At 70.8% G+C, this 54,669-nt stretch carries 57 protein-coding genes, 1 rRNA gene, 2 pseudogenes and 1 riboswitch (1 of these 61 only partly in view); of the genes and pseudogenes, 36 read left to right on the forward strand and 24 right to left on the reverse strand.

What is annotated here, in order from left to right:
- From rrf to ACIRU3_RS27430, 11 genes are all read left to right on the forward strand, one after another.
- Window positions 1–95 (forward strand): 5S ribosomal RNA (gene rrf, locus ACIRU3_RS27380); the annotation flags it as partial.
- 109 nt (window positions 96–204) lie between these two features.
- Window positions 205–813, forward strand: a complete 609-nt coding sequence (locus ACIRU3_RS27385) for a CDP-alcohol phosphatidyltransferase family protein (protein WP_404061291.1) — start codon at window positions 205–207, stop codon at window positions 811–813.
- A 113-nt stretch (window positions 814–926) separates the two neighbouring features.
- Complete coding sequence (locus tag ACIRU3_RS27390) at window positions 927–3,422, forward strand: sugar phosphate nucleotidyltransferase (RefSeq protein ID WP_404061294.1); 2,496 nt, start codon at window positions 927–929, stop codon at window positions 3,420–3,422.
- A gap of 190 nt (window positions 3,423–3,612) precedes the next feature.
- Window positions 3,613–4,461 carry a DUF881 domain-containing protein gene (locus ACIRU3_RS27395; RefSeq protein WP_404061296.1) on the forward strand — a complete coding sequence of 283 codons (849 nt, stop codon included), beginning with the start codon at window positions 3,613–3,615 and terminating at the stop codon, window positions 4,459–4,461.
- Window positions 4,458–4,790 (forward strand): small basic family protein, encoded by a 333-nt coding sequence (locus ACIRU3_RS27400; RefSeq protein WP_003988855.1) that lies wholly within the window; start codon window positions 4,458–4,460, stop codon window positions 4,788–4,790. Before ACIRU3_RS27395 ends, ACIRU3_RS27400 begins: the two co-directional genes overlap by 4 nt.
- A gap of 5 nt (window positions 4,791–4,795) precedes the next feature.
- A complete protein-coding gene (locus ACIRU3_RS27405; RefSeq protein WP_404061299.1) occupies window positions 4,796–5,677 on the forward strand; it encodes a DUF881 domain-containing protein in 882 nt (293 codons plus the stop codon).
- A gap of 190 nt (window positions 5,678–5,867) precedes the next feature.
- A complete protein-coding gene (locus tag ACIRU3_RS27410) occupies window positions 5,868–6,698 on the forward strand; it encodes an FHA domain-containing protein (protein ID WP_404061302.1) in 831 nt (276 codons plus the stop codon).
- A 38-nt stretch (window positions 6,699–6,736) separates the two neighbouring features.
- Window positions 6,737–7,474: a MerR family transcriptional regulator gene (locus ACIRU3_RS27415; protein WP_404061305.1), complete on the forward strand. Its 738-nt coding sequence runs from the start codon at window positions 6,737–6,739 to the stop codon at window positions 7,472–7,474.
- Window positions 7,475–7,559: 85 nt separating this feature from the next.
- Window positions 7,560–8,033 (forward strand): bifunctional nuclease family protein, encoded by a 474-nt coding sequence (locus ACIRU3_RS27420; RefSeq protein ID WP_026253112.1) that lies wholly within the window; start codon window positions 7,560–7,562, stop codon window positions 8,031–8,033.
- 261 nt (window positions 8,034–8,294) lie between these two features.
- Window positions 8,295–8,939, forward strand: a complete 645-nt coding sequence (locus ACIRU3_RS27425; RefSeq protein WP_404061309.1) for a MerR family transcriptional regulator — start codon at window positions 8,295–8,297, stop codon at window positions 8,937–8,939.
- A 52-nt stretch (window positions 8,940–8,991) separates the two neighbouring features.
- The gene (locus tag ACIRU3_RS27430) at window positions 8,992–10,479 is read left to right on the forward strand and encodes a DNA polymerase IV (protein WP_404061312.1); all 1,488 of its coding nucleotides are present in this window, start codon (window positions 8,992–8,994) and stop codon (window positions 10,477–10,479) included.
- Here the strand turns inward: ACIRU3_RS27430 and ACIRU3_RS27435 are convergent.
- Entirely contained in the window at window positions 10,401–10,772 is a 372-nt protein-coding gene (locus tag ACIRU3_RS27435; RefSeq protein ID WP_404061315.1) for a PRC-barrel domain-containing protein, read from the reverse strand. The genes ACIRU3_RS27430 and ACIRU3_RS27435 overlap by 79 nt on opposite strands.
- 119 nt (window positions 10,773–10,891) lie before the next feature.
- Window positions 10,892–10,986: riboswitch (glycine riboswitch) on the forward strand.
- A gap of 174 nt (window positions 10,987–11,160) precedes the next feature.
- Between ACIRU3_RS27435 and gcvP the strand changes: the two genes are divergently transcribed.
- Window positions 11,161–14,046, forward strand: a complete 2,886-nt coding sequence (gene gcvP / locus ACIRU3_RS27440) for an aminomethyl-transferring glycine dehydrogenase (RefSeq protein ID WP_404061318.1) — start codon at window positions 11,161–11,163, stop codon at window positions 14,044–14,046.
- Between the two features lie 142 nt (window positions 14,047–14,188).
- On the opposite strand, the gene ACIRU3_RS27445 is transcribed toward gcvP, so the two are convergent.
- The 4 genes from ACIRU3_RS27445 to modA all read right to left on the reverse strand — a co-directional run bounded on the left by ACIRU3_RS27445 (window position 14,189) and on the right by modA (window position 17,490).
- A complete protein-coding gene (locus ACIRU3_RS27445; protein WP_404061320.1) occupies window positions 14,189–14,608 on the reverse strand; it encodes a molybdopterin-binding protein in 420 nt (139 codons plus the stop codon).
- A gap of 28 nt (window positions 14,609–14,636) precedes the next feature.
- A complete protein-coding gene (locus ACIRU3_RS27450; protein ID WP_404061323.1) occupies window positions 14,637–15,728 on the reverse strand; it encodes an ABC transporter ATP-binding protein in 1,092 nt (363 codons plus the stop codon).
- A 113-nt stretch (window positions 15,729–15,841) separates the two neighbouring features.
- Entirely contained in the window at window positions 15,842–16,699 is an 858-nt protein-coding gene (gene modB, locus ACIRU3_RS27455; RefSeq protein WP_404061326.1) for a molybdate ABC transporter permease subunit, read from the reverse strand.
- Window positions 16,696–17,490 (reverse strand): molybdate ABC transporter substrate-binding protein, encoded by a 795-nt coding sequence (modA, locus tag ACIRU3_RS27460; protein ID WP_404061774.1) that lies wholly within the window; start codon window positions 17,488–17,490, stop codon window positions 16,696–16,698. The genes modB and modA overlap by 4 nt, the downstream gene beginning before the upstream one ends.
- Window positions 17,491–17,711: 221 nt before the next feature.
- On the opposite strand from modA, the gene ACIRU3_RS27465 reads away from it, so the two are divergent.
- The gene (locus tag ACIRU3_RS27465) at window positions 17,712–18,209 is read left to right on the forward strand and encodes a molybdopterin-dependent oxidoreductase (protein WP_404061329.1); all 498 of its coding nucleotides are present in this window, start codon (window positions 17,712–17,714) and stop codon (window positions 18,207–18,209) included.
- A 284-nt stretch (window positions 18,210–18,493) separates the two neighbouring features.
- Here ACIRU3_RS27465 and ACIRU3_RS27470 read toward each other — a convergent pair whose 3' ends face one another.
- A complete protein-coding gene (locus tag ACIRU3_RS27470) occupies window positions 18,494–18,889 on the reverse strand; it encodes a molybdopterin-binding protein (RefSeq protein ID WP_404061332.1) in 396 nt (131 codons plus the stop codon).
- 124 nt (window positions 18,890–19,013) lie between these two features.
- Between ACIRU3_RS27470 and ACIRU3_RS27475 the strand changes: the two genes are divergently transcribed.
- On the forward strand, window positions 19,014–19,610 hold the full coding sequence (locus tag ACIRU3_RS27475) for a DUF1707 domain-containing protein (protein ID WP_404061335.1): 597 nt from the start codon (window positions 19,014–19,016) through the stop codon (window positions 19,608–19,610).
- A gap of 87 nt (window positions 19,611–19,697) precedes the next feature.
- Here ACIRU3_RS27475 and ACIRU3_RS27480 read toward each other — a convergent pair whose 3' ends face one another.
- From ACIRU3_RS27480 to ACIRU3_RS27490, 3 genes are all read right to left on the reverse strand, one after another.
- Window positions 19,698–21,656 (reverse strand): APC family permease, encoded by a 1,959-nt coding sequence (locus tag ACIRU3_RS27480; RefSeq protein WP_404061338.1) that lies wholly within the window; start codon window positions 21,654–21,656, stop codon window positions 19,698–19,700.
- A gap of 830 nt (window positions 21,657–22,486) precedes the next feature.
- Window positions 22,487–23,044 (reverse strand): hypothetical protein, encoded by a 558-nt coding sequence (locus ACIRU3_RS27485; protein WP_404061341.1) that lies wholly within the window; start codon window positions 23,042–23,044, stop codon window positions 22,487–22,489.
- Window positions 23,045–23,168: 124 nt separating this feature from the next.
- Window positions 23,169–23,699, reverse strand: coding sequence for a universal stress protein (locus ACIRU3_RS27490; RefSeq protein ID WP_404061344.1), 531 nt, complete (start codon window positions 23,697–23,699; stop codon window positions 23,169–23,171).
- A gap of 453 nt (window positions 23,700–24,152) precedes the next feature.
- Here ACIRU3_RS27490 and ACIRU3_RS27495 point away from each other — a divergent pair, with 453 nt between their 5' ends.
- The 4 genes and pseudogenes from ACIRU3_RS27495 to ACIRU3_RS27510 all read left to right on the forward strand — a co-directional run bounded on the left by ACIRU3_RS27495 (window position 24,153) and on the right by ACIRU3_RS27510 (window position 26,504).
- Window positions 24,153–24,365 carry an SAV_915 family protein gene (locus ACIRU3_RS27495; protein WP_404061347.1) on the forward strand — a complete coding sequence of 71 codons (213 nt, stop codon included), beginning with the start codon at window positions 24,153–24,155 and terminating at the stop codon, window positions 24,363–24,365.
- A gap of 164 nt (window positions 24,366–24,529) precedes the next feature.
- Window positions 24,530–24,673 (forward strand): annotated as a pseudogene (locus ACIRU3_RS27500) (ABC transporter substrate-binding protein); the annotation flags it as partial.
- A gap of 6 nt (window positions 24,674–24,679) precedes the next feature.
- A pseudogene (locus ACIRU3_RS27505) lies at window positions 24,680–25,677 on the forward strand (carbohydrate ABC transporter permease).
- Window positions 25,674–26,504, forward strand: coding sequence for a carbohydrate ABC transporter permease (locus ACIRU3_RS27510; RefSeq protein WP_404061350.1), 831 nt, complete (start codon window positions 25,674–25,676; stop codon window positions 26,502–26,504). Before ACIRU3_RS27505 ends, ACIRU3_RS27510 begins: the two are co-directional and overlap by 4 nt.
- 203 nt (window positions 26,505–26,707) lie before the next feature.
- On the opposite strand, the gene ACIRU3_RS27515 is transcribed toward ACIRU3_RS27510, so the two are convergent.
- The gene (locus tag ACIRU3_RS27515) at window positions 26,708–26,914 is read right to left on the reverse strand and encodes a DUF5999 family protein (protein WP_404061777.1); all 207 of its coding nucleotides are present in this window, start codon (window positions 26,912–26,914) and stop codon (window positions 26,708–26,710) included.
- A 362-nt stretch (window positions 26,915–27,276) separates the two neighbouring features.
- A complete protein-coding gene (locus ACIRU3_RS27520) occupies window positions 27,277–27,861 on the reverse strand; it encodes a hypothetical protein (RefSeq protein ID WP_404061353.1) in 585 nt (194 codons plus the stop codon).
- 568 nt (window positions 27,862–28,429) lie between these two features.
- On the opposite strand from ACIRU3_RS27520, the gene ACIRU3_RS27525 reads away from it, so the two are divergent.
- The gene (locus ACIRU3_RS27525; protein WP_404061356.1) at window positions 28,430–29,947 is read left to right on the forward strand and encodes a glutamate--cysteine ligase; all 1,518 of its coding nucleotides are present in this window, start codon (window positions 28,430–28,432) and stop codon (window positions 29,945–29,947) included.
- 632 nt (window positions 29,948–30,579) lie between these two features.
- Window positions 30,580–31,374: a CPBP family intramembrane glutamic endopeptidase gene (locus ACIRU3_RS27530; protein WP_404061780.1), complete on the forward strand. Its 795-nt coding sequence runs from the start codon at window positions 30,580–30,582 to the stop codon at window positions 31,372–31,374.
- Window positions 31,375–31,389: 15 nt separating this feature from the next.
- On the opposite strand, the gene ACIRU3_RS27535 is transcribed toward ACIRU3_RS27530, so the two are convergent.
- On the reverse strand, window positions 31,390–32,202 hold the full coding sequence (locus ACIRU3_RS27535; protein ID WP_404061359.1) for a PhzF family phenazine biosynthesis protein: 813 nt from the start codon (window positions 32,200–32,202) through the stop codon (window positions 31,390–31,392).
- 180 nt (window positions 32,203–32,382) lie between these two features.
- Window positions 32,383–32,559: a hypothetical protein gene (locus tag ACIRU3_RS27540; RefSeq protein ID WP_404061362.1), complete on the reverse strand. Its 177-nt coding sequence runs from the start codon at window positions 32,557–32,559 to the stop codon at window positions 32,383–32,385.
- Here ACIRU3_RS27540 and ACIRU3_RS27545 point away from each other — a divergent pair.
- Window positions 32,545–32,724, forward strand: a complete 180-nt coding sequence (locus tag ACIRU3_RS27545) for a hypothetical protein (protein ID WP_404061364.1) — start codon at window positions 32,545–32,547, stop codon at window positions 32,722–32,724. The genes ACIRU3_RS27540 and ACIRU3_RS27545 overlap by 15 nt on opposite strands.
- Window positions 32,725–32,925: 201 nt before the next feature.
- Entirely contained in the window at window positions 32,926–33,561 is a 636-nt protein-coding gene (locus tag ACIRU3_RS27550; RefSeq protein ID WP_404061367.1) for a PadR family transcriptional regulator, read from the forward strand.
- Between the two features lie 82 nt (window positions 33,562–33,643).
- On the opposite strand, the gene ACIRU3_RS27555 is transcribed toward ACIRU3_RS27550, so the two are convergent.
- Both ACIRU3_RS27555 and ACIRU3_RS27560 read right to left on the reverse strand, forming a co-directional pair.
- The gene (locus tag ACIRU3_RS27555; RefSeq protein ID WP_404061369.1) at window positions 33,644–34,072 is read right to left on the reverse strand and encodes an SRPBCC family protein; all 429 of its coding nucleotides are present in this window, start codon (window positions 34,070–34,072) and stop codon (window positions 33,644–33,646) included.
- 78 nt (window positions 34,073–34,150) lie between these two features.
- Complete coding sequence (locus ACIRU3_RS27560) at window positions 34,151–34,393, reverse strand: hypothetical protein (RefSeq protein ID WP_404061800.1); 243 nt, start codon at window positions 34,391–34,393, stop codon at window positions 34,151–34,153.
- A 198-nt stretch (window positions 34,394–34,591) separates the two neighbouring features.
- Here ACIRU3_RS27560 and ACIRU3_RS27565 point away from each other — a divergent pair, with 198 nt between their 5' ends.
- Together ACIRU3_RS27565 and ACIRU3_RS27570 are read left to right on the forward strand one after the other, a co-directional pair.
- Window positions 34,592–35,173 carry a Clp protease N-terminal domain-containing protein gene (locus tag ACIRU3_RS27565; RefSeq protein ID WP_404061372.1) on the forward strand — a complete coding sequence of 194 codons (582 nt, stop codon included), beginning with the start codon at window positions 34,592–34,594 and terminating at the stop codon, window positions 35,171–35,173.
- 154 nt (window positions 35,174–35,327) lie between these two features.
- Window positions 35,328–36,332, forward strand: a complete 1,005-nt coding sequence (locus ACIRU3_RS27570) for an EamA family transporter (protein WP_404061375.1) — start codon at window positions 35,328–35,330, stop codon at window positions 36,330–36,332.
- A gap of 201 nt (window positions 36,333–36,533) precedes the next feature.
- On the opposite strand, the gene ACIRU3_RS27575 is transcribed toward ACIRU3_RS27570, so the two are convergent.
- On the reverse strand, window positions 36,534–37,217 hold the full coding sequence (locus tag ACIRU3_RS27575; protein ID WP_404061783.1) for a pyridoxamine 5'-phosphate oxidase family protein: 684 nt from the start codon (window positions 37,215–37,217) through the stop codon (window positions 36,534–36,536).
- Window positions 37,218–37,252: 35 nt separating this feature from the next.
- Here ACIRU3_RS27575 and ACIRU3_RS27580 point away from each other — a divergent pair, with 35 nt between their 5' ends.
- Window positions 37,253–38,584, forward strand: coding sequence for an aminotransferase class I/II-fold pyridoxal phosphate-dependent enzyme (locus tag ACIRU3_RS27580; RefSeq protein ID WP_404061378.1), 1,332 nt, complete (start codon window positions 37,253–37,255; stop codon window positions 38,582–38,584).
- Between the two features lie 82 nt (window positions 38,585–38,666).
- Here the strand turns inward: ACIRU3_RS27580 and ACIRU3_RS27585 are convergent, their stop codons facing one another.
- Window positions 38,667–39,596: a DMT family transporter gene (locus tag ACIRU3_RS27585; RefSeq protein WP_404061381.1), complete on the reverse strand. Its 930-nt coding sequence runs from the start codon at window positions 39,594–39,596 to the stop codon at window positions 38,667–38,669.
- Between the two features lie 74 nt (window positions 39,597–39,670).
- Between ACIRU3_RS27585 and ACIRU3_RS27590 the strand changes: the two genes are divergently transcribed.
- On the forward strand, window positions 39,671–40,573 hold the full coding sequence (locus tag ACIRU3_RS27590) for a LysR family transcriptional regulator (RefSeq protein ID WP_404061384.1): 903 nt from the start codon (window positions 39,671–39,673) through the stop codon (window positions 40,571–40,573).
- A gap of 13 nt (window positions 40,574–40,586) precedes the next feature.
- Here the strand turns inward: ACIRU3_RS27590 and ACIRU3_RS27595 are convergent, their stop codons facing one another.
- Window positions 40,587–41,057 (reverse strand): pyridoxamine 5'-phosphate oxidase family protein, encoded by a 471-nt coding sequence (locus ACIRU3_RS27595; protein WP_404061387.1) that lies wholly within the window; start codon window positions 41,055–41,057, stop codon window positions 40,587–40,589.
- Window positions 41,058–41,218: 161 nt separating this feature from the next.
- On the opposite strand from ACIRU3_RS27595, the gene ACIRU3_RS27600 reads away from it, so the two are divergent.
- Entirely contained in the window at window positions 41,219–41,863 is a 645-nt protein-coding gene (locus ACIRU3_RS27600; RefSeq protein ID WP_404061390.1) for a cysteine hydrolase, read from the forward strand.
- A 53-nt stretch (window positions 41,864–41,916) separates the two neighbouring features.
- On the opposite strand, the gene ACIRU3_RS27605 is transcribed toward ACIRU3_RS27600, so the two are convergent.
- The gene (locus tag ACIRU3_RS27605) at window positions 41,917–42,417 is read right to left on the reverse strand and encodes a Rieske (2Fe-2S) protein (protein WP_404061393.1); all 501 of its coding nucleotides are present in this window, start codon (window positions 42,415–42,417) and stop codon (window positions 41,917–41,919) included.
- A 174-nt stretch (window positions 42,418–42,591) separates the two neighbouring features.
- Here ACIRU3_RS27605 and ACIRU3_RS27610 point away from each other — a divergent pair, with 174 nt between their 5' ends.
- The 7 genes from ACIRU3_RS27610 (at window position 42,592) to ACIRU3_RS27640 (ending at window position 48,685) form a co-directional block, all read left to right on the forward strand.
- Window positions 42,592–43,356 carry a HipA family kinase gene (locus ACIRU3_RS27610; protein WP_404061396.1) on the forward strand — a complete coding sequence of 255 codons (765 nt, stop codon included), beginning with the start codon at window positions 42,592–42,594 and terminating at the stop codon, window positions 43,354–43,356.
- Complete coding sequence (locus ACIRU3_RS27615) at window positions 43,353–43,802, forward strand: DUF3037 domain-containing protein (RefSeq protein ID WP_404061399.1); 450 nt, start codon at window positions 43,353–43,355, stop codon at window positions 43,800–43,802. The genes ACIRU3_RS27610 and ACIRU3_RS27615 overlap by 4 nt, the downstream gene beginning before the upstream one ends.
- A 125-nt stretch (window positions 43,803–43,927) precedes the next feature.
- The gene (fabG, locus tag ACIRU3_RS27620) at window positions 43,928–44,689 is read left to right on the forward strand and encodes a 3-oxoacyl-ACP reductase FabG (RefSeq protein WP_404061402.1); all 762 of its coding nucleotides are present in this window, start codon (window positions 43,928–43,930) and stop codon (window positions 44,687–44,689) included.
- Window positions 44,690–44,718: 29 nt separating this feature from the next.
- Window positions 44,719–45,483, forward strand: coding sequence for an SDR family oxidoreductase (locus ACIRU3_RS27625; protein ID WP_404061404.1), 765 nt, complete (start codon window positions 44,719–44,721; stop codon window positions 45,481–45,483).
- A 201-nt stretch (window positions 45,484–45,684) separates the two neighbouring features.
- Window positions 45,685–47,262, forward strand: coding sequence for an ABC transporter substrate-binding protein (locus ACIRU3_RS27630; protein WP_404061406.1), 1,578 nt, complete (start codon window positions 45,685–45,687; stop codon window positions 47,260–47,262).
- Window positions 47,263–47,344: 82 nt separating this feature from the next.
- Complete coding sequence (gene ung, locus ACIRU3_RS27635; protein WP_404061409.1) at window positions 47,345–48,028, forward strand: uracil-DNA glycosylase; 684 nt, start codon at window positions 47,345–47,347, stop codon at window positions 48,026–48,028.
- A gap of 135 nt (window positions 48,029–48,163) precedes the next feature.
- Window positions 48,164–48,685, forward strand: coding sequence for a hypothetical protein (locus ACIRU3_RS27640; protein ID WP_404061412.1), 522 nt, complete (start codon window positions 48,164–48,166; stop codon window positions 48,683–48,685).
- A gap of 24 nt (window positions 48,686–48,709) precedes the next feature.
- Here ACIRU3_RS27640 and ACIRU3_RS27645 read toward each other — a convergent pair whose 3' ends face one another.
- From ACIRU3_RS27645 to ACIRU3_RS27655, 3 genes are all read right to left on the reverse strand, one after another.
- A complete protein-coding gene (locus tag ACIRU3_RS27645) occupies window positions 48,710–49,183 on the reverse strand; it encodes a hypothetical protein (RefSeq protein WP_404061415.1) in 474 nt (157 codons plus the stop codon).
- Between the two features lie 114 nt (window positions 49,184–49,297).
- Window positions 49,298–49,810 carry a DinB family protein gene (locus ACIRU3_RS27650; RefSeq protein WP_404061417.1) on the reverse strand — a complete coding sequence of 171 codons (513 nt, stop codon included), beginning with the start codon at window positions 49,808–49,810 and terminating at the stop codon, window positions 49,298–49,300.
- Between the two features lie 43 nt (window positions 49,811–49,853).
- On the reverse strand, window positions 49,854–50,444 hold the full coding sequence (locus tag ACIRU3_RS27655) for a TetR/AcrR family transcriptional regulator (protein ID WP_404061420.1): 591 nt from the start codon (window positions 50,442–50,444) through the stop codon (window positions 49,854–49,856).
- A 74-nt stretch (window positions 50,445–50,518) separates the two neighbouring features.
- Here ACIRU3_RS27655 and ACIRU3_RS27660 point away from each other — a divergent pair, with 74 nt between their 5' ends.
- Complete coding sequence (locus tag ACIRU3_RS27660) at window positions 50,519–51,694, forward strand: FAD-dependent monooxygenase (protein ID WP_404061423.1); 1,176 nt, start codon at window positions 50,519–50,521, stop codon at window positions 51,692–51,694.
- A 10-nt stretch (window positions 51,695–51,704) separates the two neighbouring features.
- Window positions 51,705–52,616 (forward strand): Gfo/Idh/MocA family protein, encoded by a 912-nt coding sequence (locus tag ACIRU3_RS27665; protein WP_404061424.1) that lies wholly within the window; start codon window positions 51,705–51,707, stop codon window positions 52,614–52,616.
- Here the strand turns inward: ACIRU3_RS27665 and lnt are convergent.
- Together lnt and ACIRU3_RS27675 are read right to left on the reverse strand one after the other, a co-directional pair.
- Entirely contained in the window at window positions 52,534–54,108 is a 1,575-nt protein-coding gene (gene lnt / locus ACIRU3_RS27670) for an apolipoprotein N-acyltransferase (protein WP_404061426.1), read from the reverse strand. The two genes, ACIRU3_RS27665 and lnt, sit on opposite strands and share 83 nt — an antisense overlap.
- Before the next feature lie 83 nt (window positions 54,109–54,191).
- On the reverse strand, window positions 54,192–54,669 hold the 3' portion of the coding sequence (locus ACIRU3_RS27675; RefSeq protein ID WP_404061429.1) for a nuclear transport factor 2 family protein. The gene runs 5 nt beyond the window's last position; 478 of the gene's 483 nt are visible here — the last part of the coding sequence; the start codon falls outside the window, past its right edge; its stop codon occupies window positions 54,192–54,194.

The raw sequence follows: 54,669 nt of genomic DNA on the forward strand, positions 1-54,669 counted from the left end.
AAACGCCCGGTTACATTCCGAACCCGGAAGCTAAGCCTCACAGCGCCGATGGTACTGCAGGGGGGACCCTGTGGGAGAGTAGGACGCCGCCGAACTCCTTTTAAAGCTCCGGCTCTTGGGCACATCGCCCAGGGGCCGGAGCTTTTTTGCGTTGAGGTAGGGTCAGGGGGCATCGTTGGCTCATTTTGCACAGGAGGCCCCCGGGTGGAGGTCCAGGAGACCCGTGTCCAGACAGACCGGGTCCTCACCATCCCCAACATCCTCAGCATGGCACGGCTCGTCGGCGTACCCCTGTTCCTGTGGTTGATCCTCAGGCCGGAGTTCGGGGGTCCCAACAGCGATGGCTGGGCCCTCCTCGTGCTGGCCTTCAGTGGGATCAGCGACTATCTCGACGGCAAGCTCGCCCGGCGGTGGAACCAGATCAGCAGTCTGGGCCGGCTCCTCGACCCCGCCGCCGACCGCCTCTACGTTCTTTCCACCCTGGTCGGCCTCACCTGGCGTGAGATCCTCCCGATCTGGCTGACGGCCCTTCTGCTCGTCAGAGAGCTGGTTCTGCTGGTGATGGTGGGAATCCTCAGGCGCCACGGCTATCCGCCGCCACAGGTGAACTTCCTGGGGAAGGCAGCCACGTTCAACCTGATGTATGCCTTCCCGCTCCTGCTCCTGAGTGACGGAAACGGATGGATCGCGTCACTCGCTGCTGTCTTCGGATGGGCGTTCGCGGGATGGGGTACAACGCTCTATTGGTGGGCAGGAGTGCTCTACGTGGTACAGGTCCGCCGCTTGGTCCGCGCGGATGCCGCGGCCGATTGAGCTCGTTGATTGTCCGGACATAGTGGCCCGATGGCCCGCTGCGGAAAACTGCGGGACAATCTGGACGGGTGAAGTCGGCTAGACAGTCGTCTCTTTAGGAGGACGCTTCCGACATGAAGGCCGTCGTGATGGCCGGTGGCGAAGGCACTCGCCTTCGCCCTATGACCTCCAGCATGCCCAAGCCGCTCCTGCCGGTGGTGAACCGCCCGATCATGGAGCACGTGCTACGGCTGCTCAAACGGCATGGGCTCAACGAGACCGTTGTCACCGTGCAGTTCCTGGCATCGCTCGTCAAGAACTACTTCGGGGACGGCGATGAGCTCGGAATGGAGCTCACATATGCCAATGAGGAGAAGCCACTCGGTACCGCCGGAAGCGTCAAGAACGCCGAAGAGGCGTTGAAGGACGACGCTTTCCTCGTCATCTCCGGTGATGCCCTGACCGACTTCGACCTCACCGACCTGATCAATTTCCACAAGGAGAAGGGCGCGCTGGTCACCGTTTGTCTGACCCGGGTGCCCAATCCGCTGGAATTCGGCATCACCATCGTCGACGAGGAAGGCAAGGTCGAGCGTTTCCTCGAGAAGCCGACATGGGGTCAGGTCTTCTCCGACACGGTCAACACGGGCATCTACGTCATGGAGCCCGAGGTTTTCGACTACGTCGAACCCGATGTGCCCGTCGACTGGTCCGGCGATGTCTTCCCGCAGCTGATGAAGGAAGGCAAGCCGATCTACGGCTACATCGCCGAGGGCTACTGGGAGGACGTCGGTACCCACGAGAGCTACGTCAAGGCCCAGGCCGACGTCCTTGAGGGCAAGGTCAACGTCGAGATCGACGGTTTCGAGATCTCCCCGGGAGTCTGGGTGGCCGAGGGGGCCGAGGTGCACCCCGATGCCGTCCTCCGCGGGCCGCTCTACATCGGCGACTACGCCAAGGTGGAGGCCGGCGCCGAAATCCGCGAGCACACCGTCGTCGGCTCCAACGTGGTCGTCAAGAGCGGTGCGTTCCTGCACAGGGCCGTGGTGCACGACAACGTGTATGTCGGCCAGCACAGCAATCTGCGCGGCTGTGTCGTCGGCAAGAACACAGACATCATGCGGGCCGCCCGGATCGAGGACGGCGCGGTCATCGGTGACGAATGCCTGATCGGTGAAGAATCGATCGTTCAGGGCAACGTGCGGGTCTATCCGTTCAAGACCATCGAGGCCGGCGCCTTCGTCAACACCTCGGTCATCTGGGAGTCGAGAGGACAGGCGAACCTTTTCGGCGCGCGCGGTGTCTCCGGGATCCTGAACGTGGAGATCACGCCCGAGCTGGCCGTACGGCTGGCGGGCGCCTATGCGACCACGTTGAAGAAGGGGTCCACGGTCACCACGGCACGTGACCATTCCCGAGGTGCCCGTGCCCTCAAGCGGGCCGTGATCTCCGCGCTCCAGGCCAGCGCCATCGACGTACGGGACCTGGAGAACGTGCCGCTGCCGGTGGCCCGGCAGCAGACCGCGCGAGGCAGTGCCGGCGGCATCATGATCCGGACCTCGCCGGGCGTGCCGGACTCCGTCGACATCATGTTCTTCGACGGGCAGGGAGCGGACCTGTCGCAGGGTGGCCAGCGCAAGCTCGACCGGGTGTTCGCGCGACAGGAGTACCGTCGGGCGTTCCCCGGTGAGATCGGCGACCTGTACTTCCCGGCGAGCGTCTTCGACTCGTACACCGGCTCCCTGCTGCGGAACGTCGACATCACCGGGATCGCGGAATCGGGCCTCAAGGTCGTCGTGGACGCCTCCAACGGCAGTGCCGGCCTCGTCCTGCCCAGTCTGCTCGGCAAGCTGGGTGTGGACTCGCTGACCATCAACCCCGGTCTCGACGAGTCCAGGCCCACGGAGACCGAAGAGATACGGCGGAACGGGCTGGTGCGCCTCGGCGAGATAGTGGCCTCCTCCCGAGCCGCGTTCGGCGTCCGGTTCGACCCCGTCGGCGAGCGGCTGTCGCTCGTGGACGAGAAGGGCCGGATCATCGAGGACGACCGGGCTCTGCTCGTGATGCTGGACCTGGTGGCCGCCGAGCGGCGCAGCGGTCGTGTGGCCCTGCCGGTGACGACGACCCGGATCGCCGAGCAGGTGGCCGCCTATCACGGCACACAGGTCGAGTGGACCACCACCTCTCCCGACGACCTCACGCGCGTGGGACGGGACGAGGGCACCATTTTCGGCGGTGACGGCAAGGGCGGGTTCATCGTCCCCGAGTTCAGCAGCGTCTACGACGGCACGGCGGCCTTCGTACGACTGATCGGGCTGGTGGCGCGCACGCAGCTCACGCTGAGCCAGATCGACGCACGGATTCCGCGGGCGCACGTCCTCAAGCGGGACCTGGCGACCCCGTGGGCCGTCAAGGGCCTGGTGATGCGGCGTGTCGTCGAGGAGGCGGGCGATCGCTCTGTCGACACGACGGACGGTGTGCGGGTCGTGGAGACCGACGGGCGTTGGGTGATGGTGCTGCCCGACCCGGCCGAGGCCGTCACCCATCTGTGGGCCGAGGGCCCCGACGACGCGTCGGCGCAGGCCCTGCTGGACGAGTGGTCGGCCGTGGTGGACAGCGCCGGGCGGTAGGACCGGCGGCTCCGCACGGCAAAATGGCACTGCACACGCGCGTGCCGGACAAGTGTCCCCAAGGGGGCCTGTCCGGCACGCCGGTGGGGCCATTCGGAGGTACTGCGCGCGACATGCGACGATGTGCGGCATGCCGCAGCAACCCCCCGTTCGGAGCAGCCCCCCGCAGCCGCGGCGTCCGGACGCTTCCATGTCGTTGATCACCAACGTCATGGACCACAGCCTCGACGACGGATATGCCGAGGCCGCCGCCCGGAAGAAGTCCCAGGGCGAGGGCGGGCTGCCGAAGACTCTGCGGGCGAAGCTGGGCCTGGCGGCCGGACTGGTTCTCGCGGCGTTGGTCGTGACCGTCGGAGCCGCACAGGCGCGCGTGGCGGCACCTGTGGTGGCCAAGGAGCGCCAGGAGCTGATCGACCGCATCGACCGCGAGACCGCGGACGCCGACAGGCTCGAGAGCGATGTCGACACATTGCGTGACGATGTCGATGCGCGCCGGCGGGCGGCACTGAAGCAGAGTGGCGGCAGCACCGAGGCGGACCTGGTGGGCGTTCTGTCGGGCGCCTCCGCTGTGCACGGCCGCGGGGTGAAACTCGTGGTGAACGACGCCAAGGAGGCCAGTTCCGGCGGCGACGCCACCGATCCGCGCGAGACCTCCGACTTCTCCGACACCGGACGGCTGCGCGACCGGGACATGCAGCGGGTGGTCAACGGTCTGTGGGCCTCCGGAGCCGAGGCCGTCTCGATCAATGGACAGCGGCTGACGGCCCTGTCCGCGATCAGGGCCGCAGGTGACGCGATACTGGTCGACAACAAGCCGCTGGTGCCGCCGTACACGGTGCTGGCGGTGGGGGACGGGGAGCGGCTGAGCACCAGGTTCCAGAACAGTGCCGACGGCCTGTATCTGCATGCCCTGGAGGAGAACTTCGGCATCCGCGCCACCATCTCCACGGAGGGTGACGTCCGGTTGCCCGCCGCACCGAGTGTGATCGTACGTACAGCACAGCCGGACGCCGAGCAGACTGAGAAGGGCACATCGTGATCGCCGTACTGGGCCTCGTCGTGGGAGTCGTGGCCGGCCTGTTGGTCCGGCCTGAGGTTCCGGCGGTCGTCGAGCCTTACCTGCCGATCGCCGTCGTGGCGGCGCTCGACGCCGTGTTCGGTGGTCTGCGGGCCATGCTGGACGGCATCTTCGACGACAAGGTCTTCGTGGTGTCGTTCCTCTCGAACGTGGTTGTGGCCGCGCTGATCGTCTTCCTCGGCGACAAGTTGGGGGTGGGCGCGCAGCTGTCCACGGGTGTCGTGGTGGTGCTCGGTATCCGGATCTTCTCGAACGCCGCGGCCATCCGGCGGCACGTCTTCCGGGCGTGACGGCGATGAGCAACCAGGAGGAGCAGCCGGAGAACAGGCTGCGCAAGGAACTGCCCGACGAGGTTCCGGCCTCGGCCGCCGAGCCCGGACCGGCGCCCGCCGACAGCTCCCAGGGGACTCCCGCCGAGAGCGCCCAGCGGACAGCCGAGAGCTCCGAGCCGCGCCTCACCGGGCGCCAGCGGCTGGTCAAGGGGCTGTGGCCGCCGCGGATCACCCGGGCTCAACTCATCGTCGCGCTGCTGCTGTTCGGCCTCGGATTCGGGCTGGCCGTGCAGGTGGCGTCGAACAGTGACAGTGACAGCGCGCTGCGCGGCGCCCGTCAGGAAGATCTTGTTCGCATCCTCGATGAACTGGATGACCGTACTCAGCGTCTTGAGGACGAGAAGCAGGGACTCGAAAAGCAGCGTCAGGAGCTGCAGAGCAGCTCCGACCAGGCCGCGGAGGCACGCAAGCAGACCGCCGAGAAGGAGAAGCAACTCGGCATTCTGGCGGGCACCGTCGCGGCGGAGGGTCCCGGCATCACCATGACGATCGAGGACACGAAGGGGACGGTCAAGGCGGACATGCTGCTCGACGCGATCCAGGAGCTGCGCGCGGCCGGCGCGGAGGCGATCCAGGTCAACGGGGTACGGGTGGTCGCGAGCAGCTACTTCACCGACTCCGGAAAGAGCGTGAGCGTCGACGGGAACAAGATCAACGCTCCCTATCGTTTCAAGGTCATCGGCAAGCCGCAGGATCTCGAGCCGGCGCTGAACATCCCTGGAGGCGTGGTGCAGACCCTGGAGAAGGAGCAGGCCACGGTGACCGTCGACCGGTCGAGCAAGATCGTCGTGGATGCCTTGCGGCACGCGAAGCAGCCTGACTACGCTCGGTCGTCCTCCCAGTGAACCGGCGGTGCATGGGGGACGTCGGGCAGGGGCATGAGGTTGCGGGGGGTCGGCGCATCGATGAGGTGGTGCGTGGTGGAAACTGTTTGGCGGATACGGACGTTGTGAGGATGTCCGGGTCGGCCGGTGTAGGCAATCAGGGTTCGTCCTGCCCCACGGGCGGGTCTGTTTCGGTCAAGGGGAATCGCCCGTGAAGTTGTTTGCGAAGTTGTTCGGCAAGAGCGCGCGAGAGGGTAGCGACAACGCGACCGCTCGTCATCGCGCACAGCCTGACGCAGAGGGCCAGCGCCCGCTGTTCCGCGACCAGGTCACTGGTCCGGGCGGTGACATTTCCGGAGGCCAGGGCGCGGCGTCTGTTGACCCTGCCCAGTCCGGCGGCATAGGTTTCGGGCAACCGTCAACCTCAAGTGCGGGTGGAGGGTTTGCCCCCGGCCCGTACGCGTCGAACGCCCCCGCGGGGCAGCCGCGGCAGGAGGATCCGTCCATGTCGGTCCTGGTGTGTACGAGGTGCGGTAACCGCAATGCGGAGAACGCCCGGTTCTGCTCCAACTGCGGGGCGCCGTTGCGGCCCGGCGTGGCGCCGGAGCGCGCGTCGGAGACCACCTCCACGATCTCCATCTCCGGCATCGAGGCCTATGACGCCGAGGTGACCGGGCAGACGGCGGTGCCGATGCTCTCGCCCGAGGCGCAGGCCGCGGTCGACGCGTTGCCGCTGGGCTCGGCGCTGCTCGTGGTGCGCCGAGGGCCGAACTCGGGCAGCCGCTTCCTGCTGGACAGCGACCTGACCACGGCGGGCCGTCACCCGCAGAGCGACATCTTCCTGGACGACGTGACGGTCTCCCGCCGGCACGTGGAGTTCCGGCGCTCCCAGGACGGCTCGTTCACGGTGGCCGACGTCGGCAGTCTGAACGGCACGTACGTCAACCGTGAGCGGATCGACCAGGTCCCTCTGTCGAACGGTGACGAGGTGCAGATCGGCAAGTACCGGCTGGTCTTCTACGCGAGCCGGCAGGGCATCTGACCCCCGGACCCCGTCCGGGGGGACCCCAGGGGAGGTCCATGCTTCAAACACCGAGCGGCGGTGCCCGAAGCGGTACCGCCGCCACGGACGGTGGGCTGATGAGCATCGGCACGGTGCTGAATGCGCTGCGCGACGAATTCCCCGAGGTCACCATCTCCAAGATTCGCTTCCTGGAGTCGGAGGGCCTCGTCGAGCCGCAGCGGACCCCGTCGGGGTACCGGAAGTTCAGTACGCAGGACGTGGAGCGCCTCGGGCATGTCCTGAGGATGCAGCGGGACCACTATCTGCCGCTCAAGGTGATCCGCGAGCACCTGGACGCCATGGAGCGGGGGGAGGCCGTCCAGCTGCCCGTGGTGGGGCGCCAGCGCACCGGCGAGGAGGTCCTGGAGTCGCCCGAGCGGCCCACGGTCGCCCGGATCGGGCGGGCCGAGCTGCTGGCGGCCGCGGAGATCGATGAGGGGACCCTGGAGGAGTGGGAGTCGTACGGGCTCCTCGCTCCCCTGGCGGAGGGGGCGTACGACGCCGAGGCCGTCACCGTGGCCTCGCTCGTCTCCGAGCTGGGCCGATTCGGTATCGAGCCGCGCCACCTGCGGGTGATGAAGGCCGCCGCCGACCGCGAGGCGGGTCTCGTGGACCAGGTGGTGGCCCCCCTGAAGCGCCACCGCAACCCGCAGACCAGGGCCCACGCCGAGGCCCGTACGAAGGAACTGGCGGCGCTCACGGTGAGGCTGCACGCCGCGTTGGTGCAGATCGCCCTCGGTGTGCGGTTGCCCTGAGCGGCGGGGTGTCCCACCGGCCGGATCGGGCACCTGTTCCCGGCCCGACTACCCAAACGTCCCGGGCACGGCCTAGGGTTGCTGTGTGAACGAGCTCGATGTCGTAGGTGTCCGGGTCGAAATGCCCTCCAACCAACCGATCGTGCTCCTGCGCGAAGTGGGGGGCGACCGTTACCTCCCCATCTGGATCGGGCCGGGGGAGGCGACGGCGATCGCCTTCGCCCAGCAGGGCATGGCCCCCGCGCGACCGCTGACCCACGACCTGTTCAAGGACGTGCTGGAGGCCGTCGGCCAGGAGCTGACCGAAGTGCGCATCACGGATCTGCGTGAGGGCGTCTTCTACGCGGAGCTGGTCTTCGCCAGCGGGGTCGAGGTGAGCGCCCGTCCCTCGGATGCCATAGCGCTCGCCCTGCGTACCGGAACGCCGATCTACGGCAGCGACACGGTGCTGGACGACGCGGGCATCGCGATTCCGGACGAGCAGGAGGACGAGGTGGAGAAGTTCCGCGAGTTCCTCGACCAGATCTCGCCCGAGGACTTCGGTACCAGCAGCCAGTGAGGCGGGGGCCGGCCGGGCGACCCGAGGGTCCGAGACCGGTCGTTCGCCGCTTCTCGACGCCGGGCACCATGGCATTTGCCAGCGGCCCGTGAGAGCGTCCTACGACTCCCCGCCAGAGCATTCGGCTAGCCTTTCCCCGCGGTGGGGTGCGGGAAACCACTCCTAGGGTGATTATCACTCGGCGTGCCGAGTGTGGCGATCGTTGACGCACCCCTGGTGACTGCCTACCGTCGAGAAGGCAGGTCAAGGACGGAGGTCGGCGTGAGAACGAGCGGCGACGGTACGGCTGGGGGTGCCCCGGGACGCGATTTCGGGGAGAGCGGTCCGTACCCGCTTCACAGCAACGCGGTCGATCACGCCCCGCGGCGACCGACGGCGGTGCCGAACGGCGGAGGGGCGGCGTCCATGACAACCGAGGAGATCGGCTACCGGGGGCCCACGGCCTGCGCGGCCGCCGGCATCACCTACCGGCAGCTCGACTACTGGGCCCGCACCGGGCTGGTCGAGCCGAGCGTCCGGCCCGCGTACGGGTCGGGAACGCAGCGGCTGTACAGCTTCCGGGACGTCGTCGTCCTGAAGATCGTCAAGCGGTTCCTGGACACCGGGGTCTCGCTGCAGAACATCCGTACGGCCGTCCTGCACCTGAGGGAACGCGGTTTCCGCGATCTGGAGCGCATGACCCTCATGAGCGACGGTGCCACGGTCTACGAGTGCAGCTCGCCCGACGAGGTCCACGCCCTGCTCCAGGGCGGTCAGGGCATCTTCGGGATCGCCGTCGGCGTGGTCTGGCGGGACGTGGAAAGCGCCCTCTCCCAGCTGCACGGCGAGCGCATCGACACCGGGGAGACCCTGGTCGGGCACAACCCCGCGGACGAGCTGGCGAGGCGGCGCAACCGCGCGGTCTGACGGTGCCCCTCGGGGGGCCGCATTGTCAGTGGTGTGGTGCAGCATCGGAGATGTGAGAAACGCGCCCACGATCCTGCATCTCGACATGGATGCCTTCTTCGCCTCGGTGGAGCAGGCATCCAAGCCGAGCCTGCGCGGGAAGGCCGTCGTGGTGGGCGGACTCGGACCACGTGGGGTGGTGGCCACCGCGTCGTACGAGGCACGGGTCTTCGGGGTCCACTCCGCGATGCCGATGGCGCAGGCGCGCCGGTTGGCGCCCAACGCCGCGTATCTGGTGCCCCGCTTCGCTCTCTACCGGTCGGTCAGCGACCACGTGATGGTGCTGTTGCGGGAGCTGTCACCGCTCGTGGAGCCGCTGAGCCTGGACGAGGCGTTCGTGGATCTGGAGGCCGGGGGAACGGCCTGGGACGAGGAGTCGGCGCGGCTGACGGGGGCGAAGCTGCGTGCGGACATCCGGGCGGTCACGGGAGTCACGGGGTCGGTGGGGCTGGCCGCCTCCAAGATGCTCGCCAAGATCGCCTCGGAGCAGGCCAAGCCCGACGGACTCGTGCTCATCGATCCCGGGACCGAGCGGGCACTGCTGGGCCCCATGCCGGTGCGGACCCTGCCCGGGGTCGGTCCGGCGACCGGTGACCATCTGCGGCGCGCCGGGATCACCACCGTCGAAGAGCTGGCCGAGGCGGGTGAGGACGAACTCGTACGACTGCTCGGCAAGGCGCACGGGCACGCGCTGTACGCCATGGCGCTGGCGCGCGACGACCGGCCCGTGGTGGCCGAGCGGGAGACCAAGTCGGTGTCGGTGGAGGACACCTATGACGTGGACATCCATGACCGGCTGCGGGTCGGCCTGGAGGTGCAGCGGCTCGCGGACCGGTGTGTGCGGCGGCTGCGCGGGGCCGGGCTGTCGGGGCGGACCATCGTGCTGAAGGTGCGGCGGTACGACTTCTCGACGCTGACCCGCTCCGAGACGCTCAGGGGGCCCACCGACGATCCGGCGGTGATCCGTGAGGCGGCCGCGCGGCTGCTGGAGTCGGTGGACACCACGGGCGGGGTGCGGCTGCTCGGCGTGGGTGTCTCGGGGCTCGCCGACTACACCCAGGAGGACCTGTTCGCGCAGGCGGCGGGCGAGCGGGCCGCGGAGACGCCGGAGGAGTCCGCGCCGGAGGCGGTTCAGGAGCATCCGGAGCCCGTCGAACGGCACTGGCGTGCGGGGCACGACGTACGGCATGCCGAGCACGGGTACGGCTGGGTGCAGGGCAGCGGCCTGGGCCGGGTCACCGTGCGCTTCGAGACACCGGACTCGCCGCCGGGACGGGTCCGCACCTTCCGGGTCGACGACCCCGGCCTGGAGCCGGTGGATCCGCTGCCGCTGGTCCCCGGCGCGCCGGGCCCGCCGCCCCGGGCCGAGGGTCCGGGGGAAGCGTCCGAAGGAGGGACGGACGCCTCACCGGCCGGAGCGGTTCACGTCTCCTCCGTGCCCGCCAGCTTCCCGAAGTCGCGGTCCGGGAGCGGGGAGGGTGAGGTCACGTCGAGTCCGTAGTGGTGGTAGAGCTGGAGTTCCTGCTCGGGGGAGAGGTGGCGGCCCACCCCGAAGTCCGGGGCGTCCTTGATGAGCGCGCGTTCGAAGGGAACCCGGAGGGCGCCCTCGATCAGTTCGCTGGGCTCCAGCGGGACGAAGGCGTCCCGGGAGAACAGACCGGTCCGTATGGCCGCCCACTCCGGCACACCCGTCGCGTCGTCGAGATACACCTCGTCGATGGTGCCGATCTTGGTGCCATTGCGGTCGAACGCCTTGCGGCCGATCAGGTTGCGCGGATCGATATCGGTCTGCACGGTCCCTCTCCCTCCACTTGGTCGCAACTCATCCGTAAGCACTACAAAAGAGCACATTCAAGGAGGCGGCCACTCGAGGACTCGGGCGTTGACCTCGCTGGTAGGCTGACAGCGGCTGCTGACCCCGTGCGGGAGAGTCCTCCGATCACCTCGGAGGCGCCGAAGGAGCAAATCCTCCCCGGAATCTCTCAGGCTCACGTACCGCACGGACGAGGTCACTCTGGAAAGCAGGGCGAGTGCCGACGGCACCCGCCCTCACCGACGGTGAAAGCCGGGACCCGCGGGCGCCCGGTGAAGCTCTCAGGTTGAGATGACAGAGGGGGAGGCCGTCGGGGTATCCGCGCCGTGGTGCCCCTCGAAGGTCGCGTCAGACCAGGAGGCCTCCGCAATGACCGCCCATCGCATTCCGCTCTCCGAGCTCGAAGCGGGCATCCCCTTCGAGCAGCGCCACATCGGGCCCGACGAGGAGGCGCGGGACAAGATGCTCGCGCACGTCGGCTACGGCTCCCTCGACGAGCTGACCGCCGCCGCGGTCCCGGATGTGATCAAGAATGCCGACGCCCTGGACCTGCCGGGCGCCCGCACCGAGGCCGAGGTGCTCGCCGAGCTGCGCTCGCTCGCCGACCGCAACCAGGTCCTCGGCTCCATGATCGGCCTCGGCTACCACGGCACCTTCACCCCGCCGGTCATCCTGCGCAACGTCATGGAGAACCCGGCCTGGTACACGGCCTACACGCCGTACCAGCCGGAGATCTCGCAGGGCCGCCTGGAGGCCCTGCTGAACTTCCAGACGATGGTCGCCGAGCTGACCGGCCTGCCCACCTCCGGCGCCTCCCTGCTCGACGAGGGCACGGCCGCCGCCGAGGCGATGGCGCTGTCCCGGCGCATGGGCAAGAACAAGAAGGGCCTGTTCCTGATCGACGCGGACGCGCTGCCGCAGACCATCGCCGTCATCGAGACCCGCGCCGAGCCGACCGGTGTGGAGGTCGTCGTCGCCGACCTCAGCGACGGCATCCCGGCCGACATCGCCGCGCGCGAGATCAACGGCGTGCTGGTCCAGTACCCCGGCGCCTCCGGCGTCGTACGCGACATCAAGCCGGTCATCGACCAGGCGCACGAGCTGGGCGCGCTCGTCACCGTCGCCGCCGACCTGCTGGCCCTCACCCTGCTGGTCTCGCCCGGTGAGCTGGGCGCGGACATCGCCGTCGGCACCACCCAGCGCTTCGGCGTGCCGATGGGCTTCGGCGGTCCGCACGCCGGCTACATGGCGGTGCACGAGAAGTTCGCGCGCAGCCTGCCCGGCCGTCTCGTCGGCGTCTCCGTCGACGCCGACGGAAACAAGGCCTACCGCCTCGCGCTGCAGACCCGTGAGCAGCACATCCGCCGCGAGAAGGCCACCAGCAACATCTGCACCGCGCAGGTGCTGCTCGCCGTGATGGCGGGCATGTACGCCGTCTACCACGGCCCCGAGGGCCTCAGGGTCATTGCCCGCCGTACCCACCGCTACGCCACGGTCCTCGCCGAGGGCCTGAAGGCCGGCGGTGTGGAGATCGTGCACGGCTCCTACTTCGACACCCTCACCGCGCGCGTGCCCGGCAAGGCCGCCGAGGTCGTCGCCGCCGCCCGTGAGAAGGGGGTCAACCTGCGTCCGGTCGACGCCGACCTCGTCTCCCTCGCCTGTGACGAGACCACCAACCGGGCCCAGCTGGCCGCCGTGTGGTCCGCGTTCGGTGTCGAGGGCGACATCGAGGCGCTGGACGCCGCGACCGGGGAGGCCCTGCCCGAGGCGCTGCTGCGCACCGACGACTACCTGACCCACCCGGTCTTCCACGAGCACCGCTCCGAGACCGCGATGCTGCGCTACCTGCGCAAGCTGGCCGACCGCGACTACGCGCTCGACCGCGGCATGATCCCGCTGGGCTCCTGCACCATGAAGCTCAACGCGACCACGGAGATGGAGCCGGTCACCTGGCCCGAGTTCGGCCAGCTGCACCCGTTCGCGCCCGCCGAGCAGGCCGAGGGCTACCTCACGCTCATCCATGAGCTGGAGGACCGTCTCGCCGAGGTCACCGGCTACGACAAGGTCTCGCTCCAGCCGAACGCCGGCTCCCAGGGCGAGCTGGCCGGGCTGCTGGCCGTGCGTGGCTACCACCGCGCCAACGGCGACAAGCAGCGCATCATCTGCCTCATCCCCTCCTCCGCGCACGGCACCAACGCCGCCAGTGCCGTGATGGCCGGCATGAAGGTCGTCGTCGTGAAGACCGCCGAGGACGGCGAGATCGACGTCGAGGACCTGCGGACGAAGATCGAGCAGCACCGTGACGAGCTGGCCGTCCTGATGATCACCTACCCGTCCACCCACGGTGTGTTCGAGGAGCACGTCGCCGACATCTGCGCCCAGGTGCACGAGGCCGGCGGCCAGGTGTACGTCGACGGCGCGAACCTCAACGCACTGGTCGGCCTCGCCAAGCCGGGGCACTTCGGCGGCGACGTCTCGCACCTGAACCTGCACAAGACCTTCTGTATCCCGCACGGCGGCGGCGGCCCCGGCGTCGGCCCGGTCGCGGTCCGCGCGCACCTGGCGCCGTACCTGCCCAACCACCCGATGCAGCCCGCGGCCGGCCCGGAGACGGGCGTCGGCCCGATCTCGGCGGCGCCGTGGGGCAGCGCGGGCATCCTGCCGATCTCGTGGGCGTACGTCCGTCTGATGGGCGGCGAGGGCCTCAAGCGCGCCACCCAGGTGGCCGTGCTCTCCGCGAACTACATCGCCAAGCGCCTGGAGCCGCACTACCCGGTGCTCTACACGGGCCCCGGCGGCCTGGTGGCGCACGAGTGCATCATCGACCTGCGCCCGCTGACCAAGGCGACCGGCGTGAGCGTGGACGACGTGGCGAAGCGCCTGATCGACTACGGCTTCCACGCGCCGACGATGTCCTTCCCGGTGGCCGGCACGCTGATGATCGAGCCGACCGAGTCCGAGGACGTGGCCGAGCTGGACCGTTTCTGCGAGGCGATGATCGCCATCCGCGCGGAGATCGAGAAGGTCGGCTCCGGCGAGTGGCCCGCACAGGACAACCCGCTGGCCGGCGCGCCGCACACATCCGCCGCGCTCGGCGGCGAGTGGGCGCACGCCTACAGCCGCGAGGAGGCCGTCTTCCCGGCCGGTGTCTCGGCCGCCGACAAGTACTGGCCGCCGGTGCGCCGCATCGACCAGGCCTTCGGTGACCGCAACCTGGTCTGCTCCTGCCCGCCGCTGGACGCGTACGAGGACTGAGCGACCCCTGGTGAGAGCCCCGCCCGTGTACCGGGCGGGGCTCCGCCGTCTCTCAGGCCGAGGGCGGCGGCTTCTCATGCCGAGTCCGGCGCGTTCTCACGCCGAGGCCGGACGACTTCTCGTATCGAGGCCGGACGAGTTCTCACAGCGAGGCCAGCGACACCTCGGTCGACTTGATCAGGGCGATCACGTCGGAGCCCACGAAGAGGCCGAGGTCTTCAGCCGCATCCTTGGTGATCACGGCCGTGAGTTCGCCGCCGGGCACAGCGACCTTCACTGAGGCCATGGCCGCACCGAGAGCGAGATGGACGATCGCGCCGGGAAGCTGGTTGCGGATCGACAGACCCTCGACCCGGCTCGTGGCGAGCGAGATCTCCGTCGACTTCACCAGCGCGCGGACGGGAGAGCCCGGGGCCAGGCCGAGCTGCTCGACGGCCTCCAGGGTGATGGCCGCCATCAGGTCCTGCCCGCCGTCCAGGTGGATCTTCACCGTGGCCATGACCTCGCCGGGGTGGAGTTCGGTGACGGTTCCCGGGAGCTGGTTGCGGATGCTCAGTGTCATGGGCACCCACCGTAGAGTGCGCGTCCGTTCAGAGCGGGTATGCGTGTGTCTGCGTCGCTTTGACCGTCGCCCAGACGGCAGCGCCGGGATGCAGATCCAGCTCGGCGGCGGCGACCGTGGTGAGGTCGGCGGCGAGGGGGAGTTCGCCGGTGAGGTCGGCGCGGATCTGGTCGCCGTGGGTCTCCAGGCCGGCGACCTCGCAGCGCCACATGTTGCGGGCGCTGGCGCCGGTGGGCCGGTCCTGGAAGAGGGTGACGGCGACGGGCGGGAACGCCACGAAGACCGGACCGGACAGGTCCTCGGTGGTCGTGATCGAAGGCCCCGCGTCGAGCCGTACGGTGTGCCCCTCGGCCCGTCCGCGGTACAGATTGAGGCCGACGAGCTGGGCGATGTAGTCCGTGCGCGGATGGCGGGCGATGTCGCCCGGGGTGCCCTCCTGGACGACCCGGCCGTGCTCGACGACCACCAGCCGGTCCGCGAGCACCATGGCGTCCAGCGGGTCGTGCGTGACGAGGACGGCCACCGCCTCGAACTCGGCCAGGTGGCGGCGGAGCTGGGACCGGACCTCCAGGCGGGTCCGGGCGTCCAGGGCCGCGAGCGGCTCGTCCAGCAGCAGCAGCCGGGGCCGGGTGGCCAGCGCGCGGGCGAGCGCGACCCGCTGGGCCTGGCCGCCGGAGAGGCGGCGGGGCTTGGCGCCGGTGTGGTCGGCGAGGCCCATGCGGTCGAGCCAGGCGGCGGCCTGGGCGCGCGCCTCGGCCTTGCCGACGCCCTGGCAACGCGGTCCGAAGGCCACGTTGTCGAGGGCGGACAGATGCGGGAAGAGCAGGTAGTCCTGGAAGACGACGCCGACCGGGCGGGCCTCGGGCGGGGTGTGCTCAAGGGACGCCCCGTCCAGTCGCAGATGCCCGTCGGTGAGGGGGACCAGACCGGCGAGGGCGCGCAGGGCGGTGGTCTTGCCCGCGCCGTTGGGGCCGAGCAACGCGACGACGTCCCCGGGTGCGGCGGCCAGGGCCACGTCGAGCCGGAAGGAGCCCTGCTCGACGACGAGACGGGCGTCCAGCCCCTGCTCGCCCACGGCCTCGGGTGCGAGGTCGGCCTCGGGGGCGTCGATGTCGGTCATGAAGGGAACATCCAGCGGGGTCTCGTCGGGGGCGTGGTGTGGTCGTACAGCGGTGTCATCGGGGCAGCGTGCCGTCGTGCATGTTCGATCGTCCTCCCATGCGCGCGCGGCCGTCAGGACCCGGTCAGCCACCGGTCGCGCAATCCCGCCAGCACGGTGATCGAGACGGCCAGCAGGACCAGGCTGAGGGCGATGGCCGCGTCGGGGTCGTTCTGCAGGGCGAGGTACACGGCGAGGGGCATGGTCTGGGTGCGGCCGGGAAAGTTGCCGGCGAAGGTGATCGTCGCGCCGAACTCGCCGAGCGCGCGGGCCCAGGCCAGGACGGCACCCGCGGCGATACCGGGAGCGATCAGCGGCAGGGTGACCCGGCGGAAGGCGGTGAAGCGGGAGGCCCCCAGTGTGGTGGCCGCCTCCTCGAAGCGCGGGTCGGCGGCGCGCAGGGTGCCCTCGACGCTGATGACCAGGAACGGCATCGCGACGAACGCCTCCGCGATGATGACCCCGGTGGTGGTGAACGGCAGCGTGATGCCGAACCAGGAGTCGAGCCACTTGCCGACGACTCCGTTGCGGCCCAGGGCGAGCAGCAGGGCCACACCGCCGACCACCGGCGGAAGCACCAGCGGCAGGGTCACCAGAGCCCGTACGAGGCCACGGCCGGGGAAGTCCGTGCGCGCCAGCAGCCAGGCCAGCGGCACGCCGAGCACGAGGCTCACGGCGGTGGCGGCCGTGGCGCTGATGAGGGACAGCTGGAGCGCCTGCCACACCTCGGTGCTGGTCAGCAGGTCCGGCAGACTGCGCCAGGGAGCACGGACGAGCAGGGCGATCAGGGGCAGCAGCAGGAACGCGAGCGCCACCAGGCCCGGTACGAGCAGCGGGAGCGGCACTCCGCGCCGGCCCGCGCGAACGCGGCGGCGCCGCGGCCCACCCGTGCGGGGGTCGGCCGCGGCGCCGGGCTTGTCGAGCGAGGTCACGGCTTGAGGAACCCGGCCTCGCTCAGAACCTTCTGGCCCTCGGCGGACTGCACCAGCGCGATGAACGCCTTGGCCCCCTCGGCGTGCTGAGCGTTCTTCAGCAGGGTGATGGGGTAGTCGTTGATGGCCTTGGCCGATTCGGGGAACTCCACGCCCTCCACCTTGCCACCCGCCGCCTTCACATCGGTCTTGTAGACGACCGCGGCGTCGGCCTCCTTCAGCACCACCTTGTTCAGGGCGGACTTGACGTCCTCCTCGTAGGAGACCGGGGTGAGCTTGAGGCTGCTGGCGTCCAGAGCCTTCTGCGCGGCGGCGCCGCACGGCACGGTCTTGTCGCACAGGACGACCTTCAGACCGGACTTGGTGAGGTCCTTGAGGGAGGCCACCTTGTCGGGGTTGCCCGGCAGGGTGGCGATCTCCAGCTGGTTGCGGACGAAGGTGGCCGGAGTGCCGACCGCGTCCTTCTTGTCCGTCACGATCGCCATGGTCTTGGGGCTGGCGGCGGCGAAGACGTCGGCGGGGGCTCCGCTGGTGATGCTCGCGGCAAGAGTGTCGCTGCCGCCGAAGTTGAAGCTGACCTTGGTGCCGGGGTTGTCCTTCTCGAACTCCTTGCCCAGGGCCGTGAAGCTCTCCTTGAGGGAGGCGGCCGCGAACACGGTGACCTCGCCGGAGAGCTTCGGGGAGGCGGAGGAGGAGTCGGACTTGTTCGACTTGGCCGAGTCGTCGGACGAAGAGGAGCAGGCGCTCAATGCCATCAGGGCAGCGGCTCCCGCGCCGGCCAGCTGCAGCATCCGGGTCCGGCGCACGGAACGAGTCTTCACGGATCTACTCCTCGGGTTCTGTGGAACAACTGTCGCGCCCTGTCACGGCCGGTCAACGGCCGTGCGGCGATGATACTGCCGCATCTGCCAGGTGTAAGTCTCCTGTCACATCGCATGAGCTGCGAACATATGACTTGGAGCTTGCATGTGCGTTTGTACGGTGCTCAGCCGGGGGTACGGTCCTGCGGGAGGTGGTCGCGGTGAAGCTCGCGGAACTCGCCCTGACCGGCGATCTCGTACGACCGGCCCGGCTGACCGTGCCGGATCTGCTCGGCTGGCAGCAGCACCGGGCGGACGTCAGCTTCGAGTGCGCGACCAGCGGCATCCAGCACCACCGGTTCGCCGGCCCGCGCCTGTACGACGTGCTCGCCGACGCCGGACCCGGATTCGACCCGGCCCGGCGCAAGGACCGGCTGCGCTTCCTCATCGCCGTCACGGGCGCCGACGGTCACCACGCCCTGCTGTCCTGGGCCGAGATCGACCCGGACTTCGCGGACGCTCCGGTGCTGCTCGCGGTCGCGATCGACGGCACTCCGCTGGATGCGGCGGGCCCCCAGCTGGTGCTGCCGCAGGACCGCTGCGGGGCCCGGCACATCAGCGGGATCACGGCGATCCGGGTGGACGGCGCCTACGGCTTCGGCGATCCGGCGCCGACCGCACCCGCCCGCGCGTCAGCGGCAACTCCGTGAACCGCACACCGGTCGCCCGCTCGTCGACGCCACCACCCTGACCGGCCTCGACGCGCTACCAGCCGGTGGCCACGCCGACGTCCGCGCCGCAAACGGCCCGGCCGTGCCGTCCTCGGGCCGCTGCCGGACGCAGACCGCTCTGCGGGCGCCGTACCGCTGAGCACGCTGGAGGCTCCGGAAGCCCGGGAGATCCCTGAGGCGTTCCTCGCCCGCGACGGATCGTGGGCGCGTACGGCTCGGACGCTGCTCGGTCTCAGACGCGATCGCTCGGGCGCTGCACGCTCTCAGACGCGATCGATGTGCACGTTCGTGGACTTCACGCGCGCGGTGGCCTCCATGCCGACCTCCAGGCCCAGTTCCTCCACGGCCTCCCGGGTCAGCAGTGAGACCAGCCGGTGCGGGCCCGCCTGGATCTCCACCTGGGCGGCGACGTCGCCGAGCTTGATGGCCGTGACGATGCCTGGGAAGGCGTTGCGGACCGAGGTGTAGGAGGCGTCTTCCTCGCCGGCGCCCGCCTTCGCGAGTTCGACCGAGAACGCGGCGAGGTCCTTGCCGTCGATGAGCCGCCGCCCGGCATCATCGCGATGGGTGGCCACGCGGCCGGCGTCGGCCCAGCGGCGGGCGGTGTCGGGGCTCACGCCGAGCAGCCGGGCGGCCTGGCCGATCGTGTAGGACTGCATGCCGGTCACGATAGGGCCACCACCACGGAACCGTGGACGTGGGGTTGGCCGTTGGGTATAACGCGATATAGCGTTAGTGCGTGTCGGTGGCTCCCTGCGGGGGCGTCTGAATCGAGGTGAGGGTATGTCGGCCGAGCTGGTGCCCACGGATGTGCCGTCCGTGCAGAAGGCCTCGCACGCGGACCGGGACCGGGTGGTGGACGTGCTGACGGCTGCCGCCGGGGACGGCAGGCTCACCGCCGAGGAACAGGACGAGCGGGTGGCGGTCGCCCTGTCCGCGCGCACGCTCGGGGAGCTGGCTCGGCTGACCGCCGACCTGCCGGACGCGGTCGGGGCGGCGCAGGTCGAGGACGTGGTCCGCATCGAGCAGCAGGGCGCCTCGGCCCTGCGCGGCGACGGATGGGCGGTGCCGCGCCGGATGGAGATCCGTTCGGAGTGGGGCGATGTGACACTCGACTTCACCCGGGCGGTGATCACTCATGACACCCTCGGCATCGACCTGGACCTGCGCGGTGGCACGCTGCGGCTGATCACCCGGCCCGGCATGGTCGTGGACACCGACTCCCTGGTGATCGAGTACGGCAGGACCAAGGTGCGGCCGGCCGGGGATCCCGGGACGCCGGTCGTGCTGCGGGTGGAGATACACGGACGGCTGAGCATGGGCCGGGTGGAGGTGCGGCCGCCGCGGCGGCTGTTCGGCAGGAGGACGGCGACCGCCTGAGGCGCGCGCCGTCCTCCCGAATTGATCCGACTGCCGACTGCCGACTGCCGACTGCGGGCCGGCGGTGCCGGTCCCGGACTGTATGCCTCAGCCCGTGTGGACGCGGGGGCGCCGGGCGCGGTCCGGTTCCGCCTCGCGCAGGACCTCGCGGGTGACCGGGGCGACCTCGCCCTGCCCGAAGAGGAAGAAGCGCAGGAAGTTGGCGAACGGGTTGCCCTCGGTCCACTCGAAGTAGATGTGCGGGGTGCAGCTCGTCATGTCCCGGACGTGGAGGAGGAGCGCGGCGAGGGCGTTGGGGATGGAGGCGGACTCCACGGTCAGGACGCGATAGCGGTTGTGCAGGACCTCGCCGCGTACGGTCAGGCCGGCCTCGAACTCCGAGGGATCGGTCACCGTGACCTCGACGAAGACGAAGTCCTCCTGCTCGGGCATCTCGTTGTCGGCCCGGATCTGCTCGATCTTCTCGCGGTACTCGGTCTTGTCGCGCTGGTCGGGCTCGTTGGCGATGAACCGCATCTTGCGGCTGGCCATGTCTCGGACGAATCGTTCCGCCATCGGGTCCATGGTCACGTGCGTCACGCGCAGCTCGAAGGCCCGGGCCAGCCGGGACAGCAGCGAGACCATGATGATGCCCGCGATGAAGCAGGCGCCGATCTTCACACCGTCCGGGCGCTCGATGACGTTCACGACGGTCGTGTAGAGGAACACCACCGAGATGATCGCGAACGTGACGGTCCAGCCGCGCTGCCCCGCCTTGCGGGCGGCGATGGTCACCGCGATCGCCGCGGAGCTGATCAGCACCAGTACACCGGTCGCGTAGGCGCCGCCCTGTGCGTCCACGTTGGCGTCGAAGATCCAGGTCACCAGGAAGGCGACCAGGGTGAAGACGATGACCATCGGGCGGACGGCCCGCGCCCAGTGCGGGGCCATGCCGTACCGGGGCAGGTAGCGCGGCATCAGATTGAGCAGACCGGCCATGGCGGAGGCGCCGGCGAACCACAGGATGGCGATGGTCGAGACGTCGTAGACCGTGCCGAACGCTCCGCCCAGGTACTCGTGCGCGAGATAGGCGAGCGCGCGGCCGTTGGCCTGCCCGCCGGGCTTGAACTCGTCGGCCGGGATCAGCAGCGTGGTGATGAAGCTGGTGGCGATCAGGAAGGCGCTCATGATCAGGGCGGCGGTCGTCAGGAGCTTCTTGGTGTCCCGGATCCGGCCGACCGGACGCTCTTCGGTGTCGCCCTTGTCGCCTTCGACGTGCGGCATGACGGCGACACCGGTCTCGAAGCCGGAGAGGCCGAGGGCGAGCTTCGGGAAGACGATCAGGGCCACGCCGATCATGACGAAGACGTTGCCGTGCTCCGCGGTCAGGGCGCTCGTCCAGTTGGTGATCACGTGCCCGGCGGTGATGAGGTGCCACAGGCCGGCGATCACGACGACGACGTTGAGCGCGAGGTAGATGCCGACCAGGGCGACGGCGACGCCGATGGCCTCCAGGAAGCCCTTGAGGAACACCGCGCCGAGCAGGGCCACCAGGAACAGTGTGATCACCATCTGGTGGCCGTGGAGCGTGCTCGTGAGGTGCGGGTTCTCCACGAGGTGGGTCGAGGCGTCGGCGGCCGACAGGGTGATGGTGATCAGGAAGTCGGTGGCCGCGAAGCCCAGCAGGGTCAGGACGAACAGCTTGCCCTGCCAGAACGACAGCAGTCGCTCCAGCATCGCGATCGAACCCTGGCCGTGCGGGCTCTCCTCGGCCACCCGGCGGTAGACCGGAAGGGCGCCGGCCAGGGTGACTATGACGAGCACGATGGTCGCAACCGGCGACAGCAGGCCGGCTGCGAGGGCCGCGATGCCCGGCTGGTAGCCGAGGGTGGAGAAGTAGTCGACACCGGTCAGGCACATCACGCGCCACCAGCGCTGGCCCCGGTGCTCGGCCTCCGGCTCGGCGCGGGGTCCGTCGTGGTCGTGGCCACCGCCCTTGCCCATGTCGGACAGCCCCTCCAACATCCAGGCGCGCAGGCGACTGGGAGGGTGCTCGGTCGTGGCCATCGGCGTGCTCCAGGTGTGCGGCTCAGCTGATTCCGGCCATCACGCGGACGGCGGCAACAGCGTAAGCAGAGAGTGACGCCTGGGCCCACGGATCCGGGGGTCCGGGGCGTCAATCTTGCGTTAAGAAAGACCCGACGGAGGGAGGTGACACGACAAGAAACGGAGGCCCGGAGGCCGGTGGGTCACTTTGGGCTGTATGGGGGACAGAGGGCCCCGGACCGAGCCCGGACACCGAGCGTCATCTCGTACGACATCTCCATGCTGCCCCGAGGAATGCCGAAGCGCAGCCGCAATGGGGGTGGTGGCTCGACTCGGCCGGGGGCGCGTTCGCGGCGGCCCGGGACGGTGCCGGGGTGGCCCGGGCGAGGGATTCGCGCCCGTTGGTTCGACGGTGTGTGGGGTGCCGTCGGCGGGGCCGGTGGGGCGTTCGGGCGGGGTCGGCGGCGCGTTGGCCTGTGCCGGGTGCCGGGTGCCGGGTGCCGGGTGCGGGGGTGGGGGTGGGGAGATGCGGCCGGCGGTGGCCGGTGCATGCCGGGGGAGTTCGGCCGGGGGAGGCTCCGTCTGGGCCGACGTGCGCTGTCGGCCGAGGCCGGACGCGCAGCCGATACTGCGCCTGTCCGCCGACCGGGCGCGTGTGCGCCGCCGCCCGGGCCGGGGCGGTGCAGGCTGCCCGATCACCCCTGCGAACGCGTGCATTGCCGCATTCGGACCCGGTGTACACGCCTCGCGGAAGGGCGCCTGGGCATGACGTGCGTGCGTGGCTTGCCGGCCGGGGCAGGGATGCGAGCCCCCGGATTGAGCTGGCGCAGCACGGCCGCCCTTGAAGCCCGCTACGCCAGGTTCGACGTCCTGAACACCGTCAGTGCCGTCTCGCGGTCGAGGCGTTCCGCGAGGTCGTGCAGGGCCGTTGTGCCGCAGAGGAGGGTGCCGGAGGCATCCGAGATGTGGGCGGCCTCGGCCAGGCGGTACCAGAGGTCGGGGTTGCGGAGCAGCACGTCGGGGTCGATCTCGACCCGCGCGCCGAAGGTGTCGCGCAGGACCAGTTGCTGCGAGACGCCGCCCAGCGGGCGCACCGCGACCAGCCGATCGGTGCGGACCCGACGGGTGCGCAGCAGACGACGGGAGGCCAGCCAGTCCTCGCCGGCCGAGACGCGGGCGGGGAAGAGCACGAGCAGGAGAAGCACGGCGATCGTGAGCCACAGGGCCGAGCGCCACCAGGTGAGGGTCCCGGCCATCCCGTCGACGAGCAGGAGCATGCCGAGCAGCACGGCCGCGCAGCAGGTCGAGCTGTACAGGTCCGAGGTCCACCGGCGGTCGTACACCACGGAACCGGTGTCGCGCGGGTGCGGGGCCATCACCTCGGGGCGGGTGTCGTCGCGGTGCTCCATGAGCCCGAAGGTAGAGAACGGAGGGGCAGACGGGAGACGCCCGGGCCGTTCGTTGATGGGACCCTGACGGCACGGCGCCACGTCTTGACGCACAGACAGCGCAGGGCCGCCCGCCGGCCGCTCGTCACAGGCCCCGGGTGTCCATGCGCAGGTGCCATGCGTTGCGCCGGTGGACCGACATCAGGTCGGACTCCAGCGGCGACGGCGGTACCGCCAGGACCAGGCAGACAGCGTGCGTGAGGCAGTGCCGTGAGACGCGACGCGAGATGGCGCCCCGCAGTCCGCGCCGGCCCGCGCCCACGACCAGGAAGTCGTCCTCGCGGTCCGCGATCGCCACCAGTGCCCGGCCCGGGGCGCCGCGGACGACGACGGCATGCATCGGAACACCCGGACCGCCCTCGCCGAAGATCTCGTCGAGCACATGGGCCAGCCGCTGCTTGGCCAGCCGCTGCCACTCCTCGATCGGCGGACCGGCGGCAGGCGAGCGGCGCGCGGCGGGATCACCGCCGGACGGCTCCCACGCCAGCACCGGCCATAGCTCGGCTCCCAGGCGCCGGGCCAGCGCCGTCGCCCTGCGCAGGGCGGTGACACTGCCCAGGGAGCCGCTCACGCCGACCACGACACGGGCGGCCGTCGAGGCGTCGTAACCGGACATGACTCCACCGTTCCTCACGGATGCCCGCGGGCGTCCCCTCGGATCGGCCCGCGTACAGGGCTTCCCTTCCATCCCACCCCCGCGAGCGCGATTCGACCAGCCGACGGGCCGCCTCCTGGCAGCTCGCTGACGACCTCGGTCCGGTACGGGGCCCGTTCCCCGTCAGCATCCCGTCAGCGTCGCCCCGTTCGGCGTCAGCATCGCGTCATGAGGATCGGGGCACCGACCCGCACGGGCATAGCGTCGAGGCAGCCTCGGTCCGCCTCCCCGCGTCCGGGGCACTCAAGGCCGGCAAGCTCCTGTCAGGAGGCAAGTCATGCCCGAACCCGTCTGCGGTGACGACCCGGAGCCTTACGAACGCAACCCGGCCGGACCTCTGTTCGTCCCTGTCCGGCCGGGACCCAACGGGTGCGCGGCCCGTCTCTTCCGCACCCCCTCGTCGACCGTACGGCCGTGGCCTTCACCTCCGCCGGCCGCCCGGCCGAAACGCTCGGCCCGGATCAGCGGTGGATCCGGCTCGCCGAGCCCGCGTTGCGCGCGTTGACCGCACCGCTCGGTGTCACCACGGTCACCATCGACCCCACGGCCACGGCCCCGGCCGCCGCGCCCGCCGCGCATCCGGTCCCGCTGCCGGCCTTCCGCATCGCTGAAGGGAGCACCCGGTGACCCTCCTGCACCGGTTCACCCTTGCGGTTGTGGTCCTCGCCGAGGCCGAACTCCCGCTCGGAGTACGCCCCGGCAGCTGACGTCACACATCCCCGCACCGGACTCCCGGGCGGGCCGGTCTTCCCTCCCTCGCCGACCGGCCCGCCCGGGCTTTGCTGTCGTTCCGCTTCCAGCTCTACCTCGACCAGGCCTATGCGCCGGCCGTCGGCCAGGAGGTCAACGACAGCGTGGCCGCCCTCATCGCCGGCTCCAAGTCGCCCGAGCAGGTCGCGCAGTCCATCACCAGGACCGCCAGGGAAGAGCAGTAGCCGGCGATGACCTCCACCTTCCTCCCCGGCAGGCAGAGCGGCCCGGCCGCCGACCGTCCGCCACCGGCCGTCCGCGCGGCGCGGGGGCCGTCGCGGCGGCGCACCCGGCACTGGCTCACCGCCGTCGGCCTCCAGCTGCCCGCGCTGGCCCTGTTCGGCGTACTGGTCCTGCTGCCGATCCTGTTCGCGCTGTACGCGTCCTTCTTCCGCTGGGGCGGCTTCGGCATACCGTCCGACTACACCGGCACCGACAATTTCACGCGGCTCCTCCAGGACCCCCTCTTCCTCGGCGACCTGGGGCGCTGCCTGCTCCTGGTCGTGCTGTCGCTCGCTCTGCAGCTGCCGTTCGCGCTGGCCATGGCCGTGCTGCTCAACCAGAGGATGCGCGGCCGTGCGGTGTACCGGATGCTGTTCTTCGCGCCGTACGTGCTCTCGGAGGCCATCACCGGCGTGCTGTTCGGCATGATCTTCGCCCCGCAGGACGGCCTCGCCGACCACGTCCTGGGCGGCATCGGTCTCGACGGGCTCGGCGGGGAGTGGTTCGCCGGCACCTCCACCGTGATGGCCACCCTCTTCCTGGTCATGACCTGGAAGTACTTCGGCTTCCACATGATGCTCTACCTGGCCGGACTCCAGTCCGTCCCGGCCGAGTTGAGGGAGGCGGCGATCGTCGACGGCGCCGGACCCTGGCAGCGCTTCAGGCACATCACCCTGCCGTTGCTCGCGCCCCGCTGCGGATCAGCGTCTTCCTGTCCGTCATCGGGTCGATCCAGCTCTTCGACCTGGTGTGGGTGGTCACCGCGGGCGGCCCCGACCACCACTCGGAGACGATCGCCGTGACCCTGTTCCAGTACGGCGTCAAGCGCTATCAGGTCGGCTACGCCAGTGCCATCAGCGTGGTCATGTTCGCCATCAGCCTCGTCTTCGCCCTCGCCTACCAGCGGTTCGTGCTCCGCCGCGACCTCGAGGGCGCGACCACGAACATGAGAGGAGCGGGCGCATGAGCGGGCGCCGAAAGGGCCGTACTCTTCCGCTGCACGTGGTGCTGATCGCGGTCGGCGCGGTGATGGCCGTACCGCTGCTGTACGCGCTGCTCTCCGGCTTCAAGTCCACCGACCAGCTCTCCCGCAATCCGGTCGGACCGCCCCGGCCATGGGTGTTCGCCAACTACGGCGACATCCTGGGCTCGGGCTCCTTCTGGCGGCTGGTCGGCAACAGCACGCTCATGGCCGTCGGTACGACGGTCATCGTCGTCGCCGTCTCCGCCCTCGCCGCGTTCTCCTTCGCACGGTTCGCCTTCCGCGGCCGGGAGGCGTTGTTCACGCTGTTCACGATGGGGCTGATGTTCCCCTTCGCGGTGGCGGCCCTGCCGTTGTTCCCGCTGCTGCGCTCGATGCACCTGCTGGACAATCCGCTCGGCGTGATCCTGCCGCAGGCCGCCTTCGGCGTGCCGATGACGATCATCGTCCTGCGCGGCTTCTTCCGGCAGATCCCCGGCGAACTGGAGGAGGCGGCCACCCTCGACGGCTGCGGCCCGCTCGGCTTCTTCTGGCGGATCCTGCTGCCGATGGCGCGGCCCGCGCTCGGCACGGTCTCCGTGCTCGCCGTCGTCACCAGCTGGAACAACTTCTTCCTGCCGCTGCTGGTGTTCACCGACTCGACCTGGTGGACCATCCCGATCGGCGTGCAGCAGTTCCAGGGCCAGTACGCCACCGAGTACGCCCGCGTCTTCGCCTATCTCGTGCTCGCCATGGTCCCCGCCCTCGCCTTCTACTCGGTCGCCGAACGCCAGCTCGTCGGCGGCCTCACCGCCGGTGCGACCAAGGGCTGAGCCGCACCCGCACACCATCCGGGAGACGGGAGCCGCAGCTGAACCCCAAGCCGGCCTGCCCCGCGCCGCGGAAGGCGCTGCGGCAGCGCTCGGCTACGGGCAGTAGCCACCCCCGGACACGCGTCGGGGCCGGTGCGCACCACGGGCGTGCGGCCGGCCCCTTGGAGTCACCGGGCGGTGCGGCGGACCACCCGGGGTGCTGCTCAGGCGGCGGTCATCACCTTGTCCACACCGAGCGGTCGGTGCGGGGCGATGACACGGCCGTCGGGCAGCAGCTCACCCGTGTCCTCGAAGAGCAGGACGCCGTTGCACAGCAGGCTCCACCCCTGCTCCGGGTGGTGCGCCACGAGACGGGCGGACTCCCGGGCGGCGGACTCTGCTGGCGGGCACGGTGGCTGGTGCTGGCACATGGGTGGGATCTCTCGCTCTGTCGTGGTCATGTTCGTCCCCCGTGGTGATAGTCGGTCGGAACCCAGTGTTGCCCTCTGGGCGTCATTCCGCAGGGATTTGACGGCACCGCTTCTCACAGGTTCATGACGCGTCACCCGGGCGGACGGTTCATTTCAACTGCACTGTCCCTTTGGGTGGTTTCGGGGGGCCGGATAGGGCTAGTCCGGACGGTAGAGATCCTTTTCAGCTCGTAGGAGCGGGTAATTGCTCGTACGAGCGCATTCTATTCCTCCGGGCCTCCGTGGCCCTGGAAAAGCATCCGCATCACGGAAAACAGTCGTACCCCGCCGCCCTTCCGGGCAACGGGGTACGCGGGCGTCGGTCAGGCGGGCGAGCCGAGCAGCGGGACGGGAGTCGCCCGATGGGTCAGCACGGGAAGCAACTCGGAGACCCGGTGCGGTCGGTGGGCGGAGATGCCGGGCGGCGCCGGGGCCAGCGGGATCAGCAGATCGGAGGCGGCCGGATGGGCCTCGGCGCCGTCGGCGGTGACGTCGCCGTGCAGCCACAGGGTGAGCATGTACAGCCCGGGCACGGACAGCAGGCGCGGCTGGTACGGCTGCGGCAGCGCCTCGGCCTGCTGCAGGGCCCGCTCGGTGGAGACGATGTAGGGGCCCTCGAAGAAGTGCGAGAAGGCCCAGCCGTCCGCGGTCAGCATGGTGTCGGCCGCGGCCACCGCGCGGTCGCCGCAGCGGATCAGGAAGCGCCAGCCTGCCAGCCGTGTCGCGGACAGGCCCTGCGCGGTGATCCGGTCCAACACGTGTACGGGGAGGGGCAGTTCGGGTGTCGCGGGACCCTGTGCGGTGCGCAGGGCAGGGGTTCGTGCCTCACGGACCGCGGTGGGGGAACCGAGGGCCGTGAGGACGGAGCGCAGTGCGGGCGCAGGGGCAGGGGGCACGTGCAGCGGCATGGTGGGTCGCCTCTCGTTCGACAGGCGCGGTGGCGCGAGGAGGGTGGGGCGGACGGCGCTGTCTGCTCACGGGTGGCCTGAGAGGTGTGGGCCCGGATCGGTGAACGAGGGTGCGGCTGAGGCCTGCCGTCCGTCATCTCGGGGGCAGGAACACAACAGGAACCGGGACCGCGGGCACCAACCTTAGGCCTTGTTCGCAAAGTTTATACGACACGTGTTCAGATGATTTTCCGTCTACCGGTTTCCGGTCGGCCCGGCAAGGGGTTAATCGGTCGGCGATTCGCGTGAATCATCCCGATGTCTCGCCGGGACCGCACTGCTGACCTCGGAATACGACGCCACTGCGGTCGGCCGAATGTCGTCGGTGTTTTTCACGAGGCGATCGGGGCACCCGAAGGTGCGTGCTGCGGCATGCCGCGTGAATGTGCCGCGGGGAACATTCCGACAGAGTAGCGGGTGCCGGGACCGCATGGGACGTTATCGATCGCTTCGGCTGGGCATCATCCCACCTGACCCGGAACCCCGGCGGCCGGATCTTCGGCCCGCCCATCCGAGGAGGGACACTTCGATGGGGGAGAAGGTCGTGGCAGGGCAGTTCGACCTGTCCGATCGCCAGCGCTATCGCGAAAAGCTCCAAAAGTGTCTGGCGGGACTGGAGCGACTGCTGGTCGAGAAGCGGTTCGACCGCCCGAAGAACCTCATGGGGGTGGAGATCGAATTGAATCTTGCCGGTCCGGACGGCATGCCCAGAATGTTGAACGGGCAGGTACTGGAGCGGATCGCGAGCCGTGATTTCCAAACAGAACTCGCCATGTTCAATCTGGAAGTCAACATTGCTCCACACCGGCTGGGCGGCCGGGTATTCGACCGTCTCGCCGAGGAACTGCGCATCTCCCTGGCGTATGCCGACCGGAAGGCCGGTGAGGTGGACGCCGGAATCGTGATGATCGGCATTCTGCCCACGCTCGGACCCGACGACCTGGTCTCCGCGAATCTCTCCGACGCGGACCGCTACACCCTGCTCAACGACCAGATCGTGGCCGCCCGCGGCGAGGACTTCGTCGTCGACATCGAGGGCGTGGAACACCTGACCTGCACCTCGAAGTCCATCGTTCCCGAGGCCGCGTGCACCTCCGTACAGCTGCACCTCCAGGTCACCCCGGCCCGGTTCGCCGACGTGTGGAACGCGGCACAGGTGGCGTGCGCCGCGCAGATCGCCGTCGGCGCCAACTCGCCGTTCCTGTTCGGGCACGAGCTGTGGCGCGAGTCCCGGCCCCCGCTGTTCCTGCAGGCCACCGACACCCGACCGCCGGAACTCCAGGCCCAGGGGGTGCGGCCGCGCATCTGGTTCGGCGAACGCTGGATCTCCTCCGCGTACGACCTGTTCGAGGAGAACCTGCGCTTCTTCCCGCCCCTGCTGCCGATCTGCGACGAGGAGGATCCGCTGGCGGTCCTCGACGCCGGCGGCATACCCAGGCTCGCGGAGCTCGTCCTGCACAACGGCACGGTGTACCGCTGGAACCGGCCCGTCTACGACATCGCGGACGGCGTCCCGCACCTGCGCGTGGAGAACCGGGTGCTGCCGGCCGGACCGACCATCACCGACGTGATCGCCAACGCGGCCTTCTACTACGGCCTGGTGCGCGCCTTGGCCGAGGAGTCCCGCCCGGTGTGGACCCGGCTGCCCTTCGCGGCGGCCGAGGCCAACTTCGACGCGGCGTGCCGGTACGGCATCGACGCACGCTTCGTCTGGCCGCGGCGGGGACGCTACGGGGGCACCGGCGAGGTCGACGCGGTCACCCTCGTCCGCGACGAGCTGCTGCCGCTGGCCTCGGCGGGCCTGGACGCGTGGGGCGTGGAAGCCGCCGACCGGGACCTCTACCTGGGCGTCATCGAGGAGCGGTGCCGGCACCGGGCCAACGGGGCGTCCTGGCAGGCGGCCACCTTCCACCGCGCCCGGGAACTGGGCCTCGGCCGCGAGGCGGCACTCGCCGCGACGACGCGACGCTACGCCGAACTGATGCATGCGGGGGAGCCGGTCCACACCTGGCCTGTCGGGCTGCCTGAGCCGGCGCCGCTTGGCTGACGTCCGGTCGGGCCGGGGATCAGCCTGTCGAGGACCGGCGTCCGGTCGGGCGGAGGCTGTCGGGCCGGCGGCCCGGTCGAAGCGGGGCCGCGTAGCCGGAGCCGGTGTCGGGTCGCTGATGCCCGGGTGGAGCCGGGTGCCCGGGCGGGGGCCGCCGGTCTGGCGCCTGGTCGCGGCGCGTGCGGGGTTGCTGGGGGTGGTGGTCGATTGCCTGGCCCGGTGGCCCGGTGGCCCGGTGGCCCGGTGGCCCGGTGGCCCGGTGCCGCGGTGCCGCGGTGGCGCAGGGGAGTCGGGACTGGTGCTGTCGGGTCGGCGGTCCGGTCGAGGCCGGGTGGCGTGGCCGGGGCCGGTGTTTGGTCGGGGCTGCCCGGGTTGAAGGCGGGTGCGGGCGGTGCCGGGGCCGGTGACGCGCGGTCGAGGCTTGGGTCGGGTGGGTTCGCGTGCGGGCCGGCGGCCCTCGGTCGCGTGTCCTGCCGGCCCTCGCCCCGGGCCGCGGGGTTGATGAAGGGGGCCGAGGGGGCCCGAGTCGGCCTCCGGGGAGCCCGGTGCGTGGTCCTCGCCGGTGCTTCTGCGATCCTTGCGGGACGAAGGTGCACAGGGGGCTGGTGAGCCACCTGTCGATCGGAGCGCAGGTGGAGGCTGACCCGGTGGCCGATGCTCATCCGCGGGAGCGGTTCTCGCGGCGGATCTTCCGGGACGAGACGCTGCTCGTTCTCGGGCTCTCGCTCGGCGCGAGCGGGCTGTCCGCACTGATCAGCTTCGTCGGGTCGGTCACCAAACCAGGCGGTCTCAAGGACCAGGCGGCCACCCTCAACGCCTCGGCCGCGCCCGGCCGCCCCTGGCTGGACCTCGCCTGGCAGCTCTTCGGCATCGCCAGCGCGCTGGTCCCCGTCGCCCTGGTCGCCCACCTGCTGCTGCGTGAGGGCGAGAGCCTGCGGACACTGGGCTTCGACCGCACCCGGCCCTGGCCCGACCTCGGCCGGGGCGCGGGGGTCGCGGCCGTGATCGGCAGTACCGGCATCGCCTTCTACCTGGCCGCCCGCGGTCTCGGCTTCAACCTCACCGTGGTGCCGGAGGCACTGCCCGACGTGTGGTGGAAGTACCCCGTGCTGGTGCTGTCCGCGCTGCAGAACGCGATCCTCGAAGAGGTCATCGTCGTCGGCTATCTGCTGCGCAGGCTGGGGCAGTTGGGCTGGACCCCGGGGACCGCACTGGTGGCCAGTGCGGTCCTGCGCGGCTCGTACCACCTTTACCAGGGCATCGGCGGCTTCATCGGCAACATGGTCATGGGCGTGGTCTTCGTCTGGCTCTACCGCCGCTGGGGCCGGGTCGGCCCGCTGGTCGTCGCGCACTCCCTGCTCGACATCGGCGCCTTCGTCGGCTACGCCCTGCTCGCGGGCAAGGTGGGCTGGCTGCCGACGGCCTGAGCACCAGCACCCCGCTCAGGCCAGCAGCTCGCCCTCGATGACCGTGACCGCACGGCCGGTGAGCAGCGTGCGATCACCGCGCAGCCCGGTGCGGACCAGCCCGGTGCGGCGGGAGGCCTGCAGACCGGTGAGGTCCTCCCGGCCCAGACGCGCCGACCAGTGCGGGGCGAGCGCGGTGTGGGCGCTGCCGGTGACCGGGTCCTCGTCGATACCGACGTTCGGGAAGAAGCAGCGGGAGACGAAGTCGTGGCCGAGGGACGGATCCTCGGCCAGGGCGGTGGCGATGATGCCGCGCGCGGAGTGGACCCCGAGGGCCTTGTGGTCGGGAGTGAGCCCGAGGACCGTCCGCTCGTCGGCCAGTTCCACCAGCAGATCGCCGACGTCGGGGCCGGTGTCGTAGGCGACGACCGGTTCGGCGCCCAGCGCCTTGCCGATCCCGGCCGGGACCTCGACCGGGGTGAGCGGGGCGGTCGGGAAGTCCAGGGTGATCGAGCCGTCCGCACCGGGCGTGGCGGCGAGCACACCGCTTCGGGTGGCGAACCGCACCGGCCCCTCGTGGGCGCCGGTGGTGTACAGGACATGGGCGGTGGCGAGGGTGGCGTGCCCGCACATCGCGACCTCGGCGACGGGCGTGAACCAGCGCAGCGCCCAGTCGGCCTCGCCGCCCTCGGGCAGCCGGTGCGCGAACGCCGTCTCGGCGTGGTTGACCTCCAGGGCGACGTTCTGGAGCCAGTCGTCGTCCGGGAAGACGTCGTCCAGGAGCAGGACCCCGGCCGGGTTGCCGGCGAAGGGGCGGTCGGTGAAGGCGTCGACGATTCGGATGCGCATGGCCCAGACGCTAGAGCCGCGGGGCGAACGGCGGCCAAGGCCAATTCACGACCCCTGGACCGATTTCGCCGTCCGCCGCGGCGGCGGTCGCAGACACGAGGACGAACCGGTCGTACCAGCAGCTCGCCCGCACGCGGACAGGCAACACGCCTCCCGGGTCGGCCCCGAAGTCTCAGCTGATCAGGTCCGGTACGTGCGGATGCCGCCCGGAATCCCGATCAGCCTGGTCCGCTCGACATCGACGCAGATTGCCCAGGCTGTCAGCCTCGCGCTGCGATCGAAACGGCCGAGTCCGATGATGCCTTCAAGAACCGGTGTGCCAACGCGGCGCGCACTCTTGCGGTGTGCCTCGGCCACTTCATCGACCGCATCGCGTTCGATGCCTTCGCCATGGACGACTCGCCGGAGATCACTCTCCGCGAGGGCCCGCACAAGCCCGACGTCCTGATCTCACCGGCCGACGTGCACTACGTCTCGGTTGCGACGGGCGCCGATGACCGTCCCATCGGCAATGAGCGATGACGAGGCCGTTGCGGTCCAGACCGCCTGAGACGTCGGGCCGATCGGACCAGATCGTCCGAGACCAGGGTCAGATCGGTGGAGACGGGACGCCTCATCTCCCGAAGGGGCTTGTCAATGAACTCGCTACCGATATATCGTTGAGGTATCGCGTAAGGAACGCGATCGATACGTGACAGATCAACGATGGATGGAGTGATTGCGATGCGCAGCCACGGATTCGAGCGTGGACATCGTCAGGACGGCCCGGGCCGGCACGGCTGGGCCGGGTTCGGTGGATACGAGGGGCGCCGGGGTGCCTTCGGGCCCTTCGGGCCGGGCGGACCCGGGTTCGGCCCCGGCGGCCCCGGATTCGGACCGGGGCCCTGGGGGCCGCGAGGACGCGGGGGTCCGAGGGGAAGGGCGCGGCGCGGTGATGTGCGTGCCTCGATCCTGGCCCTGCTCAAGGACCGGCCCATGCACGGCTACGAGATGATCCAGGAGATCGCCGAGCGCAGCGGCGGTGCGTGGAAGCCCAGCCCCGGCTCGGTCTACCCCACCCTCCAGCTGCTGGAGGACGAGGGCCTGATCGTCAGCGAGAGCGAGGGCGGCAAGAAGCTGTTCTCCCTGACCGAGAGCGGCCGCAGCGCCGCCGAGGAGGGCTCGGACGCCCCCTGGGAGGAAGCCACGCGGGGGGTCGACTGGGAGGCTCTCACGGAGATCCGGCAGGCCGGCTTCGGTCTGATGCAGGCCTTCGGGCAGGTCTGGAACACCGGCACGAAGGAACAGCGCGACAAGGCGCTGACCGTCATCAACGACGCCCGCAAGAAGCTGTACCTCATCCTCGCCGACGAGGACTGAGCGGCGAGTGTCGACGTCGTACGGGGACCGAGGCGCCCCGCGGAATCTCCGCGGGGCGCCTTCCCGTGTCCGAGTCCGGGCGTCAGGCCACCAGTCCGCCCAGCTTGCGCAGCGACTCATGGAGAGCGGCTGTCGCCGAGTCCTTGAGCTTGCCCGCCATGAGTGACACCGCGGCGCCGGTGAACTCGCCGTCGATGCGGACCGTCGTGGCGTCACCGTCGGGGGTGAGTGTGTAGCGGGTGGCGACGGTCACCGCCATCGGCCCCTTGCCGCGAATGGCGAACACCCGGGCCGGTTCCAGCTCCTCGATGGTCCAGTCGACCTCCGCCGGGAAGCCCATCAGTTTCATGTTCTCCTGGAACGTCCCGCCCACCGCCAAGGTCTCGGGGCCGCCCTTGGGGAAGCTGGTGTGGGTCGCGTTCCACTCGCCGTACGACGACCAGTCCGTGAGCTGGGTCCACACCTTCTCGGCCGGTGCCTGGATGCGTGACTCCGCGCTGACTTCGGCCATGCGACCACCCCTTCGTTTCGGGCTACGGTGTCGCGGAACGTAGCCGCAGGGCCTCGAACATTCAATACTGATGAACCGTCAGGAATTGTGGTTTTCGGGTGGGTGCTCGGGGCCCACCGCGCCACCTCGGCCCACCCGTCGAATCACCGCCGTGTCGAACAGGTCCCACGCGCGCGGGAGGGCGCTCTCCTCGTGGCAGTGCCAGGCCTCCCAGAACAGGTCGGCGAGCAGCGCGTCCTCGGGGGCGTACACCCGGTACACGTACTGCTTGCCGTCGATGGCCGGCAGGGCCACCGTCCAGCACTCGCACCCGTCCTCCATGACCGTGTTGGACGTGCGCGGGTGCGCGGTGGTTGCGTTCGGGGCGTGTGGCAGGACTCCGCGCGCCTTTTGGCCGAGAACGGCCTGATCTCCTCCGTAAGGATGAGATCCCGGCCGGTGATGTCCACTCTCTGCGGGACGTGAAGATGGTTCCCCTCGCTGATGACCCGGAGCCCTGGGGCTGATGGGGTGGAGGACGTGCAACACCGTAAAGCCCGCGAGCCCGCCCATGACCTCAGCGGTCCGCCCACGGACGACGATGCCGGGCTCAGTGCCGAGCTGGCAGCGGTGGTGGCCGGTGCCCGCCGCCGGGCCGTGCGGGACGGTGACCGGCAGATCGACACCGCCCATCTGCTCCACTCGCTGCTCGAGTCAGATCCGGAGGTCCGCTCCGCCGTCGGCGACGCCCCGCACCTCGCCCGGCTGCTCGGCTACCTCGTGCAGCGCAGCATCGGCTACGGGCTGCGCTGGCAGAGCACCGTGGAGGATTCCGGCGCGATCGCCGTCGTACCGGACCCCGCCCTGTACGGCGGTGAGCCCAAGGACGCCGGAGCGTGGTCGCCCACCGCGGCCGCCGCCATGGAGGACGCCCGCCGGCGCGCCCGGCAGCGCGGCGAGAACCGGGCGAGCGGCACCGATCTGCTCGCGGCGCTCGTCGTGGACCCGCAGTCCCGGGCCGTCGAGGTCCTCGAACGCGCCGGCATCCCCACCCGCGACCTGCGCGACCGGACCGAGGCCGGTGCGGGGGAGTACGCCGGTGACGGCGGGGCGGCCTGCTGAACCAGGGCGCCGGACCCGCCCGACCGAGTATCTGCCCGCCCCTGGGAAGTCCATGCCCTGCGGAATGCCCTGAGGCGTCCATGCCCTGAGCAGGAGTCCATCCCCTGAGACAGGTGTCAACGGGGGTGACGCTCATGTCATCGCCTGTCATCATGTGCCGGTGCATACGTCTGAGAGCAGTCAGGGCAACCGCGGCAAGGGCGTCGGGCTCGGTCTCGCGCTCGCTTCGGCGCTGGCCTTCGGTGGGTCCGGAGTCGCGGCCAAGCCGCTGATCGAGGCGGGACTCGACCCGCTCCACGTCGTGTGGCTGCGGGTGGCGGGTGCTGCCCTGGTGATGCTGCCGCTCGCCGTGCGGCACCGCGCCCTGGTGCGCCGCCGCCCCGCGCTGCTCACCGGATTCGGACTGCTCGCCGTAGCCGGTGTCCAGGCCTGCTACTTCGCCGCGCTCTCCCGTATCCCGGTCGGTGTGGCGCTGCTCGTCGAGTACCTGGCCCCGGCCCTCGTGCTCGGCTGGGTGCGCTTCGTGCAGCGGCGGCCCGTCTCGCGCGCCGCAGCGCTCGGCGTGGTGCTCGCGGCCGGCGGCCTCGCCTGTGTGGTCGAGGTGTGGTCGGGGCTGAGCTTCGACGCGCTCGGCCTGCTGCTCGCGCTCGGCGCCGCCTGCTGCCAGGTCGGCTATTTCGTCCTGTCCGACCAGGGCAGCGAGGCGGGTGACCAGGCGCCCGACCCGCTCGGTGTCATCGCCTACGGCCTGCTCGTCGGCGCCGCCGTGCTGACCGTCGTGGCCCGCCCCTGGAGCATGGACTGGTCGGTGCTGGCCGGATCCGCGGACATGAACGGCACCGCCGTCCCGGCCGTCGCCCTGCTCGCCTGGATCGTCCTGGTCGCCACGGTCGTCGCGTACATCACCGGAGTGGTGTCCGTGCGGCGGCTGTCCCCGCAGGTCGCGGGTGTCGTCGCCTGCCTGGAGGCGGTCATCGCGACCGTGCTGGCCTGGGTGCTGCTCGGTGAGCACCTGTCGGCGCCGCAGGTCCTCGGCGGCGCCGTCGTCCTGATCGGCGCGTTCATCGCCCAGTCCTCGACGCCCGCCAAGGGTTCCGCCGAGCCGGTGGCCACCGGCGGCGCGGAAAGGGAGTTGTCCGCCAGGGGAACGGCCGCCTGAGGTGCCGATCATGGCGTTGAACCCACTCGTCCTGCCGCCCCCGGCCGCCTGAGGCGGGCCTCCGGGAGGCGAACGCTGCTGATCGGCACCCCGTGCTGACGTTCGGCGCGGTCGGGGGTGCGGTCGCGGTCGCGGCCCGGCGTCGTGCGGGGCCCGCGATCGCCGGGAGCGGCTTCCCGTGCGGAGGCCCCGCCCCCTACGTCACAGCGCCGCCAGGTAGTCCGGGACCTCGATGCCGGGCTCCAGGTCGGAGTTGGCGACGGGGGCGTCGTAGCCCTTGCGGAGCGGGACGACTCCGGCCCAGTGCGACAGGGCGAGGTCCTCGGGCTCGTCGTTCGCGCCGCCGGTGCGGATCTTGGCGGAGACCTCGTCGAGGTCGAGGCGGATGACCGCGGTGGCGGCCAGCTCCTTCTTGTTCGCGGGCCGGGAGTCGGCGGACCGGCCCGACACGACCTGGTCCACCAGCGCGTCCAGGGCCGTGCGCCGCTCCTCGGGGTCGGTGACCTCGTGCGCGATGCCGTGCACCACCACGGAGCGGTAGTTGATCGAGTGGTGGAAGGCGGAGCGGGCCAGTACCAGCCCGTCGACATGGGTGACCGTCAGACACACCGCGAGGCCCGGGTCCGTCTCACCGGTCATCCGCAGCGGCCGCGAACCCGTGGACCCGTGCACATAGAGCCGCTCGCCGACCCGGCCGTACAGCGTCGGCAGCACCACCGGGGCACCGTCGCGGACGAATCCCAGGTGGCAGACGTAACCCTCGTCGAGTATCGCGTGCACCACGTCCTTGTCGTACGACGCCTTCTGCGCGCCGCGTGTGGGCATGGTGCGGTCGGTCGAGGCGTAGGCGGCGGACTGCGGCGGAGTTTCCCGGGTCCCCTGCATGGCGATCTCCATTGCACTAGTGCATAATTTATTTTGTGCTAGGAGAGTATCGGATTCAGGGACACGGCGCAGCCGAGATCGCGGCCAGTGTCGAGCGCGCGGTCGGCGCCGGTGAGCTGGAGCCGGGCCAACCGCTCCCTCCCATGCGGGAGTTGGCGGCACGACTCGGGGTGAACCCGAACACGGTCGCGGCCGCCTATCGCACCCTGCGCGAGCGCGGGGTGATCGAGACCGCCGGGCGCCGGGGCAGCCGCGTCCGTGCCAAACCGGCCACGACGGGGCGCGAGCAGATCCGGGTGGACGTGCCGGAGGGCGTACGGGACGTGGCCGACGGCAGCCCGGACCCCGCGCTGCTGCCGCGCCTGGCGGAGGCGTTCGCCGCGGCCGCCGTGCAGAGCGATGGCGAACCCGTGCTGTACGGGCACGACCCCGTGGAGCCGGAGCTGGCGCGCCTCGCCCGCGCCGCACTGGACGCCGACGGAGTGCCGGACGGTCCCGTCGCCCTGGCCTCGGGTTCCCTGGACGCCGTCGAGCGGGTCCTCATGGCGCACCTCAAGCCGGGCGACCGGGTGGCGGTGGAGGACCCCGGCTGGGGCAGCCTGCTGGACCTGGTCCCGGCGCTCGGGTTGCGCACCCTGCCCGTCGGTCTCGACGACGAAGGGCCACGCCCCGACGACGTCCGCCGTGCGCTGGAGTCCGGGGCGCGTGCCCTGATCGTCACGGACCGGGCGCAGAACCCGACCGGTGCCGCGCTGACCGCCCCCCGCGCGCGTGCGCTGCGGTCGGTGCTCAGGGAGTACCCCGAGACGCTGCTGATCGAGGACGACCACGGCCACGGCATCGTCGATGTGCCGCTGCACCCGCTCGCCGGGGGCGCCCACCACTGGGCCTTCGTGCGCTCCGTCGCCAAGGCCTGGGGCCCCGACCTGCGACTGGCGGTGTTCACCGGGGACACCGTCACCCTCGACCGGGTGCGTGGACGCCAGCGCCTGGGTCCCGGCTGGGTCAGCCGGCTCCTCCAGCGGGCCGTGGTGCGGCTGTGGAGCGACGGCGCGGTGGACACGCGCGAGGTGGCGGCCTCGTACGGCGGCCGCCGGGACGCCTTGATCGAGGCGCTGTCCGAGCGAGGTGTCGCGGCCCACGGCCGCAGCGGCATGAACGTCTGGGTGCCGGTCCCCGACGAGACGGGCGCGGTGGCCCGCCTCCTGCACGCGGGGTGGGCGGTGTCTCCGGGAGCCCGCTTCCGCCTGAACGCTCCGCCAGGGATCCGCATCACGGTCTCGACGCTGGGCGCGGGGGAGGTCGACCCCTTGGCGGCCGCGGTTGCGGCAGCGGTGGGACCGGCGCCGGTCAGGACCTACGTATAGCCGGTCAGGACCTACGTATAGAGGGGGGCGACCGGCCCGCACCTGCACCCGCACCCGCGCATGCTCCGCGCAGCGCACCCCCCTAAGCGCCCCGCCGAATCTGAGTAAGTGCCGCCCCCGCAAGGACGATCACCGCCCCCACCGGCGTGGTCCACCGCAGCGACTCCCCGAGAATCGCCACCCCCGCCGCCGTGGCGATGACCGGAATGAAATACGTGACCATCTGCGCGGTGGTGGGCCCGACCTCGGCGACCAGCCCGTACTGAATGAGCACCGCCAGCCCGGTCCCCAGAGCCCCCAGCGCGGCGATCGCCAGCAGCGGGACGAACGAGAAGTGTGCCGGAACGCTGGTGAACAGTGGTGTCACAACGGCCAGTTGAGCCGTGGCCAACAGCAGCTGCGCCCCCGTCATCGACAGGTGCGAGTTCCCCGTCCCCGCCAGCGTCCGCCGCACATAGATCCAGCCGACCGGGTAGCTCAGCGAAGCCAGCAGGGCCATCGCCGTACCCGTGGCGTCCAGCCCATGGAATCCCTGCCATGCGCCCAGCACCGTCAGCACGCCGAGGAAGCCGAGACCGAGGCCGGCGACGCGAACCCGGGTCGGCCGGTCCTCGGAGAGGGCGACCAGCGAGAGGGCCATGCCCCACAGGGGCGAGGTGGCGTTGCAGATGCCGGCCAGCGTGGACGGAATGGTCAGCTCCGAGTAGGCGAACAGCGAGAACGGCAGGGCGTTCAGGAAGAACGCGGCGACCGCCATGTGGCCCCAGACGCGAGCGCCCTTCGGCAGCCGCTCCCGCTTCACCGCCATCGCCGCCACCAGTACCGCCGTGCCGAAGACCAGCCGGCCCAGGGTGACCTGGAAGGGTGCGTAGCCCTCCGTGCCCACCTTGATCAACAGAAAGCTGAAGCCCCAGATCAGCGAGAGGGCGCCGAAGCGCAGACGCCAGTCGAGGCGGGTGCGGGGGCGGGCCGGGGCGGGGGACCGGGTTTCGGATGCGGTGACCGTGCTCATGGCCTCAACGATGCCGGGGGCAACCTCGTAGCACAATCGAGATTTCCCACCCGATATCTCTTAGTATTGCTTACGTGTTGAATCTGGAACGCCTGCGCACCCTGGATGCCCTCGCCCGGCACGGCTCGGTCAGCGCCGCAGCCGAGGCGCTGCATGTCACCACATCGGCGGTCTCGCAGCAGCTGGGCAAGCTGGAGCGGGAGGTGAGCCAGCAACTGCTGGCCAAGAACGGGCGGGGCGTGCGGCTCACGGACGCCGGCCGGCTGCTGTCCGAGCATGCGGCCCGCATTCTCTCGCAGGTCGAACTGGCGCAGTCCGATCTGGAGGCGCACCGGGGCCAGGTCGTCGGCGAGCTGCGCCTCTCGGCGTTCCCCACCGCCGCCCGCGGCCTGTTCCCGACCGCGCTCGCCGCTCTGCGCGCCCAGCACCCGGGGCTGCGCGTGCGCTCCAGTGAACTGGAACCCGAGCAGGGCGTCGCCGGGGTCGTACGCGGCGACCTCGACCTCGCGGTCGTCCTCGACTGGTACAACAAGCCGATGCCCGTGCCGGACGGGCTGGTCAAGGCCCCGCTGCTGGACGACGCGGCCGACGTGGCCCTGCCCGTCGGGCACCGGCTCGCGGACCGGGACGAGGTGGATCTCGCCGAGTTCGCCGAGGACGAGTGGATCACCTGGGGCGAGGGCGAGTTCTGTCACGAGTGGCTGATGTTCACGCTGCGCTCGAAGGGCATCGAGCCGCTGGTCGGCCACCGCGCCGCCGAGACCCACACCCAACTCGGTCTGGTCGCCGCCGGGCTGGGCGTGTGCATCGCGCCGCTGCTGGGACGTCACCCGGTGCCGCCGGGTATCGTCATGATCCCGCTCAAGCAACGTGTGCGCCGGCACGTCTACGTCGTCTGGCGGGCGGACGCCGACCGCCGCCCCTCGATCCGTGCCGCGGTCGAGGCTCTACGGGGGTCGGCCCAGCAGCTCGGCTGAGTGCTGCGGCGGCTCACACCCCTCCGAGCTTGCGGAAGTCCCAGGACACGATCTTGTCCGGGGTCAGCCGGACCCAGGCGTGCCGGCCGTCGTGCGGCATCTCGTCCAGGCCGAAGTTCTTGCGTGCGAACAGCGTCTCCGCCGTGTCGAGCTCGGCGCACAGCTCCCCGGTCCGAGGCGCCTCGCCGACGAACTCCACCCGCCCGGACAGCTCGACCCCGCGCAACTGGTCGTACTCCTCGCCGGAGTCGACCACGACAGCCACCCGCGGATCGCGGCACAGCTGGGTCCAGCGCCTGCTGCGCACCACCGAGTACAGCCACAGCGAGGTACCGTCCCAGGCGAACCACAGCGCGCTCACGTGCGGCGCCCCGTTCGCCGAGACGGTCCCGACCCGGCAGGTGCGCTGGCTGGTGAGAAACTCGTCCAGCTCGCCGGGCGTCATCATGATCTTCCGGCCCCGGCGCTGCTGAGTGACGGTCATACGGCCCCCTCTTCTCTCACGTCGTGCCAGAGGAACTTCCGTGCTCTGTTGATCCTCTGACATCACGTCAGAAAAGGGAATGGGTCGTTTTCCCTTCGTCTTCCCCTTGCGCCCAGGGATGGTTACTCTCGCCGCCCCGCACCTCGGCGAACGGAGGAGTCATGCCGTCGTACGAAGAGCTCGGCGAACTGCTCGACCCCGCGAGCACCGTCCTGCTGACCGTGGAGTGCCAGCAGGGGGTGGTCGGTCCGGACAGTGCGCTGCCGGAACTCGCCCGCGAGGCCCGCACCTCCGGCGCCCTGCGCAACGTGGCCCGGCTGGTCGCCGCCGCGCACGAGACCGGGGTGCAGGTGATCCACGCCCTCGCCGAGCGTCGCCCGGACGGCCGCGGCGCGAGCCGCAACGCCCGCCTCTTCCGCGCCGCCGAACGGCTCCCCGTCCAGCAGCTGACCGGCACCACCGCGGTACGGGTCGCGCCCCCGATCGAGGTCGCCGAGGAGGACCTCGTCGTACGCCGGCTGCACGGCGTGTCCCCGATCCAGGGCACCGATGCCGACGCCCTGCTGCGCAACCTCGGCTGCCGCACCCTGATCGTGACCGGCGTCTCGGCCAATGTGGCGATTCCCAACACCGTGTTCGACGCCGTCAACCGCGGCTACACCGCCGTCGTCCCGGCCGACGCCATCGCCGGCGTGCCGGCCGACTACACGCCCGCGATGATCCGCAACACCCTCGCTCTGGTCGCCACCATCACGTCCACCGACGAGGTGCTCGACGGCTTCAAGCGGCCGCACCGGCGGACGTGACGACGGACGTGACGACAGACGTGACGACAGACGTGACGACAGACGTGACGCGGTCAGGACAGCTTGATGTCCTCACCGGAGACGGTGATCTTCGCGGCGGCCAGCGCCTGGGTCGCGGGCCCCTGCTTCACGCTGCCGTCCTCGACGGAGAAGTGGCTGTTGTGACAGGGGCAGATGATCACGCCGTCGGCGACGCTGCCCACCGCGCAGCCCTGGTGGGTGCATTTCGAGGAGAACGCCTTGTAGGTGCCCGCCGCCGGCTGCGTGACCACCACGCCCTGGTCCTTGAAGATCTTGCCGCCGCCCTCCGGGATGTCCGAGGTCTTGGCGAGGGCCGTGCCGCCGGCCGAGCCGCCCGAGGACGAGGAGCCGGTGTCCTGTGAGGAGCCGGTCGAGCCGGTGGTTCCGGACGAACCGGACCCGGTGTTGACGGTGTCCGACGAGTCGCCCGCACCGCAGGCGGTCAGCGCGGCGGCGAGCCCGGCCGCTCCGGCCGCCGCCATGACGGTACGACGGCCCGGTCCCGCTTCGGGCTTGAGCGATGCGCTGGTCATGTGGGCGTTTCCTTCCGCGGAGTCCTTCGTGATCCGTCCAGGGGTACGGCCCTGGGGCACCGCCTGTTCAGACGGCAACCAGATCCTTGCGTTCCGGGCATGAGGCGGCCGTAAACCACGCCTGTCGGCCGGCTGTCGGTCCGGCCCCATCATGCGCCCCAGTAACCTGGGGCGATGCTCAAGGAAGTCACCGTGACCCGCTACATCACACCGTTGCGTGAGGGCGGCTCGCTGCCGGGGCTCGTCGAGGCCGACGACTTCGGGACGTACGTCATCAAGTTCACCGGTGCCGGACAGGGCCGCAAGACACTGGTCGCCGAGGTCGTCTGCGGTGAGCTGGCCCGCCGGCTCGGTTTCCGGATGCCCCGTCTGGTCACCCTTCAGCTGGACTCCGTCCTGGGGCTCGGTGAGCCCGAGCAGCAGGTGCAGGAGCTGCTCCGGTCCAGCGGCGGCATCAACCTCGGCATGGACTTCCTCTCCGGCGCCCTCGGCTACGACCCGCTCGCCTTCCCGGTGAGCGCCGAGGAGGCCGGCCGGATCGTCTGGTTCGACGCGCTGATCAACAACGTGGACCGCTCCTGGCGCAACCCCAACCTCCTCGTGCACCACGGCGAGCTGTGGCTGATCGACCACGGCGCCACGGTGATCTGGCACCACAACTGGCCCTCCGCCGAGGCCTCGGCGGCCCGCCCGTACGACGCCTCCGACCACGCCCTCGCCCGCTTCGCCCCGGACGTGACCGCTGCCGCGGCCGAGCTGGCCCCCCGGGTCACCGAGGACCTCCTCGCCGAGGTCACAGCGGAGATCCCCGACGCCTGGCTGGCCGACGAGCCCGGCTTCGACACCCCGGACGACCTCAGGCGGGCCTACGCACGGCCCCTGCTCGCCCGGGCCGCCGTCATCGCCGAGCGCATCACGGGCATCGAGGAGGGCAAGTGAGCGAGCACCACATCCACATGGCCGGCCATGTCACCGAGCGCCACATCACCCGGGCGGGTCAGGGCGGCGACCGGGACGTGTTCGAGTACGTCCTGCTGCGGGTCGTACCCCGCGTCGAGCGCGGCGAGTGCATCAACGCCGGGGTGGTCGTCTACTGCCGCGCTCAGGCCTATGTCGGGGCCGGCACCCATCTGGACGAGGCCCGGCTGCTGGCCCTCGACCCGGGCGCCGACGTGACCGGGGTTCGCGCGGCACTCGGGGCCGTGGAGCGGGTGTGCGCGGGCGGGGAGGAGGCCGGGCAGGCGGCCCCGGACGACGCCGGCCGCCGTTTCCGCTGGCTGATCGCGCCCCGCTCCACCGTGGTGCAGCCCGGACCCGTGCACACCGGGCTGACCACCGATCCGGCGGCCGAAACGGAACGTCTGCTGGACCTCCTGGTGAGGTAATGGATCACACCCTCCCGGTGTCCCGTTGACACCGGGTGCCAGGGCTTCTAGCGTCACCTGTACCGAAGGTACTAAGCGGTCGCTCACCGCACCGCAGGTTCTCTCAAGGGCGAGGAGAAGCAGCAATGTCCACCACTGAACAGCGGGTCGCGGTAGTCACCGGCGCGGCGCGAGGCATCGGCGCCGCCACCGCCGTACGACTGGCCGCCGAGGGTCGCGCGGTCGCCGTGATCGACCTGGACGAGGCCGCCTGCAAGGACACCGTCGAGAAGATCACCGCGGCCGGCGGCAGGGCCATCGCGGTCGGCGCGGACGTCTCCGACGAGGCGCAGGTCGAGGCGGCCGTCGCCCGGATCGCGGAGGAGCTGGGCGCTCCGACGATCCTGGTCAACAACGCGGGCGTGCTGCGCGACAACCTGCTGTTCAAGATGAGCGTCTCGGACTGGGACACCGTCCTGAACGTCCATCTGCGCGGCTCGTTCCTGATGACCAAGGCCGTCCAGAAGCACATGGTCGACGCGGGCTTCGGCCGGGTCGTCAACCTCTCCTCGTCCTCGGCCCTGGGCAACCGCGGCCAGGCCAACTACTCGGCCGCCAAGGCCGGCCTGCAGGGCTTCACCAAGACCCTCGCCATCGAGCTGGGCAAGTTCGGCGTCACCGCCAACGCCGTCGCGCCCGGCTTCATCGCCACCGAGATGACCAAGGCCACCGCCGACCGCGTCGGTATGGGCTTCGACGACTTCAAGAAGGCCGCCGCCACCCAGATCCCGGTGCAGCGCGTCGGCGAGCCCGAGGACATCGCCAACGCCGTCGCCTTCTTCACCGGCGAGGCGGCCGGCTTCGTCTCCGGCCAGGTGCTGTACGTCGCCGGCGGACCGCTGAACTAGGGAATTCTGGGACATAGGGGTACACGGACATGACTGAACTCCCGGAGCTTTCCGGCAGGGTCGCGCTCGTCACGGGCGCGAGCCGCGGCATCGGCTACGGCGTCGCCGAGGCGCTGATCGCCCGCGGTGACCGCGTCTGCATCACCGGCCGCAATGAGGAGGCCCTCAAGGAGGCCGTCGAGCAGCTCGGCGCCGAGCGGGTCATCGGCATCGCCGGCAAGGCGCACGACCTCGACCACCAGGCCGAGGCGGTCGAGCGCACCATGGAGGCCTTCGGCCGCGTCGACTTCCTGGTCAACAACGCGGGCACCAACCCGGTCTTCGGGCCCATCGCCGACCTCGACCTGAACGTCGCCCGCAAGGTGTTCGAGACCAACGTGATCTCGGCGCTCGGCTTCGCCCAGAAGACCTGGCATGCCTGGCAGAAGGACAACGGCGGCGCGATCGTCAACATCGCCTCCATCGCGGGCCTCGCGCCCTCGCCCTTCATCGGTGCCTACGGCGTCAGCAAGGCCGCGATGATCAACCTGACGCAGCAGCTGGCGCACGAGTTCGCGCCCAGGGTGCGGGTCAACGCGATCGCCCCGGCCGTCGTGAAGACCAAGTTCGCCCAGGCCCTGTACGAGGGCCGGGAGCAGGAGGCGGCCGCCGCCTACCCGCTCGCCCGGCTCGGTGTGCCCTCCGACATCGGCGGGGCGGCCGCGTTCCTCACCTCCGAGCAGTCCGACTGGGTCACCGGTCAGACGCTCGTGGTGGACGGCGGCATCTTCCTCAACGCCGGCGTGGGCGCCTGACCCGCTCGGCCCGGTCGTCTCTTTCGGGCGTCGTTTCCCAGCGGAACGGCGCCCGAAACGCCGTTCACGGTCCGCACAGCGCCATGACAACGTCGTCATAGCTCAATCGATCAAGAACGCCTGGTCCGAGGGAGGTTCAGGGGCCCGGACGCTGCGGTATGGTCTGCCGACCCTTGGTATGGCAGATCGAGGAGCGTGCGCGTGTTCAACCGGAACCGATTCCTGCGGAGAGTCGCGGCGATCGCGTCCATATCCCTGGTGGCCGGCTGCAGCCTGCTGTCCGACGGCGATCCCGACAGCAAAGGCCCCGTCGTCGTGGGCACCACCAGCGCCCCCAGCACCTTGGATCCCGCCGCGGCCTGGGACGGCTCCTGGGAGCTGTTCCGCAACATCTACCAGACCCTTCTCGCCTACCCGAACGGTGCCACCACCCCCCAGCCCGACGCCGCCGAGAGCTGCTCCTTCACCGACTCCAGCAGCCGGACCTACCGCTGCAAGCTGCGGTCGGGCATGAAGTTCGCCGACGGCGACCCGCTGAACGCCCAGGCCGTCCAGCACTCCATCAACCGCATCCGCGCCATCGACGCCCCCAGCGGCCCCGCCGAACTGCTCGGCAGCCTGGACAGCGTGGACGCGGTCGGCGACCGCGAGGTGGTCTTCCACCTCAACCAGTCGGACGCCACCTTCCCGTTCGTACTGGCCACCCCGGCGATGTCGATCGTCGACCCCGACGAGTACCCCGCGAAATCCCTGCGCAAGGACAACAAGGTCTTCGGCTCCGGGCCGTACGAGCTGCAGTCCTACGAGGAGGGCAAGAAGGCCGTCCTGGTCCGTAACGACCGCTACGACGGCTTCGCCAAGCGGCAGAACGACGCGGTGACCATCCGCTACTTCCAGGACTCGTCCAGCATGGTCAAGGCGCTGCGCGACAAGCAGATCGACGTCACCTACCGTGGCCTGGCCGCCGACGACATCATCACGCTGCAGCGGCAGGGCAACTCCGACCTGCAGCTGGTGGACGGTGCGGGCACGGACATCAGCTACCTGGTGTTCAACCCCAAGGATCCGTGGGCCAAGCAGCCCGCCGTCCGCAAGGCCATCGCCCAGATCGTCGACCGAGGCGCGATCGCGCACAAGGTCTACAAGGACACCGTGGACCCGCTGTACTCCATGGTCCCCAAGGGCCTGACCGCCCACACCACGGCCTTCTTCGACGACTTCGGCGACCCGAGCGTCTCCAAGGCCCGCAAGATCCTCACGGACGCGGGCATCAACCAGCGCGTCCCGCTCACCCTCTGGTACACCACCGACCGCTACGGCTCCGAGACGGCCGTGATGTTCAAGGAACTGAAGCGGCAGCTGGAGGACTCCGGTCTGTTCACGGTCACCCTCAAGAGCCGCCCCTGGAAGACCTACGTGGTGGGCTACCAGAAGGGCGAGTACCCGGTCTTCGGCCGGGGCTGGTTCCCGGACTTCCCCGACGCGGACAACTTCATCGCGCCGTTCGTCGGCGAGCACAACGCGCTCGGCACGCCCTACCCGTCCAAGCAGATCACCTCGGAACTGCTGCCCCGCTCGCGCGCGCAGAGCGACCGCGCCAAGGTGGTCAAGGATCTGGAAGCGGCCCAGCAGATCCTGGTGAACGACGCGCGGCTGATCCCGCTGTGGCAGGGCCGGCAGTACGTGGCGGCCAGCGACGACATCTCGGGCGGCGAACTGGCCCTCGACCCGTCGACGATCATGATGATGTGGGAGCTGCACCGCAAGACCAGCTGGTGAATCCGCCTTCCTTCACCGGCTGTCAGTGGTCGCCTGTAGGTTCTGGGGCCTGGAAGCGACCGCACATCGTAAGGACGTTGACGTGACCGACATCGCCATGCTGCCCGAGTCCTGGCGCGGGGTTCTGGGTGACGAGCTGCAGCAGCCCTACTTCAAGGAGCTGACCGAGTTCGTCGAGGAGGAGCGGGCGAAGGGTCCCGTCTATCCGCCGCGCGAGGAGGTCTTCGCCGCGCTGGCGGCGACGCCGTACGACAAGGTCAAGGTCCTCATCCTCGGCCAGGACCCGTACCACGGCGAGGGCCAGGGCCACGGCCTGTGCTTCTCCGTCCGCCCGGGAGTGAAGACCCCGCCCTCCCTGCGGAACATCTACAAGGAGATGAAGGAGGAGCTGGACCTGCCCGTCCCGGACAACGGCTATCTGATGCCGTGGGCCGAGCAGGGCGTGCTGCTGCTCAACGCGGTGCTGACCGTCCGGGCCGGCGAGGCCAACTCGCACAAGGGCAAGGGCTGGGAGAAGTTCACCGACGCCGTCATCCGCGCGGTGGTGTCCCGGCCGGACCCGGCGGTCTTCGTGCTGTGGGGCAACTACGCGCAGAAGAAGCTCCCGCTGATCGACGAGAGCCGGCACGTCGTGGTCAAGGGCGCGCACCCCTCGCCGCTGTCCGCGAAGAAGTTCTTCGGATCACGCCCGTTCACGCAGATCAACGAGGCGATCGCCGGCCAGGGGCACGAGGCCGTCGACTGGCGGATCCCCGACCTGGGCTGATCCGGGAGCGAGCCGTGGCGGCCCGCCGGTGCGGTCCCGTGTCGTACGGGGCCGCCTGCCCGGGAATGCCGTCGCCGCCGGTTAGCGTCGGGACGGACGACTGACCAGACAGCCGACGACGGTCCGGAGGACGTGGTGGCGGAGAGCCAGGAGCAGGCGGCGCCGGATGCCCTGCTGACGCGGATCGGGCAGGTCGTGATGCTGCATCACGGCGGCGACCGCGAGGAGGCCCGGAGCCGCTTCCTCCAGCTGTGGGCGGAGATCGGCGAGCACGGCGCCCCGCTGCACCGCTGCACCCTGGCCCACTACCTGGCCGACACCCAGGACGACCCGTCCGACGAACTGGCCTGGGACCTGCGGGCGTTGTCGGCGGCGGAGGAGCTGGCGGACGGCCGTGGCACCGGTGACCCGGTGAGCGTCCGCGCCTTTTTCCCCTCCCTCCACCTCAACCTCGCCGCCGACTACGTCAAGCTGGGCCGTGCCGAGGCCGCCCGCAGCCATCTGCGCCGGGCCCGCCACGCCGCCGGCTCCCTGTCCGACGACGGCTACGGCGACGGGGTACGGGCGGCCATCAGCCGCCTGGAGCTGCGCCTCGGGGAGGACGGCTCCCCGGGCGGCGAAACCTGGGGGCCGCCGCGGCAGCGGCCCACCGGGTAACGGGCGCACATGCGTACGACCGGGTCAACGGCCGTACGTCTGCTCGCAGATCACCGACTCGGGGCTGCCCCTGTGCCAGCCGCCGTACTGCTTGCCCAGGGCGCATACGTCCGGGGCCCTCGGGGCCGGCGGCGGGATGTCCGGGACGGCGGTGTGCGGCCGCCGGGGCTGTTCCGGGTGCGGGTGCTGACGGGGGTGCGCGGGCGCTGCAGGCGTGCCGTGGGTGACCGGCGGCGGTGCCGCGGGTGTGCGGTGCGAGGAGGTCGGCCCGGTGTGGTGCGGGTGCTCGGACGGGCCGGCCATGGCCAGTGCCTCCCGCGCCGGTGCCTGGACCACCCGCGGCCGCGCGGTGCCGTCCGGCCGGGGGGCCGCCGGCTGTGAGGGCGCGGTGTCCGGCGGGGGGCCGGGTGTCGCCGGGCGCTGTACCGTCACACAGCCGGACAGGGCCGAGACGGCCACGGTGACCAGGAGCGCTGCGGTGGTCGTCGTTCGATGCACCCGGGCAACTCTGCTGGGTCGGTCCCGCCTTGGCACCGTGCGCCGGAGGCTGACGCCCCCGCACGGGTGATCTCGCGCCCCGTAAGGAGGGTCTTCAGGTACCGAAGGTGACGTTCAGTCGCCGGTGGCGCCGTCGATCCGCTCCCGGACGAGGTCGGCATGGCCGTTGTGCCGGGCGTACTCCTCGATCATGTGGGTGTAGATCCAGCGGAGGCTGAACGGCTCCTCGGTGTGCCGGCTCCGGCCCTGGGAGAGGTCGTTGAGCGCGAAGCCGGCCGCGTTACGACGGGCCGTCTCGATCTCCGCCTGCCAGGTGCCGTAGGCCTCCTTCCAGGTGTCCGCCCCGGTGAGGTGGAACTCGCCGTCCCGGTCCTCCTCGGTGCAGTAGATCTGCCCGGGGTCGTCGCCCACCAGGACCTGGCGGAACCAGCCCCGCTCCACCTCGGCCATGTGCCGCACCAGGCCCATGAGGGACAGCTCGGACGGTGGCACGGACGCGGTCCGCAGCTGCTCGTCGGTCAGGCCTTCGCACTTCCATGCCAGTGTCTGGCGGTGGTAGTCCAACCAGCCTTCCAGCATGGAGCGTTCACCGGCGTTCTGGGCGGGCTCTCGGCGTTCGGTCGTCATGCCCGCATCCTCGCAACAGCGGGCACGACGCCGCCAGGCGATATCAGGTGCCCAGCATCCCGGCCAGCAGCTCCCGCAGCCCCCGGCGCACCTCGTCCAGGCTCGGCACCTCGGCGCTGAAGGAACCGGCCGCGCACGAGAACATCAGCCCGTCCGCCCAGGCGACCAGCGACAGCACATGCCGGGCCGGGTCCGTCGAGCCGACGGCGGTCAGCATCGCGGCCAGCTGCTCCTTGAAGACGGCGCCGGTCGCGTCGTAGAAGGCCCGCAGCTCGGGGCGGCGGGTGGCCTCTAGGGCCAGTTCGTAGCGGGCGATCAGCAGCTCGCTGCCCCCGGTCAGCGAGCGGTGCACCGCCAGGGCCAGCCCCTCGGCCAGCGCGTCGGGCCCGCTCCTCGGGTCCGGCATCTCCTCCAGCGCGAGTACCCGGGCCTCCCGCTCGGCATGCCGCCGTACCGCGAGTTCCAGCAGTGCCTGCCGGGTGCGCGCCACGTTGGACGTCGACCCCTGGGGCAGCCCGGCCGCCTCGTCCACCGCCCGGTGCGTCAGCCCGCGCATCCCGCGCTCGGCGAGCAGGGCGAGGGCGGTGTCGGCCACGAGATCGGCGCGGGAGGCGGTGGGGGTGCGTACGGACATGAGGTGACCCTACCCGTCGCACTACGGCTGTAGTAATGTCGACCGCACTACAGCTGTAGTCTCAAGGAGGAGTCATGACACGGCAGGCGCGCGCGATCGTCATCGGCGGCGGGATCGGAGGTCTGACCGCGGCCGCGGCCCTGCACCAGCGCGGCTGGGGCGTCACCGTGCTGGAGCGGGCCCGCTCGCTGGAGCCGGTGGGCGCGGCGATCTCGCTCGCGCCGAACGCCCTGCGCGCCCTGGACGTCCTCGGGGTCGGCGACGAGATCCGCGACCTGGCCGCCTGGCAGGGTGACGGGGGCCTGCGCACCCCGGGCGGGCGCTGGCTGTCCCGCTCCAGCGCCGAGGCCGCCGCCGCCCGCTTCGGCGGCCCGCTGGTCCTGCTGCCCCGCACCACCCTCGTCGACCGCCTCGCCGCCCTGCTCCCGCCCGGCACCGTCCGTACCGGGGCCGACGCGACCCTCGCCGACCCCGGGAACGACGCCCGCCCGGCCCGCGTGACCACCGGCGACGAGGAGCTGGAGGCCGGCCTGGTGGTCGGCGCGGACGGCATCAACTCCCGTGTCCGGAGCGCACTGTTCCCCGCCCACCCGGGGCCGGTGTACGCCGGGTTCACCACCTGGCGGGTCCTGATCCCCGTGCCCGGCGTCGAGTTCGCCTCGCACGAGACCTGGGGCCGGGGGCGCATCTGGGGCACCCACCCGCTCAAGGACGGCCGGGTCTACGCCTACGCGGCCGCCATTGCCCCGGCGGGGGAGCACGCCCCCGACGACGAGAAGGCCGAACTCCGGCGCCGGTTCGGGACTTGGCACGACCCGATCCCCTCCGTCATCGCCGCCGCCCGTCCCGAGGACGTGCTCCGCCACGACGTCCACCACATCGCCGAGCCCCTGCCCGCCCACCACCGCGGCCGGACCGCCCTCCTCGGCGACGCCGCCCACGCCATGCCGCCGACCCTCGGCCAGGGCGGCAACCAGGCCGTCGAGGACGCCGTCGTCCTCGCGCACCATGCCGACGACCTCACCGCCTACACGGCCGCCCGGCTTCCCCGTACGACCGCGATCGCCCGGCAGGCCGTCAGGGTGGCCCGTCTCAACATGGCCGGCGGCCGGGCCGTCGTCGCCGTACGCGACACCACGATCGCCGCCCTGTCCATGGCCGGTCCCGCGCTGTTCCTGCGCGGCTTCGACGGCATCGCCGACTGGCGGCCCCCGTATGCTTCCGGGAAGGAACCCGCAGGCAACCGGTAGGGGAGAGCACGTGAAGGTCGGCTGCATCGGACTCGGGGACATCGCGCAGAAGGCGTACCTGCCGGTGCTGGGCACGCAGCCGGGGATCGACCTGCATCTCCAGACCCGCACGCCCGCCACCGTCACCCGGGTCGCCGACTCGCTCCACCTGCCCGAGGACCGCCGGCACACAAGCCTCGAGTCCCTGCTCGACGCGGGCCTCGACGCGGCCTTCGTGCACGCACCCACCGCCGTCCACCCGGAGATCGTCACCCGGCTCCTCGAAGCGGGCGTACCCACCTACGTGGACAAGCCGCTCGCCTATCAACTGGCCGACTCCGAGCGCCTGGTGGCCCTCGCAGAGCATCGGGGCGTCTCCCTCTCCGTCGGTTTCAACCGGCGCTACGCACCCGCGTACGCACAGTGCGCGGAGCATCCGCGCGAGCTGATCCTCATGCAGAAGAACCGGATCGGGCTGCCCGAGGAACCGCGCTCGATGATCCTGGACGACTTCATCCACGTCGTCGACACGCTCCGGTTCCTGGTGCCGGGCCCGGTCGACGACGTGACCGTCCGGGCCCGCACCGAGGGCGGGCTGCTCCATCACGTCGTGCTCCAGCTCGCCGGGGACGGCTTCACCGCGCTCGGCGTGATGAATCGGCTCAGCGGCTCGGCCGAGGAGATCCTGGAGGTCTCCGGGCAGGACACCAAGCGTCAGGTGCTCAACCTCGCCGAGGTGATCGATCACAAGGGGCAGCCGACGGTGCGCCGGCGCGGCGACTGGGTGCCGGTGGCCAGGCAGCGCGGCATCGAGCAGGCGGTCCTCGCGTTCCTCGACGCCGTGCGCACCGGAAAGCTGCTCAGCGCCCGGGACGCACTGGCGACCCACGAACTGTGCGAGCGGGTGGTACGAGCGGTTCTGGACGCGTCCGGCGCGGCCTGAGCGCCCGTACACCCTCGGTGGCGCACAGCGCGGCAAGGACCAGCAGTGCCCCGTGCACCGGCCAGTCGCCGAAGCGGACGTACGGCGTGATGCCGTGCGCCAGCGGTACGTCGTACACGTGGGCGGTGCTCGCATCGGTGCCGAGCCACGGGCCGAGGCGCTGTCCGCTCGGGCCGTAGACGGCGGAGACGCCGGTCAGGGTGGCGTGGACCATCGGTCGGCCGGTCTCGGCGGCGCGCAGCGCGGCCAGCGAGGCGTGCTGCTCCGGAGCCCAGCTGCCCTGGAACGTCGAAGTGGCGGACTGGCCCAGGAGCACGTCCGCGCCGTCCGCGGCCAGGTGCCGGCTCATGTCCGGGAAGGCGGTCTCGAAGCACACCAGCGGGCCGATCCGCAGCCCGTGCCCGACGTTCATCACGACCTGCTGGGTACCGCGCCGCCGGTCCTCGCCGGCCGCCTTGCCGACCGAGGTGGCCCAGCCCAGCAGGGAGCGGGCCGGTATGTACTCGCCGAACGGGACGAGCCGCATCTTGTCGTAGCGGTCGCCGGTCGGGCCGTTCGGGCCGATGAGTACCGAACTCTTGTAGATGCCGGGCCGGTCGGAGCGGTGGGCGTCCACGTTGACCAGCACGTCCGCGCCCGTCTGCCGGGACAGCGCGGCGATCCGCCGGGCCAGGTCGGGCCGGTCCTTCAGATCGAAGCCCACGCTGGACTCGCCCCAGACGACCAGGTCGACGCCCTGCCCGGCGAGCCGCCGGGTCAGCTGTTCCTCACGGTCGAAGCGCCTGCCGGCGCTGTCGTGTCCGCCGACGATCCCCGGCTGGACCAGGGCTATCCGCACCTGGCCGTCGACGTCCGGGCGGGGTGCCCACGCCCACGCGGCCGATGTCGCCGCGGCCGTGGCGACCAGCGAGGCCAGCGCGGGCACCCGGGACTCGCGCACGGATATCAGCACGGCGGCCGCCACATTGACGACCACGACCAGGAAGCTGAGCAGCCATACCCCGCCCACCGAGGCCAGCCGCAGCGCCGGGCCCACCTGCCACTGGCTGGCGCCCAACATGCCCCACGGGCCGCCGAGACCCTGCCAGGAGCGGACCAGCTCCACCGCCAGCCACACCGACGGCAGAACCAGGAGCGCGGCCGCCCCACGCCCCGGCGACGGCACCCCGCCGAGGAACCGGCGGACCAGCCACCCCCAGGGCGCCCACAGCACACTGAGCAGACCGGCTATCAGAAAGAGGAACACGTGCAGGCTCGGCAGCAGCCAGTGATGCACGGCCAGCATCAACCCGAAGCCGCCGCACCAGCCGTCGTACGCCGCCCGCCGCCCGGTCGGCGCCGAGCGCGCCAGCAGGATCCACGGGACCAGGGCGACATACGCGAACCACCACAGCGAGGGCGCAGGGAACGCGAGCACGGGCAGAGCACCCGCGAGAGCGGCGGCAACGGAGCGTCGCCAGGGGGAGGTCAGCCAGCGGTCGAACGTCCTCATACCGAGTCTCCCTACCCAGGGCTTCCTCCAGTGTGCGCGCCCGAAGCGATCTCCGACAGAGGGCGCAGAAGCGGCTCGGCGGCTCACTCGGGCACGGTCGCCGGGCTGCGCTCGGGCAGGCGGCGCCACTTCTCGTGCACGACGACCTCCCGCAGCCGCCAGCCATCCGGCGTGCGCACCAGCCCGAAGTCGTACCGGCCGCCGCACACCAGGTCCGGTGCGCCGGAACCGCCGTCGCCGGCGAACCGCATCGGGTTGATGTAGTCGGCCCGCACCCGGGCGGTGTCCCCGGTGTCGTGCTCCAGCAGCCCGAACCGCACCCGCCGGTTGACGATCAGATGCTGCCGCATCGCGAACAGCTCCAGACTCTCGGCGAGCCACCCGGCGACTCGGCCGGCTTCGCCCTCGATGCCGCCGGCGGAACGGTAGTCGGCCCGCCCGTCGGCGGTGAACAGTCCGCGGTACGCCGCCCAGTCACCGTCGTCCACTGCCACCGCGTACTCGGTGACCAGCTCGTCCACGGCAAGTCGGTCCATCACGGTAGCGAGCTCCACACGCTGC

This window comes from Streptomyces sp. NPDC101151 (assembly GCF_044768335.1).
Lineage (GTDB): Bacteria > Actinomycetota > Actinomycetes > Streptomycetales > Streptomycetaceae > Streptomyces.

What these genes read in the sequence shown, in the direction of transcription:
- ACIRU3_RS27525 (WP_404061356.1), top strand. Translation starts at nt 28,430, where the DNA reads ATGGGGGAGAAGGTCGTGGCAGGGCAGTTCGACCTGTCCGATCGCCAG.
- ACIRU3_RS27585 (WP_404061381.1), bottom strand. Translation starts at nt 39,596, where the DNA reads ATGAGCACGGTCACCGCATCCGAAACCCGGTCCCCCGCCCCGGCCCGC.
- ACIRU3_RS27535 (WP_404061359.1), bottom strand. Translation starts at nt 32,202, where the DNA reads ATGCGCATCCGAATCGTCGACGCCTTCACCGACCGCCCCTTCGCCGGC.
- ACIRU3_RS27415 (WP_404061305.1), top strand. Translation starts at nt 6,737, where the DNA reads ATGCTTCAAACACCGAGCGGCGGTGCCCGAAGCGGTACCGCCGCCACG.
- ACIRU3_RS27595 (WP_404061387.1), bottom strand. Translation starts at nt 41,057, where the DNA reads ATGACCGTCACTCAGCAGCGCCGGGGCCGGAAGATCATGATGACGCCC.
- ACIRU3_RS27390 (WP_404061294.1), top strand. Translation starts at nt 927, where the DNA reads ATGAAGGCCGTCGTGATGGCCGGTGGCGAAGGCACTCGCCTTCGCCCT.
- gcvP (WP_404061318.1), top strand. Translation starts at nt 11,161, where the DNA reads ATGACCGCCCATCGCATTCCGCTCTCCGAGCTCGAAGCGGGCATCCCC.
- ACIRU3_RS27510 (WP_404061350.1), top strand. Translation starts at nt 25,674, where the DNA reads ATGAGCGGGCGCCGAAAGGGCCGTACTCTTCCGCTGCACGTGGTGCTG.
- ACIRU3_RS27515 (WP_404061777.1), bottom strand. Translation starts at nt 26,914, where the DNA reads ATGTGCCAGCACCAGCCACCGTGCCCGCCAGCAGAGTCCGCCGCCCGG.
- ACIRU3_RS27600 (WP_404061390.1), top strand. Translation starts at nt 41,219, where the DNA reads ATGCCGTCGTACGAAGAGCTCGGCGAACTGCTCGACCCCGCGAGCACC.
- ACIRU3_RS27485 (WP_404061341.1), bottom strand. Translation starts at nt 23,044, where the DNA reads ATGGAGCACCGCGACGACACCCGCCCCGAGGTGATGGCCCCGCACCCG.
- ACIRU3_RS27490 (WP_404061344.1), bottom strand. Translation starts at nt 23,699, where the DNA reads ATGTCCGGTTACGACGCCTCGACGGCCGCCCGTGTCGTGGTCGGCGTG.
- fabG (WP_404061402.1), top strand. Translation starts at nt 43,928, where the DNA reads ATGTCCACCACTGAACAGCGGGTCGCGGTAGTCACCGGCGCGGCGCGA.
- ACIRU3_RS27475 (WP_404061335.1), top strand. Translation starts at nt 19,014, where the DNA reads ATGTCGGCCGAGCTGGTGCCCACGGATGTGCCGTCCGTGCAGAAGGCC.
- lnt (WP_404061426.1), bottom strand. Translation starts at nt 54,108, where the DNA reads ATGAGGACGTTCGACCGCTGGCTGACCTCCCCCTGGCGACGCTCCGTT.
- ACIRU3_RS27550 (WP_404061367.1), top strand. Translation starts at nt 32,926, where the DNA reads ATGCGCAGCCACGGATTCGAGCGTGGACATCGTCAGGACGGCCCGGGC.
- ACIRU3_RS27520 (WP_404061353.1), bottom strand. Translation starts at nt 27,861, where the DNA reads ATGCCGCTGCACGTGCCCCCTGCCCCTGCGCCCGCACTGCGCTCCGTC.
- ACIRU3_RS27625 (WP_404061404.1), top strand. Translation starts at nt 44,719, where the DNA reads ATGACTGAACTCCCGGAGCTTTCCGGCAGGGTCGCGCTCGTCACGGGC.
- ACIRU3_RS27660 (WP_404061423.1), top strand. Translation starts at nt 50,519, where the DNA reads ATGACACGGCAGGCGCGCGCGATCGTCATCGGCGGCGGGATCGGAGGT.
- ACIRU3_RS27395 (WP_404061296.1), top strand. Translation starts at nt 3,613, where the DNA reads ATGTCGTTGATCACCAACGTCATGGACCACAGCCTCGACGACGGATAT.
- ACIRU3_RS27655 (WP_404061420.1), bottom strand. Translation starts at nt 50,444, where the DNA reads ATGTCCGTACGCACCCCCACCGCCTCCCGCGCCGATCTCGTGGCCGAC.
- ACIRU3_RS27450 (WP_404061323.1), bottom strand. Translation starts at nt 15,728, where the DNA reads ATGACCGACATCGACGCCCCCGAGGCCGACCTCGCACCCGAGGCCGTG.
- ACIRU3_RS27470 (WP_404061332.1), bottom strand. Translation starts at nt 18,889, where the DNA reads ATGCAGTCCTACACGATCGGCCAGGCCGCCCGGCTGCTCGGCGTGAGC.
- ACIRU3_RS27480 (WP_404061338.1), bottom strand. Translation starts at nt 21,656, where the DNA reads ATGGCCACGACCGAGCACCCTCCCAGTCGCCTGCGCGCCTGGATGTTG.
- ACIRU3_RS27610 (WP_404061396.1), top strand. Translation starts at nt 42,592, where the DNA reads ATGCTCAAGGAAGTCACCGTGACCCGCTACATCACACCGTTGCGTGAG.
- ACIRU3_RS27575 (WP_404061783.1), bottom strand. Translation starts at nt 37,217, where the DNA reads ATGCAGGGGACCCGGGAAACTCCGCCGCAGTCCGCCGCCTACGCCTCG.
- ACIRU3_RS27605 (WP_404061393.1), bottom strand. Translation starts at nt 42,417, where the DNA reads ATGACCAGCGCATCGCTCAAGCCCGAAGCGGGACCGGGCCGTCGTACC.
- ACIRU3_RS27560 (WP_404061800.1), bottom strand. Translation starts at nt 34,393, where the DNA reads ATGGAGGACGGGTGCGAGTGCTGGACGGTGGCCCTGCCGGCCATCGAC.
- ACIRU3_RS27650 (WP_404061417.1), bottom strand. Translation starts at nt 49,810, where the DNA reads ATGACGACCGAACGCCGAGAGCCCGCCCAGAACGCCGGTGAACGCTCC.
- ACIRU3_RS27445 (WP_404061320.1), bottom strand. Translation starts at nt 14,608, where the DNA reads ATGACACTGAGCATCCGCAACCAGCTCCCGGGAACCGTCACCGAACTC.
- ACIRU3_RS27405 (WP_404061299.1), top strand. Translation starts at nt 4,796, where the DNA reads ATGAGCAACCAGGAGGAGCAGCCGGAGAACAGGCTGCGCAAGGAACTG.
- modA (WP_404061774.1), bottom strand. Translation starts at nt 17,490, where the DNA reads ATGCTGCAGCTGGCCGGCGCGGGAGCCGCTGCCCTGATGGCATTGAGC.
- ACIRU3_RS27555 (WP_404061369.1), bottom strand. Translation starts at nt 34,072, where the DNA reads ATGGCCGAAGTCAGCGCGGAGTCACGCATCCAGGCACCGGCCGAGAAG.